The sequence below is a fragment of the Bacillus sp. GMa5/1 genome, from assembly GCF_050172015.1.
Lineage (GTDB): Bacteria > Bacillota > Bacilli > Bacillales > Bacillaceae_G > Bacillus_A > Bacillus_A cereus.
This window is the reverse complement of the sequence record NZ_JBNLYC010000017.1, coordinates 1-55,718: the sequence shown is the minus strand read 5'-3', so window position 1 is coordinate 55,718 and position 55,718 is coordinate 1. Positions and strand designations below refer to the sequence as shown.

Genomic DNA, 55,718 nt, shown 5'->3' with positions numbered 1-55,718 from the left:
AATAAAAAGTCCGAAACTATATAAAGTGATTTCGGACTTTTTATTTTTAAAATATTAAATTACATTTTGAACAAAAAGGAGCTGAATTTCCTCTTCTAATTTTCGTATCACATTTTGGACAATATACATATCGTTCCTCTACCTTTTGTCGTTCTATCATGTGTAAGGATACTATTTTCATACTGCACATAATTCCAATTAAGATAAGGCTAAAAATAAGTAGCACAACGCTCTTCCTTCCTTAACTACTTACCTATATTTTACCATTAAATAAAGATAATTTTATACTTATAATCCTATCTTGTCCTTCATACTGGAAGAAACTTTCTTTACTTCTATTTACTCATCAGTGTGATTCTTTTTTGTCTATATAAATAAAGAATACCTGTAACTATAAAAACAATCACGCCAAAATACACGCCATATTCTATCGCGATCGCTACAATACTTTCAATATGTTGTCCAAATAAAGCACCGAGCACAAAGTAAACGAGTGTCCAAACAAATCCTGTCGTATAAGAATACAAAGCATACGTCTTAAATGACATGTTATTCATTCCAACTAAATACGGTACGATATGTCTTACAACTGGTATGAAGTAACTTGTGACTAACGCATAATGACCATACTTCTCTACCATTTGTTGAGATTTCAAAAGATATTTCGCCTTTTTCTTTTTCATTAGCTTATCAAGTACTTTCGTACCAAATATTTTCCCTAATATATAACCTAAAGAAAGCCCAGATACAACACCTAAATATGTTAATAAAAATGCAGGAATGACACTTAATATCCCTAGTGAAGATACAAAGCCACCACTCATTACGATCATTTCGTCTGGAATTGGCATACCGATAATCCCTAACCATAAACAGAAAAATAAAGCCCAATAACCGTATTGTTCAATATAAGATAATAATTCATGTAATTCCATTATGCATATGCTCTCCTTAGTTCTTTTTTACAACTAAAGACGTAGGCTGGCGGGAAATTGAGCCATACTTTTTCTAGTGTAATTTCAGGGAAGAAATGCTGTATAAATCCTTTTTTCACAAGTGAATATTGAAATGTAATAAATTCACCATTCTCATGTATCCCTTCCATTACATTGTTTAAAATACGCTTTGAAACTTCTTCTGGTAAAGAGGTAAAAGGTAATCCCGATAAAACGTAATCCACGCATTCTATATTGAGATCTTCTATATACTTTTTTATATTTTCGGCTGAACCGTGTACAACAATGACGTTCTGCTCATCTTTAAATTTTCTCTTTAGTTCCTTGCAAAACACTTCATTAATTTCAATAAGAAGAAATATTGTTTCCTTCTTCTTTCTCTTCATAATTTCTTTCGTAAAGACTCCTGTACCAGGACCTAACTCTACAATGCATTTCGCTTTATTAAAATCAATTACATCTACCATTTTCTTTGCTAATATTTTTGAACTTGGCGCAATTGCACCAGTATGTTTCGGATGTTTAATAAATTCATGTAAGAATGTTATGAGTTGCATATAAACCTCTCCTCATTCGTTCAATAGTTTTTAACTTGTTTCTAAGTATAACTATTATTTCTTAACAAAAATTGAGGAGATTTCTTAAGATTTTATGAAGAATAAAAAAACAACTATCGCCTATAGCGATAGCTGTCCCTTATTACTTCGCACTCACGATCTTATAATAAGAACGAACCGTTAAGAAGTAATATCCAATATAAATCGCGCCGTATACTCCGATACTAATTAGAAGCGGAATCATAATTTCAAATGGTAATATATTTGATAAACCTTTTAGTGCAAATAGGCTGTGTAAAATACCAATTACTAACGGAATAGCAAAGATAAAGCTCACTTGTTTTGCGATAGCTCTCTTCATCTCTTGCTTCGTTACACCAATTTTATGAAGAACAACGTAGCGATCACGGTCAGCACTTGCTTCTGTTAATTGTTTAAAGTAAATGATTGAGCCTGTTGCTAATAGGAATACTAATCCTAAGAATAACCCAATAAACATCATTAAGCCTGTTGTTTCAAGCCCCATTTGGAATCCTGTATAGAAATCGTTAAATGGTTTTAAAACTTCTGATTCTCCAGCTGGCATAATGCTTGCTAATTTTGCTGTTAACTCTTTACTATTTCGCTCACCTTTTACATCAATATTTTTTACAGTACGCGTTTCGTTTACTTGTTTCACTTGCTCATATGTTTTATCAGGAACGATTACAAATAGTTCATTTAAATTTGTAAGGCTTCTATTATTTACACCTTTAATTTTTAATTCTTTTGACTCGTTTCCAACAGGGAATACAGCTGTATTTCCTGTATAAAGAGGACCAAAATCAAGTTTCTCAATATATAAGCTATCATATACGAAAGCTTCATTCGCACTTAAATTTACAGGTTCTACATCTAAATGTTTCACAAGTGTATTAAAGCTTGATTGAGAAATAAGCTGGTACTGATTCGTAACATTATAGTGTGTGTTCAGAACTTGATCAGCTCTTTCACCTTTAAATGTTCCCTTCACAGGAATCATTTCAACTTCTGATTCATATGTGACTGGGTGATTATTCTTCTCTCCAGCAAGTATTTCATTTACTTTTTTATCTAATGCTGCATCTTTTTTCTCATAGGAATAACTATACGGCGCAGCAACTTTTGATTGCGTAAATGTGTTGTAATACATCGTAACTGACGTACCAACCGCTGTTAATGTTACCGCACTTAAAATAGCGATTGTCGCCAGTGATTTCGCATTTCCTTTAATACGATATAGTAACTGTGATGTCGTTACCATATTCATACCATTATAAAATGCTGACTTATTATTTCTTGCACGTTTCAATACAAATACTGTGAAGAACATGAACAGTAAATAAGTCCCTGCTACTGTCGCTAATAAAATATATAATGCAACGACCATAAAGTCTGCATACATAACTGCTTTCATGTACATTAATGCTAAAAAATAACCTGAACCGATTAAGAAAACTGAAATTAATGCCATAATGACAGATCCTTTTGGCATTGCTTCTCCTTCACGTTCTGCACGGAAAAGTTCAATTAACTTAAAGCGATAAATTAAACGATATCCTTGAAGTGATGTATATAAAATAATCACAAAGAAAATAATTGCTGTATCAATAATGGCAGCCATCGGTACTTCAAAATGAACGTTTAAATTTAATCCCATCATATTTACTAATAACTCAAGGAATAATTTTGAAAGGACACTACCGATCGCAATCCCAATTACTAATGACATTAATCCCATTAACATATTTTCATAAAAGAGCATTTTACCAATTTGTCTTTTACGAATACCTAATAACGAATATAAGCCAACTTCTTTTTTACGTTTACGTGTAAAGAATCCGTTCGAATATATAATGAACACTGCTACGAAAATGATAAGCATCACACTTGAAACTTGGAACGCTCCACTAATTTTTTTTGAAGCTTCTGCTGCTTTTTCCATTTGTGAATTATATTGCAGTGCTTTAAATGTAAAATAAATAACGATACTAAAAATCATAGATGCAAAATATACAAAGTAGTCTTTAAAGTTCCGCTGTATGTTGCGGAGGGCAATGCTAGATAAGGTCATCAGCCATACCTCCAGAAATAGAAGACATTACGTCAACAATTTTTTGGAAGAACTGTTTACGCGTCGATTCACCGCGGTGTAATTCTTTATATAGTTCACCATCTTTAATGAAAATAACTCGTTTACAATAACTTGCTGCAAATGCATCGTGCGTTACCATTAAAATTGTTGAGTTATCATATTCATTTAACGACTTCATACTTTCAAGTAAATCTGTTGCAGATTTAGAATCAAGTGCTCCAGTTGGCTCGTCTCCGAAAATCATACTTGGATTCGTAACAATTGCACGCGATGCTGCACAGCGCTGCTTCTGTCCACCAGATACTTGATATGGGAACTGACTTAAAATATGATCAATACCGAATTTCTTTGAGATTTCAAGAACGCGGCGATCAATCTCACTCGCTTTCACCTTTGATAACGCAAGTGGTAAAGCGATATTCTCTTTCACCGTTAACGTATCTAATAAGTTATAATCTTGGAAAATGAAACCTAAATGATCACGGCGGAATAACGCTAACTTATCATCATTCATCTTTACAATATCTTTTCCATCAATTAAAATTTCACCGTTCGTCGCATTATCAATTGTAGAAAGAACATTTAGTAAAGTCGTCTTACCAGAACCAGAAGGTCCCATAATTCCAACGAACTCACCTTCTTTTACTTGTAAGTTAATACCTTTTAACGCTGCAAATTTATTCCCACCCGTGTCGTACACTTTTTCAATATTTTTTGCTTCTAACACTGTTTTCATCTCGACATCCCTCATTTCTTCTATTCTCTATTTTCAACTATATACACTCTCTACTCTTGCCACTATCGATGTTTCTTACACAAACATGACAGTTATGTAAGACGCATAAGTAAAGATATAAAAATTTAACCTACTGAACAAAAGTACTTTGTTACTATAACATTGGGATATCATACCATCCATTCATTCTCCTTACAGGAACATTACAATTTTGTAAGGTTAAAAATGTCCCCTACAAAGTTGTGCACGAAATGTCGGATGGAGCTATTTCGTTCCTGCTATTCTATGTACAGAGGAGGTCATAATATGGATTCACTTAAAAATATGAATACTGCAATGCGCTATATTGAAGATAACCTTACGAATGAAATTGATTTTAAAGAAGTTGCGAGGCTAGCTCTCTGTTCTGAGTATCACTTTAAAAGAATGTTTTCGTTTTTAGCAGGTATATCACTATCTGATTATATTCGCTGTAGACGTCTTACTCTCGCTGCCTTTGAACTAAAAAATAGCGATGCAAAAGTCATTGATGTCGCTATAAAATATGGCTACAACTCACCAGATTCATTCGCCCGTGCATTTCAAAACTTGCACGGTATAACACCTTCAGAGGCCCGAAATAGTAGCCATTCTTTGAAGGCTTATTCACCAATGACCTTCCAATTATCCATTCAAGGAGGAAATGAAATGAACTATCGAATTGAAGAAAAAGAGCCATTTCGAATTATAGGTATTACAAAACGAGTACCAATCGTTTTTAACGGTGTAAATGAAGAAATTGCTTCTATGTGGAAAAGTTTAAACCCAGATTCTATTCAAACATTAAAGTCCCTTTCAAACATTGAACCTACTGGAATCATTAGTGCTTCTACTAACTTTTCTGAAGGAAGAATGGAGGAAAAAGGCGAACTCGATCACTACATTGGAGTAGCCACAACAAAGGATTGTCCAGAGCAGTTTAAACAGCTTGAAGTTACTGCTTCAACATGGGCTATATTCGAAGCTGTCGGTCCATTTCCTGATGCATTACAAAATGTATGGGGACGTATTTACTCTGAATGGTTCCCTTCTTCGAACTATGAACTAGCGGAAGGACCGGAGATATTGTGGAATAAACAGAAAGATATATCTTCTCCAAACTTTAAAAGTGAAATTTGGATACCGGTTTTGAAGAAGTGATAACAAAAGGAAAAGAGCTAAGCATTGTGCCTAGCTCTTTTTACATATTTGCTTACTCGTAAAAGTGTATATATTTCATCAGTTCTTCGATTCCTTTAAATTGGAGTAATAGTTGATTGTTCAAGTTTTCTAAAGCCAACTGAAAGGAACGTTCAATTTTTCCATAGTGTAATGTTTCTAAATCATCTAGCAAGCTTTTCATATTTTCTATATAATACACGGTTTTTCTCAAACTGCTTATAACCAGTATTTTACGCAGTTCAGATATTGGAAACATTCTATAACCGTTTTCTTTATTTCTTTCTGAGTGGACTAACCCTTCATGTTCCCAATGACGGATAGCCGAAGTATTTACGCCTGCTATGTTTGCAGCCTCTCCAATGCTCATGCGTTCATTTAACTCTACATTTTTATATTTAGTAAAATCAGCATTTTGAATCATGTTTAGTATTTCTTCTACTCGTTTTTTCTCCACCTGAACATTGAATTGCTGTTCATTAATTAACCAAAGTGCTTCTTCAAACTTTACGTTTTTAATCATCCTCATAACTTTATAAACAATAGGTATATCATATCCTTTTAATAATGCTCTAATGGTAATAAATGCTTGAAAGTGTATCGATGTATAAAACCGGTGATTACTTTCCGTTCTTGGCACAACAGGAATGAGATTTTGTTCTTCATATCTTCTCAAAGTTGTTGTACTAACATTTAAGACATTTGCAATTTGTTTAGGGCTATATGTCTCCATTTATTAACTCCTTTTTAAAGTAAAACCTTAAAGTGCTACATTAACATATTTCAAATAAAATCCTTATATATACGAGAAAAAAGTCATAAATCCGGAAGATTGCATGAATGTTATATGATTTTAGTATAAACAATTTAGGAGTGATAGAAATGGAGAAAATCATAAAACTTACGGACGAATCAGTATTAAAGGTTGGTTTGGTTGGAAATCCAAAATTTAGAACAATCATGCTCCCAGTTGCTAAAGAATCTGTATATGGGCAAGATGCTGAAACTTTGAAGTTGTGGGGAGTAGATCCTGAATTTGGAAAACATTTTATTGATGGACTCATAGATAAGTTTCAGATTTTATATTTTGACTACGAAGGCCATCGTTTGCAACATCCAAATCCAGAGAATCTCACACCTGAAAATATAGTAAAAGACCTATTAACAATTGCTGACGAAATGAATATTAATAAGTTTAGTTATTATGGTTACTCTTGGTTAGCTTTAGCTGGGTTACAATTAGCCATTCGAACGGATAGATTAGACAGTATAATCATGGGCGGGTTTCCACCAATAGATGGTCCATATAAAGAAATGATGGTAGTAACAAATAAAACATATGAGCAAGCTGTGAATAATCACAATTCTCCTGTTATTGATCAAGCACATATTAATCCTGAAAAAATTGATTGGGATAACATACAGATAAAGATCGACATGAGTCAAACTAAACAGTTTGTTACAATGTACGAGAATTTGATGGAGTTTGATGATCAAGACATCCAACATAAACTAATCATTCCGAGATTAGCGTTTTCTGGGGAAAAAGACACTATTGTTTACGGTGAAAATTTTGGCAATGTAGTAGTTGATATTATTGGTATACTTCAAAAAAACAAACAAAAGTTAGAACATCTTGGATGGGATATAGAAATCTTAAGAGGAAATGATATGGATCACACTAAAGCTATGCAACCTATAACAGTTCTGTCATTGATAAAGCCTTGGTTAATTAAAAATTTGAATATAACTTATTAAATATAGTAATTCGAATAACCTAAAAATAAAGCTGCTCTTCCCTAAAAGGAAAAGCAGCTTTATTTACATTTTCAACTCTTCTTTATAAATACTATATGACTTTATTGTTGATACGATAATGCATATTAATATGATTCCAATCCCTATAAAAATATTAAATGGATCTGGAAGCAAAGCCCCGGCATATATACAAAGTGAACCTATTACAAATACCCTCGAAGCAAATCTATGTGTTTTCCTCCAAACTACAGGATTTTCTAATGTCCAGTCCATTCGAATGCCTACTAACCCGTTTGGCTTCGTTTGTTGCATGTAATTACCTAGTACAAGAAACAATGTTCCAAGTCCAAAATTAAATGCAATTGAGCCCGATGCAATATAATTAGACGCTGCTAATAGCGCAAATAAGTTACAGCCGAATCCTATCAAAAGAATAGCATAACGGATTGCGGAAAGGACTTTAGCATGCTGTTTATACTTATCTTTCGTTACGTCAATATACCCAAGAGCTAGCCATATCAAATACAGCAACATCATGCTACCTATTGAAACAGAACTTGCTTCTACTTTAGAAAAATATCCATCTACTACTCCTGCCGCATTATAATGACGTGGAATTTGTTCTGGTAAATGTGGCCATACAATATACCATCCAATTACAATGCCAATAATTAAACTCCATGGTAATACGTGTCTTTTCATCCTCTCTCCCCCATAATTTTTTATTAAGCCCCTATTTCTTTTTTATAAGCAATATATGAATATCCCATTGTTAATCCTACTGCACCGGTAATAATGCCAATGATTAGGAAACCTTTCCACGCTGCCGGAGCAAAAATACTTAAAATCATAATAACTCCTAATACAACAAACACCTTCCCACTAAAACGGTGTGTCTTTCTCCATACTTCCTCGTTACTTAATGTCCACGGTGTTTTTATACCTACAAAGTAATTTGGTTTACATTGTGGTAAATAGTTACCGATGATTATAAATAAAAGACCAACAAGAATATATGGTGTACTATTCATTGGAATGTCATAACCTAATCCAGCTCCAATTCCAATGATACTTACTAAAAATAATAGGAATAATACGCTATAATTTATTACATTATACCCTTTAGAAAATTTCTCATAATTCTCATGCTTAGGATCTATCTTAGGCAATAAAGTCAATAAAGCATATATAAAAACCATAACTGCAACATCCAAAATCATCATGCCCATTTTTGACATACGCCCATCTACCTCACCAGACACATTCCAATGACTCGGAACCTCTCCCGGTAAATGCGGCCACGCGATGCACCATGCAATAATCGTTAAAGCTATTAATAGTAACGGAAATATATGCTTTCTCATTTCCCCTCTTCCCCCTTATTCGTAAATGTAAACACCCAAGTCAACAAATCTTGAAAGACCGTTGTGTTTAAAGAGTACACAACGAATTGCCCTTTCTTTTCATCTTGAATAAGTTCAGCATTTTTAAGTGCGTTTAAGTGGTGTGAAATACTTGGTTTTGTCATATTGAAATGTTCAGCGATCTCACCAGCGGTTAGATCACCTTCTTTTAATAAGTCTAAAATTTTTCGCCTTGTTGGATCTGCTAATGCTTTGAATGCTTGATTCAATGTCTTTCTTCCTTTCGATAATTAGACATTTAGATACTTATCTAAATGTTAAAATGATTTCAGTTGATTGTCAATTATATACGAGGCCCTTTTTACTTTTCTCACTTTTAACCTATACTGTTTACTAGCTTATCTTTCAACATAATGAAAAGACTTGAAACACATGATACACTATAGCTACAATTGTTTTTCTGAGGAGGAATATACATATGTATAAAATTTTAATCGTTGAAGACGATCCAAATATTTCATCATTACTGCAATCTCACATTCAGAAGTACGGTTATGAAGCTGTTGTTGCAGAGAATTTCGATGATATTATGGAATCGTTTAACGCAGTGAAACCCCATCTTGTTTTACTTGATGTAAACTTACCGAAATTCGATGGTTTCTACTGGTGCCGTCAAATTCGTCATGAATCTACTTGTCCAATTATTTTCATTTCAGCGCGTGCTGGTGAGATGGAACAAATTATGGCAATTGAAAGCGGTGCGGATGATTACATTACAAAACCATTCCACTACGACGTTGTAATGGCAAAAATTAAAGGACAATTACGCCGTATTTACGGTGATTATGCACCAAATATTTCTGAACGTATCGTTGAAGTAGAAGGTTTAAAACTATTCCCAGAACGTCCTGAAATTCACTTCGGATCTGAACAAGTTCTTTTAACGAAAAAAGAAGCTATTTTAGCTGAAATGTTATTATCTAAATTCCCTCGTACAGCAAGCCGTGAAGATTTATTAGCTGCGCTTTGGGATGACGAAAGCTTCGTTGAAGAAAATACATTAAACGTAAACATTACGCGTCTTCGTAAAAAGTTTAATGAGCTTGGTATTGAGAACTCTATTGAAACAGTACGTGGACTTGGATATCGCTTTAACGCAACTTGGAGTGAATAAGCATGAAGCTATTTTTACGTGATCATTTTGCATTTTTCCTACTGTACGTTTTAAACTTTGGTATCATTTTCGTTCTTTATGATGCAGTAGATGGATTTCAAAACAATAAATTTTACTTCGTCGTTTTAAGTTTATATTTATTTATTTGTTTCCTCGCTTACCGTTACGTTCGCAATCGTAGAATGTACCATAGATTAAGCGAGCAACCAGAAAAAATGGAAGATGCGTTTATTGAAAGAGCAACCGCTCCGATGCCTCACGGTGTCAATGAACTCGTGCGTACGCAGTACCGCCTCTTCCAAAAAGAACTACAATCGTATGAAGTAAAACAACAAGAACATCAATTATTCATTAACCACTGGGTACATCAAATGAAGACACCTGTTTCTGTTATGCAGCTTATGGTGCTAGAAATGGAAGACGAGCATTTAATTCCAAAGTTTAAAAAAGAATTAGAGCGTCTAAACCAAGGGCTTGATATGGCTTTATACATGGCTAGGTTAAATAACTTCCATGAAGATTTCCATGTCGAGACGATTTCATTAAAAGATACGGTAACAAAAAATATTAACGGATTAAAAGAACTATTCATTCGTAATGGTGTCTTCCCTGTTTTAGAAGTCCATTCTGATTTAAAAGTTGCTTCTGATGCAAAATGGCTAAAATTTATCATCTATCAGTTAATGACAAATGCTGTTCGTTACTCTGGGGAACGCGGAAAGAAAGTATTCTTATCTGCTTACCGAAACGGAAAAGATATTATTTTAGAAGTTCGCGATGAAGGTGTTGGTATTCCGCAAGAAGATATTCGAAGAGTATTTGAACCATTTTACACTGGGAAAAACGGTCGCGCATTCGGAGAATCTACTGGTATGGGACTTTATATTGTAAGTAAAATTTGTGATTATTTAGGTCACTCTGTCAAACTAGATTCTGAAGTTGGTAAAGGAACGACGATTAAAATCATCTTCCACAACGCTGCAAATAATCAAGCAGAACATACGGAGAAGGTGACCGAAGCATGATCGTAACATATGCAAGCAAAATGTATGAGAACACACTCTCATACATTTTTTGCAATACAACTACTTCTATATCTTCTAGCCGGAGGTATAATCTATGACATTTTGGCAATTTGCATTTAAAAACGTCACGCGCAACTCGAGAGCTTATTTTGCTTACTTTGTAAGTAGTTCCTTTTCCATTGCTGTGTTCTTTTCGTTTGCTGTTTACTTATTCCATCCGAAATTACAAAACTTTGACATGACCTCTGAAATTTCAGGATTAATGATATTTTCAGAAGTAGTAATTGTATTTTTCTCTTTCTTCTTTTTACTATATTCCATTGGTACTTTTTTAAAAGTTAGAAAAAAACAATTTGGTGTTTTGACCATTTTAGGAATATCAAGAAAACAATTACATCGTCTTGTTTTTATGGAGAATATGTTAATCGGGATTTTATCTATCTTTTTCGGCATGCAGTTTGGAGTTGTTTTTTCTCAATTTTTTTTATTAGTAACAGCCAAACTTACGCATGTTCCAGGAATATATTTATACGGTCCTACTAACGCGTTTATTTTAACAACCATTGTTTTCCTTAGTCTTTTTATCATTGTATCTGCATTCACACCAATGCTTATTCGTACAAAAAAAGCGGTACACCTTTTAAAAACAAATGGTGGAAAACAAAAAGAAAGAAAACCATCCATACTTGTTTCATTATTTGGTGCGATTTGTTTATTTGGTGGTTATGCGTTAGCTGGAAATCCTAAATATTTCGTATCAGTAAGCCCGCAAATCGGTGTTATATATATGGTTTCGAGTATTTTCGTTATCCCAATGCTTGTTACAATAGGAACATATTTTTTCTTTTCTCAAATTAGTTTCTTACTGATTTATATTTTAAAGAAAAGAAGAAGATTTTATATGAAACGGATTAATATGCTTTGGATTTCAGATTTAGCAAACCGTATTCGGACGAATATTAATATGCTTTTTATTGTAGCGATGCTCTCTACAATTGCTTTCACAATGATCACGTTCCTATATGGATTCGGGAAATTTATTAAGCTAGAGGTGAATAGAACTTCCCCTTTCCCAATTTCTTATTTCTCTTATGATGCGAACCCTTTTGTTACAGAGCATTTAAATTGGCTTGAGCAACAATTACAAAAAGAGCATTTCCCTTATCAAAAAATAAAAGCTGATATATATGAAACACCACTAAAAGAAGATAAAGATATAGCTATTTATAATGACGTATACGCAATTAAGCAAAGTGACTATAACAAACTTGCGAATTCTTTACGAATGAAACAACTATTTATGGATGATAACGAAGCATATGTGTTAACAGGGACATCTTATATCACCATATTCAACGAATTTGAGCAAAGCTACAATAGAGATTACATTACACTCTCTAGTACAAATACGAAATTAAGAGTTAAAGGCTATGAGCATGTAAACGCAATCCCATCTGACTTTTCATATCAAACGATAGTGTTGCCTGATGTTATCGTAAATAACTTACCTAACACCGTAAAACATATATCAGCATACAATTACAAAATTCAAAATTGGGAACAGACATATGAAATTGCTGATAATTTTATAGAAAAGGTACAAAAAGATCGAAATAAATACCAGTATGAAGGGCCTCTTATTCGTTCCTTTGAATCAGCAGGATCGTTATACAAAATAACATCAGGTAGTGCCGCGTACTTCCTAATCGGGACATTTTTAGGAGTTATTTTCTTCATTGGAGCTGGTAGCGTTCTTTACTTTAGAATGTATACGGATTTGACGAACGAACAAGAGAAATATATAACGATTTCTAAAATCGGTGTAACAGATACAGAGATGAAACGATCTGCAACCATTCAACTTAGTATTTTATTTTTCATTCCGTACATTATGGCATCCATTCATACAATGTTCGCAACAAAAATGCTACAAGATGTAATTGGTTTATCTCTGTTCAAAGAAGTTTCAGCCGTTCTTATTATTTTTGGATTCGTTGAAATCGTATTTTTCTTATTCATTCGTTCACTTTATATGCAAAAATTATCACATTACACGAGTGGACAAAATATTTAAAACAAACTTGATGAAAAGAGTATCTCTCATACTCTTTTCATCTTCACCCTATTAGGAGGTTTAGGTGAATGACATTTTGGCAGTTTGCATTTAAAAACGTCACAAGAAACGCCAGAGCTTATTTCGCCTATTTTGTAAGCAGTGCGTTCTCCATCGCAATCTTTTTCTCATTTGCAGTTTATTTATTTCATCCTAAATTGCATATGACAGACGTGAATTTTTCTCTGAACATATTAATGACAATTTCAGAAGTTGTCATTGTGTTCTTTTCATTTTTCTTTTTACTGTATTCAATCGGGACGTTTTTAAAAGTACGAAAAAAACAGTTCGGGATTTTAACAGTGCTTGGCATATCTCAAAAACAATTAAAGCGACTCATATTTATAGAAAATATGTTAATTGGTGCTCTTTCTATATTTTTTGGCATTCAACTTGGACTTGTCTTTTCACAGTTCTTTTTGTTAGTTACCGCCAAAATTACACACATACCTGGTTTATATTTATATCCGCCTACAAGTGCTATCGTTTTAACTATCATCATCTTTCTCGGCCTCTTCATTCTCGTATCATCTTTTACACCGATGCTCATTCGCACGAGAAAAGCCGTACGTCTTTTAAAAGAAGGAAAACAACAAAAAGAAAGAAAAGCATCCGTGCTCATCTCTCTATTTGGTGCGATCTGTTTAATATGTGGATATGCGTTAGCCGCAAATCCGCTGTATTTTATGTCGCTAGGTGACATAATTGGGCTTTTATATGCCGTCTCTAGTATATTTGTCATCCCATCGCTTATTGCAGCTGGAACATACTTTTTCTTTTCACAAATTAGTTTTTTACTTATTCGTATTTTAAAAACACGAAGAAAGTTTTATATGAAACGAATTAATATGCTTTGGATTTCAGATCTAGCATCACGTATTCGGACAAACATTAACATGCTCTTTATTGTAGCGATGCTATCGACGCTCGCTTTTACAATGATTACATTCTTATATGGCTTCGGGAAATTTACAAAGTTTGATGCGATTAGACAAAATCCTTTCCCGTTTACTTATTTATCGCATACTGAAAATACGTTAGCTGATGAACATTTAAACTGGTTAGAGCAGAAATTTAATGAAGAGCACTTTACTTATACAAAATTTAAAACAGATATATATGAAGTATCTTCAGCTGAAGATAACACGCAGCTCTATTATGCCATTAAACAAAGTGACTATAATGTACTTGCTAAGGCTTTAAATTGGGAAACGCTCACGGTCAATAAGAATGAATCTTATATTCTTATGAAAGACTTAGATGATCAAGTTATTGGAACGCTCCATAATAAAGAACAGAAAAATACTCTTACACTTACTCAAAACAATTTACAACTACAAGTGAAAGAATATAAAAGTTATAGCCCATTCCCAAACAGCTTAATATACCAATTACTCATACTATCTGATGAAAATGTAGAAGCCTTATCCACCGTTTCCAAACAAATGAGTGTATATAACTTCAAAGTTACAGATTGGGAAAAAGCACATAATATCGGTTCATCGTTTATAACAAAAATCCATAACGATAATGCAGCAATTCAAGCAGAGCATCCACCTTTCCATGCAAGTGAAGCGAGCGATTCTCTATATAAGACAAAACTAAATGTCGCTTCGTTCTTCTTAATTGGTACTTTCCTAGGAGTTATTTTCTTTATCGGTGCTGGCAGTGTTCTTTACTTCCGGATGTATACAGATTTAACAAATGAACAAGAAAAATATATAACGATTACGAAAATCGGCTTAACTGAGACTGAAATGAAACGTTCAGCGACAATTCAGCTTGCGATTCTTTTCTTCGTACCTTACATTATGGCATCAATCCATACGATGTTTGCGACAAAGATGCTACAAGAAATATTACATCTCTCGTTCTTCGCTGAAATTACAGTCGTACTGTTGATTTTTGGAACAGTTGAAATTTTATTTTTCCTTTTAATTCGTTCCTTTTATATGCAAAAATTATCACAACACATTAAGTTTTAAAAAGTAGAAAGGTGATTACTATGGAAGAAGTATTACACATAAAAAACGTCTCAAAAGTATATGAGGGGAAAGTCCCTCATACTGCTTTAAAAAATATAAATTTACACGTGGATAAAGGGGAATTCGTTGCCATTATGGGACCATCTGGTAGCGGAAAATCTACATTTTTAAACGTTATCTCTACAATCGATTCTCCGACTTCTGGTGATGTCGTAATTAACGGAAAAAAACCGCACACATTTCGTAGAGAGAAGTTAGCTATTTTCCGAAGACAAGAGTTAGGATTTGTTTTCCAAAACTTTAACCTACTAGATACACTAACAATCGGTGAAAATATCGTACTACCTTTAACATTAGATAATGTTCCATTAAAAGAAATGGATGAAAAGCTTGATAACATTTCAAAAAAGCTTGGAATTGATCATATTTTGGACAAGCGTATTTTTGAAGTTTCTGGGGGACAAGCACAGCGTACCGCAGTAGCACGTGCTGTTATTCATCACCCTTCTCTCTTACTAGCCGATGAACCGACAGGAAACTTAGATTCAAAAGCGGCAATTGACGTAATGGAGTTATTTACGAAATTAAATAAAGAAGAAGATGCAACGATTTTAATGGTTACGCACGATCCGTTTGCAGCAAGTTATTGTAACCGTGTTATTTTCATTAAAGATGGAGAGCTTTACAATGAACTACACCGCGGATTATATCGCGAGAAATTTTATCAAGAAATATTAGATGTTCTAGCGTTATTAGGAGGAAGACGTGGATGACATTTTGGCAATTCGCATTTAAAAATGTCTCACGTAATTCGAAAGCATATTTCGCCTACTTTGTAAGTAGTGCTTTTTCTATCATGGTTTTCTTTTCATTTACTGTATACGCGTATCATCCGCGCTTACAGAGTGTACAAAGCTTTCAAGAACGTGATCCTCTAATGAACTTAGCTAGTACAGCACAACTTGTGATCGTTATGTTCTCGTTCTTCTTTCTCTTATATTCAATTGGAACATTTTTAAATGTTCGGAAGCAGCAATTCGGGATACTCACTATTCTTGGTATCTCACAGAGACAATTAAAAAGATTGTTATTTACCGAAAACATGATAATTGGGATATTATCTATCTTTATCGGCATTCAAGGTGGACTTGTATTTTCTAACTTTTTCTTATTAGTCACTTCGAAATTAACAAGTGCGAAAGGTCTCTATTTATATTGGCCAACAGAAGCGATTATCGTTACAACCGTAACGTTTATCATTTTATTTTTAATCGTTTCTACATTTACACCAATGTTTATTCGTACTCGAAAGACAGCCCACCTCATTAAAGGGAACAAGAAAATGCCAGCTGAAAAAAGACCATCTATACTCATCTCTTTATTCGCTTTAATTTGTTTAGGGCTATGCTATTATATCGCTGGTTATCCGCGAGGCTACGTAACGGAAAAAAATGTGCAAAATGGATCTGTCTTTTTTATTATGTTATCTATTTTACCGCTCGTAATAGTCGGGACATATTTATTCTTTTCACAAACATTCCTTCTTTTCATCTATATTTTAAAGAAGCGCAGAAAGTTTTATTTGAAACAAATAAATATGTTATGGATTTCAGATTTAGTTTCTCGTACACGCAGTAATATTAATGTACTCTTTATTGTTTCTATGCTATCTGCACTTGCATTTACGATTATTATTGGATTATTCGCCGCTAATAACAATACGAAGGCATCAGTATTAGAGCGATATCCCGTTCCCTTCACGTATACATCAGAAGGTGACAATTCCCTTGAACAAAAGCATATTTCTACAATTGAAACGGAGCTTACAACTAATAATTTTCTTTACAAAAAATATAAGTTTACAGTATTAAAAGATACAGCTTCCAAAGAAGATATTATGCTTATGAAGATGAGTGATTATAACGCAATTGCTAAACAATTGAAAAGACCGGAAATAACAATTGATTCTACAGAAGTGTATATTATTTCTCGCCACTCACCAGAACTTCTCGATCTCGTATCTAATCCATTTGCAAAGCAAAATACGATTACACTTGGATCTAATAAAAAAGAATTTCATATTAAAGGGTTTATTAATAAGGGAATCGAACCATCATTTGCATTCCCTCATTTAGCTGTCGTACAAGATTATGTATTTGATAATATGATTCCTCATATTGAAACAACTGTAATCTATAACTATTTCGTAGAAAACTGGGAAAATGCAATCGTTCCAACAAAAAATATGTTACGTGTTATTAGTGGTGATGCACGTGAGTTCTACGAAAAGCATACTGAAGAGAACGCTCAAGTTCCTTTCTTCATACATACGGCTACGGATGAACTTATTTACGGTAAAGGAAATGCAGTTGCTCAATTTTTTATTTGGGCATTTCTCGGCTTTATTTTCTTTATCGGTGCGGCTAGTGTTCTATACTTCCGTATGTATAATGACTTAACAACTGAAAGACAAAAGTATATTACGATTACAAAGCTTGGCTTAACTGAATCAGAAATGTTTCGCTCTGCTACCATTCAATTAGGAATTTTATTTTTCGTTCCTTACATCGTTGCTGGTGTTCACACATTATTTGCGGTTAAGTTTTTACAAAGCATGTTTTCTTTCTCATTACTAAAAGAGACATGTATCGTACTCACCTTTTTCGGGATTATCGAGATTATTTTCTTCTTCTTAATCCGTTCTCTGTACATTAATAAATTATCACAGCATATAAAAATATGAATAAAATGGCCTTGTGCATATTGCACAAGGCCATTTTCAATAGTTTTTAATAATTAGCAGCAATATCCGCCGTAGCCACCATATCCGTAGCCGCCGTAACCGCCATAACCACAACCGCCGCCTCCGCCGAAGCAGCTAGCACCGATGATAATTAATAAAATAAACAATACGATTAGAAGCGCAAAACCGCCTCCGCAACCATGTCTGCGGTTACAATCATCATGTCTGTGTTCACACTTTTCGCTCATTACCCTATTCCTCCTTTAGTATCATTCATAACAAGTTCACCTTGCTCTAAATGAGGGGATTCCATTTATATTATGTTTTCAGGGCGAATAGGAAGCTTGGCTTACCTAAAAACGGGCTTGTTTCAGAAAATGAGCCTTATCAAGATGTAGGTATAAAACATTTGACATACTAATAATTTCTTACTAATATTTAATTGAACGATCAATCAATTTTTTGATTATACATTCAAATTATATAAATCAGGAGTTGAATAGCATGACTGATTCTTTTATTGCAGAGGCTAGGCGTGAACAAATTATTCTTGCATGTATTGATACATTAGAAGAGGTTGGATATAACAACTTGAGCTTAACGAAGGTGGCAAAAAAGGCTAAGATTAGTACCGGACTTATTTCTTATCATTTTAATGATAAGCTTTACCTTATGAACCGTACATTACAATTTTTAGTTGCCAAACAACATGAATTTATTAGTAATCGAGTACTATTAGCTCAATCTGAAATAAATAAACTAGAGGCTTTTATTGAAGCACACTTGGCTTATCAAGAAACTCATTACAAAAATAATATTGCCTTAATTGAGATTGTCTTTAATGCAAGAAATGAAGAGAACATTCCTTATTACAGAATCGAAGACGACGAAGAGGATGCTCTTAGAACGATGTTATTAGATATTTTGAAGACTGGACAACAAAATGGCGTGTTTTCTAACTCTTTTCAAACCGACACATTAGCTTCATTTATTTTAGGAGCAATCGAAGAAAGAATGTTGAAGGCAAATTCATCTATATCCATAGAAAATTACTCAGATGAGCTCATAAAAATGGTGAAAAAACTCACTATTTAAAACATGCCCTGGTTAAAAAATATATATAAGAAAGGATGAACTACACATGAAAAAGGCATCTGTCATTGGATTAGGTTTTTTAGAAAAGTTACTTGCTATAGTAAGTCCAATCCTTTTAGGCGTTATTGGATATTTTTCACCTAAATTAATAGAGATTATAAAAAAGATTCCTCTCTTTTCTGATTCAAAAATTATAGAACTTTTAAATTTTATTAATCCCTTCTGGCTTCCTATTATCCTCATGCTAATTGGTGTTATTGCAGGAATTTTATTTTCTTTAATTATTTATAGTGAAGCTTTAAAAATGAACATTACTTCGGAAAGCATTCACGTGAATAAGGACGATCAAAAGAAACAAATCACCAGATCAAATGTAAAAGCCGTTTTTGTAGATAAGCGTCAAGTGGTTATCATTGATCAAGAAGACCGAGAATGGTTACGTGAAACATCTGACATTACCTCAAGCAAAATTAAAGATACTTTCTTAATTCACGACTTCCCCTGGGTGGAACAAGATCCTTATAAACATGAGTATAGCTTATGGAAATTAGAGGATGCGCGATTTAATAAAAGCATAAATACTATTTTGTATGAAAGACGAAATGCCCTTCGAGAAGGAAACTCGAAAAAAAAGAAGCATTTACGCAAAGATTTGAATGAGCTAGGAGTCTTTGTCAAAGACGATGGAGAAAATCAGTATGTCCGTTCTATTAAATAATAGGACAATAGAAAAAAGATATAAAAAGCACCTTGCCCTGTATATTTGTAAGTAACTACGATTAAAAAATAGCAAAACCCACAGAGAAATTGAATTTCTCCTGTGGGTTTTATTAATTAAAATGGGCTTTTCTCCCTAAAGAAACATATTCAACAAAAGAGCAAAACCAAATGCAATAAATGATAACAATGTCTCGAGTACTGTCCACGTTTTAAATGTTTCCTTCACCGTCAAACCTAAATACTCTTTTACAAGCCAGAACCCTGCATCATTTACGTGAGAAAACATTAATGATCCTGCACCGGTTGCAATAACTAGCAACTCTAAATTCACACCAGACATGTGCTGAATAACTGGTGAAACAATCCCTGCTGCTGTCGTTAATGCTACTGTAGCTGAACCTGTTGCAATTCGAATTAAACCAGCTACCATGAAAGCTAATACAATTGGTGATAACGAAATATGTTCTGCCATTTGTGCAATAGCTGTTCCAACGCCGCTTTCAATTAATATTTGTTTAAATCCACCGCCTGCACCAATTATTAAAATAATAGAACCGACAGGCAATAAACTTTCATCTGTTAATTTTTTAATCATCTTTTTATTAATACCTTGTTTGATACCAAGTAAATAAAATGCTGCGAAACATGAAATAAGTAAGGCGATTACTGGACTCCCTATAAACACAAAAAATTCAGTCATTTTTTTCGGTAATGAAATATATGGTGCAACTACTGATAAAATCATCAATACAACTGGTAATAAAATAATAAAGAATGAAACTTTACGACTTGGCAAATCAGTTGATACTGTCGTAACTCGAACAAGCTCCGGTTCATTTTCAGGTATAACCCTCTTATGTACCCACTTTGCAAATATTGGGCCTGCGATAATGGCTGTTGGTAACGCGATAATTAATGAATATAAAAGTACCTTTCCTAAGTTCGCGTTATAAATACCGATTGCTGTCATCGCCCCTGGATGTGGTGGTACGAGCCCGTGAACAATAGATAATCCTGCAATGACAGGTAACGCAATTAATAATATATTTTGCTTCGTCGTTTTTCGAATTGAAATAACGAGTGGTAATAAAATGACAATCCCCACTTCAAAAAATACGGGAATCCCTATAACAAACCCTGCAAATAACATAGCCCAAGGTAATTTTTTTACGCCGAAAAATCGAATAAAGAAATCTGCAACTTGCATGCCTGCCCCTGAATCGGACATCATTTTCCCTAAAATTGTTCCAAGTGCTAAAATACCAACTAAATGCCCTAGTACACTACCAACACCAGTTTCATAGGCAGCCACTATTTTCGTTAAGTTCAGTCCAGACATAATAGCTAAAAATAAACTCGCAACTGTTAAACTAATAAATGCATGCCATTTCCACCATGATACCCCTAAAATAACAATTGTGATCGCAAGTAACGTGACGATTAATAAGTATATATCCATCTCTCATTCCCCTTACTTTTATCCCGATTGGTGTGAGCTAATAATTAGTGGATGATGCCCTCCTCCACTAATTAAAGTTTTACTTTATAAAAAAAGAGGGAACATCCCCTCTTTTTTATACGTCATAATTCACTACATAATGCTGCATCTCTGTATTGTAGTAGCCTTCGCTATATTCAATTACTTCGCCAACTTCATCGTAAGAATAACGCATACGTTTTAATAGCGCTGTCCCCTCTTTTTCACCTAGCGCTTCTGCAACGAAACTAGGCGCGAGTCCAACAGCGAATTCATCTCTGAAGTTTTCTAAGTGAATGCCTCGGTCTTCAACTAAATCATAAAGCGATTGCAAGTCAAAGTCCGATAAATCTGTACTTGCCATTCCTGCTGAGAAATAGTGCGTATAATGAATGTAAGGTGCATCATTTAACGTATATAAACGTTCAATACGAAAACTCTCCTTGCCGAATAATCGAAATGGCACCGTTCCTTCTTCATTATGAACGATTTCTGCTTTTAGCAATTTCTTTTGTACTTTATATCCTTCTTCCACTAACACTTCTGTAAATTTCTTACCTTTTGACAACTTTGTCGCAGAAGTATTACGGATAACTTTCGTTCCTTTACCGCTTTTCTTTTCTAAATATCCTTCTTGAGCGAGTTCTTTAATTGCATTACGCACTGTAATTTTGCTCACTTTGAACTCTTCTTCTAACTGCGGTTCAGAAGGAATATTCGTATGAATCGCATATACACCATGCAATATTCGATCACGAATAATATTTTTTATTTGTAAATATAATGGTCCTTTTTTCCTCGTTACGTTCACCGTTACACCCACTACCTTTCTACATCACCTACTGATGCCGTCATTGTCCGAAGTATATCCTTCTCTGATGACATGGGCGTATCACCGACGATTGTATGTGCAAGCATTCCAGCTGCTGACGCAAATGAAACAGCTTTCTCTGGTGCAAACTCTTCTATCTCGCCATGAATAATCCCGCTCGTATAAGCATCTCCAGCACCTATTCTATCATATACAGAAAACGTAAGTGTTTTTGCAAAAGTGAACGCACCATCTTTACATATAAACCCGCGTAGCGAGTGTGTATTATCACTATTAATAGAGCGATGTGTACCAGCGATTGTAGCGATATGATATGTTTCAGCAACCTTTGGAATAAGATCAACAAGTTGCGCCTCTCGCTCTGTCTCTTCTGTTTTCATTCCAAGAACGAACATTGCATCTTTTTCGTTCATCATAACGATATCAGCAAGTCCCAGCATTTCTTCATAATGCGGTTTTGCCTGTTCATATCCGTCTTCTCCCCAAAGTGATGGACGATAATTACAATCAAAAACGACGGTTCCTCCGTTTTCTTTAACTGCTCTCGCTAAAGACTTCATATGATGGCGCACCGTATCATTCATCGCAAGTGTAATACCGCAAAAATGAACGATATCAATTTCCTTAGCAATTTCTTCAAATTGGTACATCTCTTCAGACGCCGTATTGAAGCTACTTTCTAGTCGATTCGAATACGTAACGCGGCTTGCACGTGCACCGAATCCATTTTCTAAAAAATACATACCTACATATTTACCGCCTCTTGAAACAAGAGAAGTTTGAATCCCTAACTTTTGAATGTAAGATACAGCTGCCTCTCCAACCGAATTTTCCGGTAAAGTTGAAATAAGAAGCCCTTCATGCCCTAAGTGAGAAAGTGCCGCTGCAACGTTCACACCTGTACCTGAAAATGAGTAATTTAACGTGTTAGCTTGCGACAACAATTCATATCCAGGTACTTGCATGCGCATCATTACTTCGCCAAACGCTGCAATTTTCTTACGCATATTGATCAACTAGCTTCTTCACGACTGCTAATAATTCACGAACATCTTCTACTTTCGTGTTACCAGTTTCTTTATCAATAATAGAAGAGTACACGTGCGGGATAACTTGCTCTACGTTTGCTTCAAGCGCAATACGTACAATTGTTTCGAAGTTTTCTTTATCAATTCCGCCTGTTGGCTCTAATGCAAATCCTTCTTCTGCACAAGCCTTCGCAACTGCGCGATATTCTTCCTCATGAGCTAAACCTTTCATTGGAAAGTATTTCAATGAATTTCCGCCCATATCACGTACAAGTGCAATTGCTGTTTTAATTGGAACGATTGCTTTTTCTTCTCCAGCTGCGCTAATTGGACCAGTAGAAATATTTACGTAACCCACTTTTCCTGTTGGGGATACTAAACTATTAATCCAGCTATCTTTTTCACCAAGATTTGCACGTGTCGCTCCAACTGAAGGGAACACTTGGTTAATATGGCTGCCAGGATAATGCTTCGCAATCTCAGCTACAACTGCCGCTTGGCGATTATCTCCTGCTCCTAGTCCGATTGATACAGCGTCATCAATTTCTTTTCCGTATGCTTTCATCGCTGTAACTGCTTCTTCTACTGTTGGGTAGTCTTTTGATAATACCCCCACTACTACATACCCTTCTGCTGCTTCAAAAATATCTTTCGCATTTCGGGTATTGTTCGCTAATACATTTAATGCTACGCGGCCTTTATAAAAACGTTTTTGAATATTTGTCATTTTAGTTTCCCCCTACAATTCCTCTCAATTTTTCTTCAATTACATGTATGTCATCACCTTGAAGTGGACGTGGATCAATATCAAAGAATCCTTGTCTTACTCCGTAATCACGTGTATAGATTGCGATTTCCCCTTCGCGTAATGCTGTCACAACGTCTTTTGCCGATTTATTTAACTCTTTTTCGCTAATATGAATACGTGCTCTAAAGATTGCTCTTCCAGCTTCATCTTGAACGATCGTTACATTTACACCTTTTAATTCTTTTAGCGGCATAAGTACTTGTAGCAATTCTTTTTCTTGCTCACTTTTATCTTCTTTTACGCCGTACTCATCAAGCGCTTGAAGTAAGCCGAAAGTTGTTTCTTTCCCAACTTTCATACTTCTTCCGATGCAATGTAATTGCACTTTCAGCCATTCGATATATTTTCGTTTACCGCCAACAATACCAGAAGTAGGTCCTTCAATTGCCTTTGAACCACTATAAATGGCAAGGTCTGAATACTTCACATATTTTTGAATGTCTTCTTCAGCTGCCGCATCAACGATAAGTGGTACGTTATTTCGCTGCGCTACTTCCCATGCTTCTTCAACAGAAATCATATTTTTTTGCACTGCATGATGTGATTTCACATACAGAATCGCTGCTGTATTTTCACCAATTGCATCTTCAATATGCTCTGCTTTCCCTTCATTTGCGTAACCCACTTCAACAAGCTTACCGCCGCCTAAATAAATCATCGTTTCAACTGGAGCACCGTATTGAACGTTATGACCTTTTAACATAATTACTTCGTTTTTCGCGATTACTTCTTGATGAAGTCTTTCACTTTTACGGCGATTTCCTTCCGTCACGATACCAGCGATAGAAAGCGCAATGCCACTCGATGCTGAGTTCACAACGACCGCTGCCTCTGAATCTAGAATTCTCGCAATATGGTCTCCCGCTTTATCTACTAAATCAGCAATTTCCACATAATTTTGTCCACCATGTTTCATCGCATCCATAACTGTATCTGTAGGAGCGGATACACCTAAAATACTCATTCTACCGCTCGCATTAATTACTCTTTTTAATCCGTACTTAGCATTCAATGAATGACCCATTGATTACAACCCCTTTCGTATCAATCCTTCTTTCAGCAATGCGCTGATCCCCTTCTGAATCAATTAACGTAACCTTCTCATCTTTCACTGTAAATAAAGTTAAGTTTGCAATATCTCCTTCTTGAATACGGCCAAGCTCTGGTTTTTTCAGCCACTCTGCTGCATTTTTCGTAACCGCGTCAATTACTTCTTCTAGCGGATAACCTAAGTAAAGGAATTTCGAAAGAACGTGAGCCATACTATACACGGGACCGTGTATACGATTCTTCCGGTAAATATCTGTACTAATCGTATTAAAGATGATATCGTGACGCTTCGCAGCCTCTGCTACTTTAAAAGAAAAACTAGCATTGCCGTGACCAACATCTAAATGAACACCGCGCTTCACTGCATCTAGTAATACAGGTAGCGGTTTGCCTTCTTCATCAAATAAATTATTTTCTTTCCCGTTTAAGTAATGTGTAATCACATCATCTTTTTCTAAAAGAGGTACAACTTCCTCTATGCGAGGAGGCGCTGAACCGATATGTACCATAATCGGTAATGATGTTTCACGAGATAAAGAGCGTGCAACATGCAGCGGTTCAATTCCACTATCACAAACGACACTTTTACTCATTCTCGCCTTTAACCCAACGATTACATCTTTATACTTTTCTACTGCTTCTATTACTTTCTCTTTATCGATCCATTCCATATTGGATAATTCATCGATTCGTTTCAAACCGATGCGAGAAATATTTAAAAAGGCAAATAAATTCGTTTTTGCCTGCTCTCTACTTTTTACTAAATCTGCAATGCGATCAGCTCCGCAGCTACCCGCATCAACAATTGTCGTTACCCCTTGCTTAACGCCAATTTCATCCACCTCATCGCCATACGGATCAAACTCTGGAAAAGCGTGAACGTGCAAATCAATCCAACCACTCGATACGTAAGTACCAGAGTAATCAAGAACCTTTCCACCCTCGCCAGCACCAGCTTTCGTCACCTGTACGATTTTGTTATTTTCAATTACAATGTCAATCTCTTCCCCGTTCACACGTTTCACATTACGTAGTACGAATCGTTCTGTCATTGTATTTCCACCCTTTTCTATAAGAAGCCATAAGAATACGCTTACATTTAAGTTTCATTTTTTATATCTCTTTCACACGTTTAGCGTAACACAAAAAAAGTTAGAAGTAAATATAACGTTATAATGTTTGAAAGTGAATAAAAAGATGCTCCTCCAAAATGGTAGTAGTATAGGAAATTATATCAACGATTTTTTGAATATATCTATCATAACTTACAATATATCAACGATTTTTCAATTATATCTATCATAACTTACAATATATCAACGATTCGACAAGGAATATCGATTTACCGACAAGAAACGTCAATTCCTTTCTTATATAAAAAAAGGCTGTCCCAAATGGCACAGCCTTTTTCTCTATTCCTGAACCGTCACAATAACCCCATCCATATTATTCCCCGAAATTTCATACTGCTTGCTTGCTGGAACGTTCACTTTCATATTCTCAGAAACTTTATAATAAGAAACAGTATATTTCTTACCTTCTACTTCAGTTGAAATCTCTTTTTCCTCTTTTAAGAAATCTAAATATTCCTCTAGTGTGAAATTCTTTTTTTGCATAATCGCGCTATGAGGTAGGCCGACATAACGGATATGCCATGGCTCATATTGAATTCCAGTAATGTTACTTTTATTTTTCGGATAACGTAGTACAAAGCCATGCTTCCATACGTTCTCTTCAATCCATTTTCCTTCAGGCGCTTTCTCCATTTTCTTTTGCGTTGATCCAACGTCTAGTGATAATCCTAAATTATGTTCACTATATCCTGCTGGAAGCGCGTAATCAGATCCCATTTCTTTATATAATTTACTTTGTTCTTTAAAATCTCGATACCCACTGCTCATTAAGAAATGCTGTACGCCATCTTTTCCAGCCGCATCGACAACGTTCAAAAACTTTTTTACAACATACTTTGATAAACGAAGATTTCTATCAAATATTACGTAGCCTCTTACTAATTCACTATTATGATTTACATTTATAATATCAGACCTAATACTATCTTTTTTTACTGGATAATCCCTATTAACTAATAATAAATCACCCTTATAAATTTGTTCCTTCGTAATCTCTTTCCTCTCGGTATTTGCCGCCTTTACTAGCTCATCTTTTCCGACAATTTTAACATCGATTTCCTTTTGAAATAACGGTGATATATAAAAGCCTACACATACTGTGCATGCTATAAAAAAAGAAATAAATACCCACTTTTTCATTTCTAGTTCCTCCTTAACGTAACTTACGTATAGAATAGAAAAAACTATTAAAATAAAAAGTGGGGTAAAGTTTAAATTTTTATTAAATTGTTAAGTTCTCGTCTTTTGGCAATCGCACTTCAAACATTGTTCTAACTACATTACTTTCAGCAGAAATTGTACCGTTATGCTGCTCAACAATATTTTTCGCAATAAACAGTCCAAGGCCTGTCCCGCCACGGTTCTCAGTTCTCGATTTATCACCTGTATAAAACATATCAAAAAGATACGGTAAATCTTCTTCTGGAATGCTGTCTCCATAATTCATAACTTGTACGACAACTTCTCCATTATCGATATACCCATTCAGATCAACAAATTGCCCATCATATCCGTATCGAACGGCATTTGTTAACAAGTTTTCAAATACTCTAGCTAACAATTTTCCATCACCGTTAATTGGCAAATGAGGATCAATATTCAACCTAGCTTGTAAATGATGTTTCTCTAATAAAGGATACAATTCCTCATCTAACTGTATAAGTAGTTCACTTATATCAATCGGCTTTTTATCCAGCTTTAGCATGCCATAATTCATACGTGTAATTTCAAATAACTCATCAATTAAACTTTCGAGCCTTTGCGATTTCGTATATGCAATTGTGGAGAAATGTTTAATTTGTTCTTTTGTTAAATTCTCATCTTTAAGAATTAAATCTAAATACCCTAACACGGATGTTAATGGAGTTCTTAAATCATGAGCTAAGTTTACAACGAGCTGATCTTTACTACTTTCAGCAAAGTCTCCTCTTTCCACCGCTTCTTTTAACTTTTCACTCGCAACATTTATTTCACGTGCGATATCTCCAAACTCATCGTTTGATGAAACTTGAACTTTATTCGTAAAGTTACCGTTCGCAAGATGATGAATCCCGTTAGAAATCTCACTAAAATACTTTAAATACGGTTTTGTCAAAAAGAAGAAAAAGATAATAGATAACGGAATAAAGAAAATTAAAAAGAAGTTAATGTCTCCAACTTCCCTTACCACTGACCTAAATTGCGCTAAAGGCTCTTCGTAGCGAACCATCGTTTTATAATACAGCTGTAATCCTTTATAAATTATATAAGTTACAGTTGCTGCAAGCACCATACTTAACGCAAATAAGGCAATCATTTTAAATCGAAAACTTTTCATCATATTAGCCATTGAAAGTATAACCTACTCCCCACACTGTTTTTATTAATTTATCCTTTCTTTTATCTTCCCCAAGCTTTTTCCGCAACGTACGAATATGTACCATAACTGTATTTCCGCCTTCATAATAATCATCTGCCCATACTTGCTGAAAAATATTTTCCACATTATACACTTTCTTCGGATGGCTCGCTAATAAATATAAAATATCAAACTCTTTCGGTGTTAACTCAATTTGCTCTCCATAGACGTTCACTGTTCTTCGCTCAGGATCAATAATAACTCCGCCTATCTCTAAAGCAGATTTATTCTCCGCTACTTTCGGCTGATTTAATGTAAGAAACCTACGTAATTGTGCATTTACACGCGCAACTAATTCAATCGGTGTAAAAGGTTTCGTCATATAATCATCTGCGCCTAATACAAGACCTGTCACCTTATCAAAGTCCGAAGTTTTCGCACTTAAGAAAATGATTGGCATATGGTGCTTCGCGCGAATTTGACGCGTCACTTCATACCCATCCATTTTCGGCATCATAATATCTAAAACCACTAAGTCGATTGGCTGCGTTTCAATAATATGAACAGCCTCTTCCCCGTCTGCTGCCTTCACGACGTGGTACCCTTCTTTTTCTAAATGTATCTCAATTAAATCAGCAATTTCTGCCTCATCATCCACTATTAAAATTGAAATGCGCTTCATTTTACTCCCCCTTCTATACGCTCGATTGTAAACTAGTCTATCCAATTTGTACAATACGAAAAGGTTACCCGTTAGAGTAACCTTTGTAAATAAAATTATATCAGCGATTTTCCAAATATATCGACCATAACTTGAATTATATCGGCGATTTCTCAATTATATCGACCGTAACTCGCATTATATCAGCGATTATTGAAATATATCGACTTACCGACAATTAACAACGAAATTCGCCCGCTACTTTAAAGACTCAAGTTACCGCTCCAAAACAATTCGCTGTTTCGTGATCTCCGCCAACCTTCCGCGGTCTACTTCATACTCAGCTTCAACACTTTGCGGCACCATAACTTTTCCGCCCTTAAGCATCACTTCCGGCGAAATAATATCCTGCTCCCAATGTCTGCTAGAAGCAGATATATCGCCTGGAATCGTAAAGTTCGGCAATGAGGCAAGCGCAACATTTTGTGCTCTTGAAATCCCCATCTCCACCATACCGCCACACCAAACGGGGATATTATGCTTCATACAATAATCATGGATTTGAATCGACTCCGTTAATCCGCCCACTCGCCCTGGTTTAATATTTACGATGCGGCAACTTCCAAGCGTAGTCGCAACGCGCGCGTCTTCTAAACTATGGATACTTTCGTCTAAGCAAATTGGCGTTTCGATTTTCTTTTGCAGCTGTGCATGATCAAGAAAATCGTAATCCGCTAACGGTTGTTCAATCATCATCAATTGAAATTCATCTAATCGTTTCAATTTCTCCGTATCCGCTAACGTGTACGCTGAGTTCGCATCAGCCATTAACGGGATGTGCGGGAATTCTTTACGAATCTCTTTCAATAATTCGTAGTCATGCTCTGGCTTTATTTTCACTTTAAAACGCTCGTACCCTTCTTCTGCGTACTTTTCGATTTGTTTTAACATAACCGGAATTGTATTGATACCAATTACAACACCGACCTCAATTTCAGGTCTAGTCCCGCCTAGTAATGTCGCTAATGACTTCTTTTGTCGCTTCGCATATAAATCCCAAACAGCTCCTTCTATTCCTGCCTTTGCCATTCGGTTTCTTTTTATATGTTGAAATAGACCCGGTACCTCATTCGGATGAGAAATTTCAGCCTTTAATAAATCAGGTAATAAAAAATCTTGCAGTACATGCAATGCTGTCTTCACTGTTTCTTCCGTATACCACGGTTCAGAGAAGGCGACGACTTCGCCAAATCCAATGTATCCGTCCGTATCCTCTAATTTAATAACGATGCTCTCACGCTTCTCATACGTTCCGTAGCTTGCAGCAAACGGGATTACGAGTGGCATTTCTGTTATATGAAGTGTCGCTTTTTTTATTTCCACCTACATCTGCTACTAAAAATATAGACAAATGTATATTCTTAGAGTATTCCTGCTTCTACGTGCCCTGCCTCGCTAATCACTTGCTACTACAGTTTGCTGTGACACTCCACAGGCGTAAATTCCGATGTAGCCCACCGTACATATATACAATCTATTTACGTTAGTATTGTATATTTTTTTGCTTGTAAAAGGTTGATAGATGCATTTAAATCTCTATCCATTACATTTCCACAATCACATGTATATACTCGGTCAGACAGCTTTAAATCCGACTTTTTTTGACCGCAACATGAACATATTTTAGAAGATGGATAGAATCTGTCCACTTGCCGTAGTTCAATTCCATATTCCCTACATTTCGTTGATAACCATGTTTTAAAAGCATAAAAACATTGTTGCGCTACAGCTTTAGATAGATGTTTGTTCTTCATCATACCTTTCACATTCAAATCTTCTACTGTAATAAACATTGGCTTGGTTTTCACCACATCATTTACAATAGACTTTACATACGCTAATCGAATATTTGCTAGCCTAGCATGTAGCTGTTGCACCCTAAGAATATTTTTGTTTATATTCGCTCTTTTATTAGTAACAGGTTGTTCACCTCTCTTTCTTATATTTTCAAATTTGCGTGATAAAGAGCGTTGTTCACGTTTTAACCGTTTTTCTATCTTTTTTACTTGTACTGTTTTATTTATATTTTTGTGAGTTTTTCCATCGCTACGTACAGCGAAGTCTTTAATTCCCAAATCAATTCCTATACCTACTGCATTGAGAATTGAATTTGGTTTTACCTCTTTCACTTCACAGAGTATAGACACATAGTATCTTCCTGCTCTTTGATATACTGTACCACTTTTTACAGTTGTATTTTTTGAAATATATCCATACTCTTTTAACCTTATCCAACCAATTGTAGGGACTTTTACTCTATGTCTTTCTACTGTCCAATCTGTTTTGTTGTTTTTCGGAAAGTAGCACTTCACATCTTGCTTCTTCTTTTTTTATATCGTGGAAACTTAGATAAACCTTTAAAAAATCGCTTAAAAGCTTTATCTCCATTCATAATCGCTTGTTTTACCGCTTTGCTCGACACTTCTTTAATCCACTGGTCACACTCTTTTGTATGAATGTTGTTTAACCATTTAGAAAAGTCATAGCCACTAAGAAATTTCCCATCCGACTCATATGCCTCTTTATTTTTAGAGATATACAGGTTATATACATATCGACACACCCCAATAGTTTGACGGATTTTACTAACTTGTTCAGTTGTCGGTTTGATTTCTATTAAATATGCTCTTTTCATAAATCTTCATCCTCCGACATTTTCTTTTTGTATTTTCTCAACCCATATATTCTACCGCTAAATACATGAATGATAGATATTAAATCCTGCACAAGTTCTTCTTGAGGAGATAGTTTTTCATTGTTAACAATCATAATTTCCACTCCCATTTTACGAAGAAACTTTTCAAACCACTCATATCCAAAACGTACAAATCTATCTTTGTGTGCAATGATGATAGTCGAAATATTTCTTTCCATACAACTGTCAATCAGGTTATTCCACTGTTTTCTTTTGTAGTTTAATCCGCTACCAATATCTTTGATAACTTCATCTACAATCATCCCTCGTGCATTTGCGAATGTTTTTAAAAACTCAACCTGATTTTCTAAATCATCTTTCTGACCTGGATTTGATACTCTTGTGTAAATAACTACTTTGCCTACTTTATTTTCTTCTTGAATACCCATATATTCCTTATACTGTTCTTCTGTATAGTATCATCTTCCTTTTTGGTTTCGGTAAGCAGTTAAAACACCTTGATTGTCCCACCTTTGCAATGTCTTAACAGAGACATTAAGCATTTCTGAAAATTCTTTTGGTTTATATTGTTTCATAATTACTTTTTATTATATATGCCTACTTTTGTCTATGTTTTTGTTTACTGTTTCTTTCTCCTCCACTAATTCTCTTAACTCTCGTCTTAACAATTTTTTCGAAGCGTTACGTGGTAATTCCTCTAAGAAACATGCTTTCTTCGGCACTTTATATTTCGCTAATTTCTCCTCGCAAAAGTGAAGAATTTCTTCTTCTGTTACCGCCCCGCTTTTCACAACAAAAGCAGCGGGTACTTGTCCCCATTTATCATCAGTCATACCTACAACACCAGCTTCCGCTATCGCTGGATGGGACAGCAACACTTCTTCAATTTGAGCCGGATATATATTCTCTCCGCCAGAAATAATTAAATCACTGCGGCGATCTAATACGTATAAAAATCCTTCTTCATCTAAATAACCTAGGTCACCAGTATGAAGCCATCCGTTTTGAATAGTCTCACGCGTCGCATCTTCACGGTTAAAGTAACCACCTGTTACGTTCGGTCCTTTTACTACGATTTCACCTTCCGCATGTGGCGGCACTACTACGCCGTCTTTTTCAATACGAAGTTGGCACTGAAATAGTGGCTTTCCAGCTGATCCTACTTTCGTTAACATGTAATCTGCGGACAACGTACAAATTTGCGAAGACGTTTCTGTCATACCGTACGTTTGATACACAGGAATTCCTTTATCTACACATGTTTCGAGTAACGGTTTTGGCGCTGGTCCTCCACCAAGTAACATACATCGTAAAGAAGAAGGATATGTTTCTTCTCCAAGTCTCTCTAATAAATCAGTTAACATTTTTGATACGACTGAAATAATCGTTACGCCTCTCGTTTGAAGTGCTGTATGAATAAAATCAGCATCATATTTCGGAACGAGTAAAATGCGCATGCCGTACATAATATTTTTCATTAGAAGAGATAACCCGCCAACATGGAACATCGGCATACACGCTAACCAGCAATCATCATCACGAAGTCCTAAATTAAGCGAAGAGCCAACCGCGCTGGCCCAGTGATTTCCATATGTTAAAATAACGCCTTTCGGTTTCCCTGTCGTCCCTGACGTATAAATAATCGTCATCGCTTCTTCTAAAGAGAATTCTTCTTGTATAGAGGCTTCCTCTTTTGGTCCATTCATCACTTCGGCGAATGAATAGACAGGAACATCTTTAGCATCAAATTCTTGATCGGTCACTAAACAAATAACTTCAGCATCATCCATTTGCCAAAGTAGCTCTTCTCTTGAAAGACGCGTATTTAAAAGCACAGCTACTGCCCCTACGTACGATAGGGCGTGAATAACTGTAATCATCTCCATACCATTTTTCATCAGAACAGCCACCTTTTGTCCTCGCTTCACTCCTACATGCGTGAGGTGTTCACAAACAGATACTACCTTTTCATGCAGCTGCATAAAAGTAACTTTCTCTTCCTCTATTTCAATTGCAGTACGATCTGGTGTTAAAAATGCACGTTGCTTTAACCAATTTGGCATCGTCTCCATCATACATTCTCCTTTCATGAAAGAAAGAGACTTGATGTGACATCAAGTCTCTTAGTTGTTTTGTTTCCGGTTTGATCTCATCTAGCTACAGCGGCTAGAACAGTCGGTCGTTTCACGCCTTCCTACGAGGCAAAAAGCGCCTCTACGTCAGGAGTTCCAACGCCCTCTTGTTCTAAGCGAGCCGCTTCCGCTTTTGGTTTCATCTAGCTGCGCCTCCTAGCCCCTTCCGTCTAAGAACCTTCCGCACGAGAAAGTAAAAAAACACTTTCTGTGCGAAAGAACCTTAGCCTACGAGGCTAAACAGTCGGCTCCGCTTTTGATTTGATCAAGGGAAACGAGGGAATTGACCGAAGTCCGGACTGCGTTTTTCTTTGAATGCGTCGCGACCTTCTTTTGCTTCGTCAGTTGTGTAGTACAATAACGTTGCATCTCCAGCTAGTTGTTGAATACCAGCTAGACCGTCTGTGTCTGCGTTGAATGCAGCTTTTAGGAAACGAAGTGCCATTGGGCTGTTTGCTAAGATTTCTTGTGCCCATTGTACTGTTTCTGCTTCAAGTTGTTCTAATGGTACTACTGTATTTACTAAGCCCATATCAAGCGCTTCCCCAGCACTGTATTGACGGCATAGGTACCAAATTTCGCGAGCTTTCTTGTGGCCTACCATACGAGCTAAGTAACCAGCTCCGTATCCACCGTCAAAGCTTCCTACTTTAGGACCTGTTTGTCCGAATACAGCATTTTCTGCAGCGATTGTTAAGTCACATACGATATGAAGTACGTGTCCTCCACCGATTGCATAACCTGCTACCATTGCGATAACTGGTTTAGGAATTGCGCGAATTAGACGTTGTAAGTCTAATACGTTTAGACGTGGGATTTGGTCGTCACCTACATATCCACCATGACCACGAACTTTTTGGTCGCCGCCAGAACAGAATGCACGTCCACCTTCACCTGTTAAAATGATAACGCCAACATTTGCATCATCACGAGCTTGTGCAAAAGCGTCGATTAACTCCATTACCGTTTTTGGACGGAATGCGTTATGTACTTCAGGACGGTTAATCGAAATTTTTGCGATACCATTGTATGTTGAATAAATAATATCTTCGTAATTGCCTTCTTTTACCCATTCAATAGCCATTACAACTACCTCCTTGTATATTTCTGATCTCCTCTATAAGTGTAACTTCATTCTTAACTGAAAAAAGCATCACTGCATAGTTTTTAGAAATCCCTTTACTATTGTATCAAACTTTTCCGGTTGTTCCACATGAATTGCATGGCCAGCACCATCAATTTTGACAATTTTCGCATCAGAGACGCATTTTTTGATGTTTTTTAATATGCGAAAGAACTTTTCATCATGCTCTCCGTTCATTAAAAGAACAGGTATTTTTAAGTTTTTTAGCTCATCCCACCATGAAGGCTGAGCCCCAGTTCCCATGCCGCGCAAGCTATTTGCGAGCCCTTTTGGGTTGTTAGCAAGTCGTTCTTTTCGCACCGCTTCTTGTACGTTTTTTGCTAAACGTTTTTGCGTTTCAAACAGCGGAATATTTTCCCACATCGATACAAAACTTTCTATGCCTTCTCGCTCAATTTTATCGGCAAGTCGCTCATCTTTTTCACAGCGTTCTTTTCGCTCATCTTCACTTTTGAGTCCAGCTGTACAATTTTCTAATAAAAGAGAACGTACATATTCTGGATATAGACACGCCATCGTAATCGCCAGTCTACCGCCCATTGAATAGCCAAGTATATGTGCTTTTTCAATATGAAGGTAATCTAATAGTTCTTTCATTTGCAATGCCACATTTCGAATGTCATAATGTGCAACATCTTCAGGACTCTCGGTCTTTCCGTGTCCAACAAGATCCACTACAATAACTTGAAACTGCCCACTCCATGAAGAGATAAAAGAACGCCACGTTTCCATGCTTCCCGTAAAACCATGAAGAAGTAGAAGTGGTTCCCCGCTTCCGACTACTTCATATTCATACGATACACCTTGCAGCGTTACTTTCATTTTGATTCACCTTGCAATGATGTAGTAATTACGTCCTGTGTTTTTGCCCATAACGTACGGTGCAACGTTAAGTTTTCATCACGGTTCGTACAAATTTCTACAACGTGTAAACCTTCTGTCGTTGCTCCCTTTTGTACTTCCTCCCGGAATTGCTCCCAACCATTTACACGGCTAAATGAACCACCGTACATTTTAACAACATGCTCATAGTCAAGCCCAATCGGCGTTCCAAATAACGATTCGAAGTGTTCCTTTTTCTCATATTGTGGTAAGAATGAGAAAATACCCCCACCATCATTATTTACAACGACAATCGTTATATTTAATTCATGTAATTTTGCAGCTAATAGTCCATTTAAATCGTGATAGAATGATAAGTCACCGATGACTAATACGAGCGGATCGCAAATCATGCTCGCTCCTAAAGCTGTCGAAATGATGCCATCAATCCCATTTACACCGCGGTTTGCCATCACTTGAATATTTTTATCTGATGTGAAGAAGAATGAATCTGTATCACGAATTGGCATACTATTACTCGCAAATAACGTTGCTCCTTCTGGTAATACGCGTACAATATCTGTAATGACTTTTCCTTCAAATGCAGTTTCATATGTTTCCATTTCACGAAGCGTTTCCTTCGTTTTTTCGTTTATATGTTGCCACATTTGGGACCAATCATTCTTTTTCATAACTGGCATTTTTTCTATTAATGTACTGCAAAATGCAATATCACTTGCCTGTACAACTTCTGTCGCAACAAGAGCTGGATCTCTCCATTGTCCAGATTCGTCAACAACGATATGAACAGCTTTCGTTTGTTTTTTAATGAACTGCGTTAATGCTTTCGAAACAGGCATACCACCAAAACGAATTAAAACGTCCGGCTTCCACGTCTCTTTTAACAATTCATTTCGTAAAAATGTATCATAACAGTCGATTACCATCGTTTTATCGTGGTGTCCGCTACGAATATTAGAAAGTGGGTCTGCTAATATTGGGTATCCCGTTTTTTCAGCTAGTTGCGTTGCAAACGTTGCGATTTCTGAATGACTATCATCTCCACAAATAATAAGCCCCTTTTCCATATGTGAAAGGCGCCCTACAAGAGAATCTACATATTCACTCGGCATCACCACGTTCCCTTGCTGAACTACTCCTGTATATTCCCCGCGTCCTTTATCCCATAAACTTTCTAATGAAAAGTCCGGGATAAGCGGTTCACGAACTGGAAAATTAAGATGAACAGGTCCTTGCGGCGCTAAACAAGCACTTGCTATCATGCGCTGCGTTGTCATGCGAGCGTAGTGGTACATCGCTTCACTCGCTTCTGAAAGTGCCATCTCTGTAAATTGCTTCACAAACGTACCGTATAAATTAAATTGATTCATCGCTTGTGGTGCACCGACATCTCTTAATTCATGCGGTCTATCTGCTGTTAAGACGATAAGCGGCACTCGTGAATGGAAAGCTTCACATACAGCTGGATAGTAGTTCGCTGCTGCCGTTCCTGACGTACATAATAATGCAACCGGACGTTTTTTCGCTTTTGCGATACCGAGTGCAAAAAATCCTGCAGATCTTTCATCTACATGTAAATATGTGTTCATTCCTTCGTGTTGTTCCATTAGTAGAGCAATCGGCGTTGACCGTGAGCCTGGACTAATGACAACATCACATACATTTAGACGCGTCAGTTCATCCACGAACGCGCCTAAATAATATGATAATGCTTCTATATGATTGTTCATTTCATTAATTCCTCCAAAGCACCAAGCATCGGTCTAAACTTCAAACTTGTCTCTTCATATTCAAGTTGCGGTACTGAATCAATTACAATCCCGCAACCGGCAAATAAGGATGCTTTCTCGCCATTTAATAATCCGCAGCGAAGTGCAACCGCAAATTCACCATTTCCTTCATCATCTATCCAGCCAATCGGTGCACCATATAATCCTCTGTCTAACAATTCAACATCACGAATCAGTTTCATCGCTTCCAAACGAGGTGTCCCGCCAAGAGCTGGTGTTGGATGTAATTCTTCTACCATCGTTAAAAGACTCGCAGTGCCTTTTGCCTCTACAGGCGTATATAAATGAATTAAGTTTTTCGTTGTTAATAGACCTGGACTCTCCGGAATATTAACGTATTCGCAGTGCTCATTTAATACCGACCTGATCATGTTCACAACATAACCGTGTTCAGCTAAATTCTTTTCATCATGAAGAAGCGCATTACTATTTCGCTTACTTTCTTCTATAGATTGACCATGACCAGTTGAACCAGCAAGACACATCGAAGTAAACTTCTCATCTTCTTTGCGAATTAACCTCTCTGGCGTCGCTCCTAAGAAGCATGCTCCTTTATAATCAAAAGAAAATACGTAACAATCCGGTTGCCCAATGCGAAGTGCTTCTAAAACAAGAGCAGAATCAATATGATGATCCATTTCTACTTTTAGCTCCCTCGCTAATACAACCTTCTGCACGTTACCCTGCTTCATCTCATCTTGCACTTTCTCAATGGCTTTCATCCAGCCTTTCGGATCCACTTCCACTTTAGAAGTAACTGTTAATTTCGATCCTTCTAATGCACATTTACTCTCCCCAAAAATTTTCTCTTCTAAAGAAACAATTTCGTTATAAAGAGTTTCTGCACAATCTGTTGCTGAAACGAATGTATTCATCGTTAACCATGCTTTTTCATTTTTTACAGTTAATAAAAATGCTGGTAGTGAAAATGTCGTATCATCGAATTCTTTCCATAAGTCCGTTTTCTCTTTTTCTTGGTCAAATGAAAATCCACCAAATAAAAGAGGACCTGTTCCAAATTCATATTTTTCTCTTTGTACAAATGCTTTCTCTTTTACTTTATCCCACTCGTCACGAGCCGCTTGAAAGCGTTTGTGAGAAGAATTTGCTATAGTGAAAACAGAGCCAATTCCAGCAAATATTACATGCTGAGCTGGATCTGCAAAATAACATCTATTTTCCAATGCAATCCTTTTTCCTGCTGCATAAAACAGAAGCGGATCCATCCAGTCTATTTGTTTTACAAAACTAACCAATATTTTTTCATCAGTTGCATGCTTAATGGCTGCACTAAGAACTTCTTGCAAGCCTTTTTGTTTCGTTTGAATCACAATTGTCTCCCCCCTATGGGCGAAAAATAGTCATAATTACGCTTGATTTTAAGATACACCTCAAACGAAAGGCCTGTCAACGTTTAGCATTTCTGAGAAATTCACCTTCTCTTCCTAGAAAATAAACGTTGACACTAAATGATGCTTTTTCTACACTTAGTTGTGTACAATATGTGACCAAAGGAGGATTCAACATGGAAATGAACGTCGAAACGAATTCCTCTCCTATGGCGCCAAAACCAAGCAAGCAAACAGGCTGGCGCATTTGGTGGAGTTTACTACGTCCCCATACATTAACAGCAGCTTTCGTTCCTGTTTTCATCGGAACAGCCTATGCAATGCAGGTCGGAGGTATAAATCAAATCCATCTCCCTCTTTTCCTTATAATGCTTCTTGCTTGTCTTCTCATTCAGGCAGCAACAAACATGTTTAATGAATACTTTGATTATAAAAGAGGACTCGATCACGAAGGTTCAGTTGGTATCGGCGGCGCTATCGTTCGCGATGGCATTCAGCCAAAAACAGTGCTTAACTTAGCATTTGGATTTTTCGGCATCGCAATACTATTAGGTGTTTATATTTGTATGAATTCTAGCTGGTGGCTTGCTGCAATCGGTCTTGTTTGTATGGCCGTTGCTTACCTTTACACGGGTGGCCCACTTCCCATTGCCTATACACCATTTGGAGAGTTAACAGCCGGATTATTTATGGGTGTTATCATTATTGGAATTTCATTCTTTATTCAAACTGGAACTGTAACATCAGAAATCATTTTACTATCTATTCCAAGCTCCATTTTAATTGGTGCCATTTTACTAGCTAATAATATTCGTGACTTAGATGGCGATAAAGAAAACGGTCGTAAAACGTTAGCAATTCTCGTTGGACGTGAAAGAGCGGTTGGTGTACTTGCTTCTATGTTCATCGTTTCCTACATTTGGACAATTGCTTTAATTATCGTGGGCATCGTATCACCATGGATGCTTATCGTATTTTTAAGTACACCGAAAGCATTTAAAGCGACGAAAGGCTTTATCGGCAAAAGCATTCCAATGGAAATGGTACCTGCGATGATTGCAACAGCAAAAACAAATACAATCTTCGGTTTCCTAATGGGAATTGGATTATTACTTGGATACTTTCTATAAAAGGAGCTGCTTATGCGGCTCCTTTTTCATATCTGAAATTCATCTCATAATTCCTACTCTCAACGCTCATACTATGTAAAGAAACTGAATTGTAGGAAGGTGGACGACTATGTTAACTCCACAACAAGTAGGTCAATTTAAATCCATTTTAGAAAAACAAAAACAAGAACTAGAGCAAACGATACAAACTCATGAAAATACAGATCGTGCTTCTGAACGTGATTCCGTTGGAGAATTATCTAGCTATGATAACCATCCAGCTGATATGGCTACAGAGCTATATGAACGGGAAAAAGACTTCGGGCTTATTGAGCTTTGGCATAAACAGCTTGAGGACACGAAACATGCCTTGCAAAAAATAGAAGCGGGTACGTACGGCATTTGCGAAGTGTCTGGTGAAGAAATTCCATTTGAAAGATTGGAAGCAATGCCGACTGCTACAACATGCGTTCAGCACGCAATAAATAAATTAAACATGGATGCGCGTCCAGTTGAAGAGGAAGTGTTATCTCCTTCTTTTCACAAGCATGATGAGGACCATTCTGTTGAGTACGATGCGGAAGATGCGTGGCAAGATGTCGCAAATTACGGAACATCTGAAACGCCGTCTGATTTAGAAAGACAAGATTCGAAAAACTATAATGGCATGTACGTAAACAGTGAGGAAAATGTAGGATACGTAGAAGATTTCGAAAACTTTATTGGTACAGATATGTATGGAAAAAATCCGCAAGTTTTCGCTACGGAAGAACATGAAGAATATGAACAAATGCTTGATGACTTTGAAGAGCGTACCTTCAAAGGTGAATTATCTTCAAATGAATCTAGTTCCAAAGAATAAAAAAAAGCATTCCGAAAATCGGAATGCTTTTTATCGCTAGCTAATTAGTTTTTTGTAACGTTAGCAGCTTGTGGTCCACGGTTACCTTCAACGATTTCGAAAGAAACTTCTTGACCTTCTTCTAAAGTTTTGAATCCGTCACCTTGGATAGCTGAGAAGTGAACGAATACATCGTCTCCACCTTCAACTTCGATGAAACCGAAACCTTTTTCGCTGTTGAACCATTTAACTTTACCTGTTTGCATGTCATGTACCTCCTAAATAAAAATGAAACTATGAATCCACATGAAAAGGTGGATATAAAGGACATGAATGTATAACAAGCTTACAGCCTTTAATTCAACGTGCTTTATTTCCGTACCACATTATGTAGCTCAATAGTGACTTCACTATATCACGCTATATCAAAAACGTCAAATGAGAACACTTTCATTCCACCATTTTTTTATAATTTTAATATAATGTTGAATTTCCATATTCATATTTTATTGGAAAATTAACAAAACTATAGTGTGCTAATTCTAATAATTTCTGTACAATATAATTACTACATATTTATGAGGTGAGAAAAATGCAAGCACATGAAATCGAGTATAAATTATACGGCGATGATATGCAGTTTGTTGAAATTGAGTTAGATCCAGAAGAAAGCGTGATCGCAGAAGCTGGCGCAATGATGATGATGGAAGATTACATAGAAATGGAAACAATCTTCGGTGATGGTTCTGGCCCATCTGGAGGTTTATTCGGAAAATTAATGGGCGCTGGTAAGCGTCTCGTTACAGGCGAAAGTATGTTTATGACTGTATTTACAAATACAGGTCACGGCAAACGCCACGTCTCATTTGCTGCTCCTTATCCTGGTAAAATTATTCCTGTAGATTTAACAGAATATCAAGGAAAAGTAGTTTGTCAAAAAGATGCCTTTCTTTGTGCCGCAAAAGGTGTTTCTATCGGAATTGAATTTACGAAAAAAATAGGAACTGGTTTCTTCGGTGGTGAAGGTTTTATCATGCAGAAACTTGAAGGTGACGGTCTTGCTTTCATGCACGCAGGTGGAACTGTATATAAACGTGAATTAAAACCTGGTGAGAAACTTCGCATTGATACAGGTTGTCTCGTTGCTATGACAAAAGACATTAACTATGATGTCGAGTTCGTTGGAAAAGTAAAAACAGCTCTATTTGGCGGCGAAGGTTTATTCTTCGCAACGTTAGAAGGACCTGGAACAGTTTGGATTCAGTCCTTAACACTTAGCCGATTAGCAGCACGCCTTACAAGCCCAGCAGCGCAAAGTACTGGCGAAGGTAGTGTATTAGGTGGCCTTGGTCGTTTATTAGATGGGAAAGAGTAAACTGTGCCCTTATGTGGGCATGGCCATCAACTAATAAAATAATAAAATTAAAACACCCTTGCTTGCAGTAATAAAGTGAAAGGGTGTTTTAATTTACGTCTACAAACGAGAAAAAGCAGTTAAAATAAAGTAATAAGGTTTACTTCAGGAAAATAAGGTATATTATATTTGTTGAGTAGATTCTCTTTAGAGACAAGAAAAGTAGGTGAACAAAGTGGGAAAATATCAATTGGATTCCAAAAGTCAGGTAGCTGTGGCAAAGTTCCATGAAAAACAGAAGCCTGCCAAATTTGATAAAAAGCAGCAACTTGAAAAATTGCGTACGGAGTATTTGAAAAAGAAGCAAAAACAAACAGATAAATAATATGTTTTATTTTCCGAATTTTTTCTGTATGTAACGCAAACAAACACAAGAAAATAGGTAAGTTATTCATCATTCAAATATATACAGGCTATTTTTTCAAACCTCTTACTTATGCAACTAACGCATGCGTCAGTTCATTAAGAATAACTAAAAAAGTCGATTCCTTGAGATGAAAAAGAGTAAACAGTGCCCTTATCAGGCACTGTTTTATTTTGCCATTATAATTTCCTCCACTGATTTAGGTAAGCGATACAAGCTATTCCCCACCTCCAAAAGAATGAATCAAGTTCCTCACCGCATATATTAAACTATACCTTTTCTTAAGGAGGGCTACCTTAATGCGTACTCCTTTATCCTTTGATAAAGAAACTGCCATACTGTTAGCTTCTTGTTGTGAGTTAACGTATGAACAATATAAACAAAATGGTATTTTCGAAATACCAGATGGTTTTCAATATGTACAAGGTTTTCAAGGAAAGGCCATTCAAACAACAGAATGGTTCGGATTTATATTAGAATCTGAGGATACAATTATCGTTGCCTTCAGAGGCACTCAAACAGATCCAGATTGGATTATTGATTCTCTCGTCAATCAAAAACCTTATCCTTATGCTTTAAATGGCGGAAATGTCCATAACGGTTTTCTCTCTATTTATGAGTCTTGTCGTGATTCTATTATGGATATGCTCGTATCATTGCCAGCACATAAAAAACTGCTAGCTACTGGGCATAGTCTAGGTGGCGCGCTTGCCACATTACACATATTAGATGCACGTATAAATACTGCCTTCGCACAGTATGGACTTTATACATTCGCTTCTCCAAAAGTAGGAGATATCGCTTTTCGAAATTATTATAAACTACAAGTAGCTAGTAGCTTTCGTTTCGTCAACTTATTCGATGTCGTCCCACTTCTCCCTCCCCGAAACATAAATTTTAATGATCATGATTGGGAGTATGCACACGTCCATCACAACATGACATTTACAAAAAACACAAAATCCATTACAAATAATCATTCCATTACAACATACAAAACATGTCTGACTTCTCATTTTTAACCAGTAAACAATTGGAAATAAAATATTCGTATACTATAATAATCTATGAAGTTATTTTTGGATGAGGGGACCTTACATGTTAAAATTTATCTTCGCATTTTTCCTTATTGTAATTTTTACGGTTACAGGTTTCTTTACATTTTCATACTTTGCGACAGGAGAGTATGATGGGGCAGGTATCATATATACCACTGTTCCATTTCTTTCTTAAGCAAAATAAATAAAACGAGCTTAATTTTATTAAGCACGTTTTATTTATTAATATCCATTTCTGTTGGTAAATCGATAATATATCTCCCAATATAGCAACCTCTTTAAAACTGTTTAACTGTATTACCAATACCCCAAATTTCATTACTGTACTGCAAAATCGTTCGATCGCTCGCAAAATGACCAGACTGTGCAATATTTAAAATCGACATTTCTAGCCACTTCGTTCGGTTCTCATAAGCTCTACCGACAGCTTCTTGTCTTTCAGCATATGGACCAAAATCTCGCAGAACAAAATATTCATCATTTTGAATAACGAGAGAATCGTAAATTGCTTCAAATTCGGCTCCCGACTGTGCAAAGAAACCATTCGTTAACTGATCTACTACCTTTTTAATGTGCCCATTGTGGTGATAATAATCACTTGCACGATATCCACCATTTTGATAGTAATGAAGAACCTCTTCTGCTGTTAAACCGAAAATAAAACAGTTATCATCACCGACCCGGTCTTTTATTTCAACGTTAGCACCGTCTAGCGTTCCGAGTGTAATCGCACCATTCATCATAAATTTCATATTACCTGTTCCCGATGCTTCTTTACTCGCCGTTGAAATTTGTTCACTTACATCCGCTGCCGGGAATATATCTTCTGCTAAAGAAACTCGATAGTTTTCTAGAAAGATAACTTTCATATATTGACTGACATACGGGTCATTATTTACTTTTCTTGCGAGTTCATTTATTAATTTAATAATTTTTTTCGCGTAATAATAGCCAGGTGATGCTTTCGCTCCAAAAATAAAAGTACGCGGATAAAATGTAAAACTAGCATCCTCTTTCAAACGGTTATACAAATATAAAATATGAAGAACATTTAATAATTGTCGTTTGTAAGCATGTAATCTTTTCACTTGCACATCAAAAATAGAATTTGGATCAATGGTAATCCCCATTGTATTATGAATACGCTCCGCTAAAATCTCTTTACGCTCTTGTTTTACCTCTGCAAATTTCTCTTGGAAACTCGCATCATATTGAACTAATTGTAGCTCTTGAAGCTTAATCGGTTCTTTCTTCCACTCTGTTCCAATCGCCTCTGAAATGAGATTTGTTAACTGTGGATTTGCTTTCATAAGCCAGCGCCTATGAGCAATTCCATTCGTCTTATTATTAAACTTATCTGGATAAAATTCATAAAACAATCGCATTTCCCGCTGCTTTAATATTTCCGTATGAATTTTCGCTACACCGTTTACGCTATGGCTACCGACAATCGCTAAATGAGCCATTTTCACAAGGTCATGTGCAATAATCGCCATTGCTTCAATACGATCCCACTCATACGGATACTGTTCCCACAGTTCATGACAGAAACGTTCATTAATCTCTTCAATAATCATATAAATTCTCGGTAATAACGGTTTAAAAATGTGAATTGGCCACTTTTCGAGCGCTTCTGATAACGTCGTATGATTCGTATAAGAAATCGTCTGCGTCGTTATGTGCCAAGCTTCTTCCCATGCTAACTTTTCTTCGTCTAGTAAAATACGCATCAGTTCCGGAATTGCTAAAACCGGATGTGTATCGTTAATGTGGATCGCAATTTTTTCATGTAGTTGACGAAGGTCACCGTATCTTTCTCTATGCATTCGAACGATATTTTGCAAACTTGCTGATACGAGGAAATACTGTTGTTTTAAACGAAGTATTTTTCCCTCATCATGCGTATCATCTGGATATAAAAACTCCGATACAGCCTCTGTTTCACGCTTATATTTCAAAATATCTTTGCAGTTTTGCGGGAAAGGAACTGGTTCAGCATTCCAAAGTCTAAGTGTATTTACAGTACTCGTCTCATAGCCAACTACCGGCACATCATATGGCACGGCCATAATGACTTCTGCATTTGTATGCCTAAACTCTAAACGCCCGTCAATTTCTAGCGGTTCAACACTGCCGAAATAACTTACTTCTACAGCTTGATCATGCCTTCTTACTTCCCATACGTTTTCATGAAGAAGCCACTGTTCTGGAAATTCGACTTGATAACCATCAACAATTTTCTGATCAAACAAACCATGTTTATAACGAATTCCACAGCCGTGTCCTGGCAAGTTTAAAGATGCAAGTGAATCGAGAAAACAGGCTGCTAAGCGTCCAAGCCCACCATTACCAAGGCCTGCATCTGCTTCCACTTCTTCTAACTCTTGTAACGAAATCCCTAGTTCAGATAACCCTTGCTCGCATACATCTCTAATACCTAAATTCAAGATGTTACTTCCAAGCAAACGTCCAAGCAAAAACTCAATAGACAAGTAATACATTTGCTTTTGCTCTCCGGATCGATAACTCTCATTCGTTGCAATCCATTGACTATTCATATACTCACGTACCATATGGCCGAGCGTATTATATTGATCACGAGTTGTAGAATCTTTGAAACTTTTCCCATACATCGTCTCTAACTTTTCTAGAAAAGTTGATTTAAAACTTTCAACATGAGTAAACATTTTTTCACCACCTACATGTTATTCCATGAGACTTTTATACAATTCCTTATAAGCAAGAGCCGATTGCTCCCAGCTATAATCTTCAGTCATCGCTTGTTTTACAAGCTGCTCCCATACCGGTTTATCGTGATAGAATTCAATTGCACGATGAATCGTATGCAGCATGTCATGTGCATTAAAATTCGTGAAACTAAAACCATTTCCTTCTCCAGTTTCTTCATCATAAGAATGTACCGTATCGTTTAATCCACCTGTTTCTCTTACAATTGGAATCGTACCGTATGCTAATGCGATAAGTTGTCCAAGTCCACACGGTTCAAACAGCGATGGCATTAAGAATAAATCACTTCCTGCATACACTTGATGAGCTAATTCTTCATTAAATCCGATATAAACTTTTACCTTCTCCGGATACTCATATGCCATCCATTCAAAGAATTGCTCATATTCCGAATCACCTGATCCTAAAATAATACATTGTACATCTTCTTCCATTATTTCGCGGAATACAGTACGTACTAAATCAAGACCTTTTTGCTTCGTTAATCTCGTTACCATTGAAATAATTGGTGTATCCTCTTTTTCTGGCAAACCAAAATAACGCTGCAAGGCGCGTTTATTTTCACTCTTTTCATATAATGACTCTGCATCATACTGAGCCTTAATATACGAATCCGTTTCTGGATTATATACGCTCGTATCAATACCATTTACAATGCCGCTAAGCTTATCATTATATTTTCGCAGTAATCCATCTAACTTCTCACCGAAAAATTCATATTGAATTTCTTCTTTATATGTCGGGCTCACCGCTGTAATTTGATCCGAAGCGATAATACCGCCCTTCATAAAGTTCACATTCCCATAAAACTCTAACTGCTCACTGTGGAAATATTCATCACCAAGTTCTAACAAGTCGTACATTACTTCAGGAGGAAATACACCTTGGAACTGTAAGTTATGAATTGTATATACCGTTTTAATACGCTCATATAACGGGTTATCTTGATACTTTTCACGAAGTAAGAAATTAACCATAGCCGTATGCCAATCGTGGCTATGAAGAACATCCACTTCAAAATCAAGGTGCGGAATACACTCTAACACCGCTTTTGAGAAATAAGAAAAACGCTCTCCGTCATCATAATGACCATACAGAGAATCTCTCTTAAAATAATATTCATTATCTATTAAGTAATACGTAATTCCGTCTTGCTCACCTTTTAAAATTCCACAATATTGATTTCTCCACCCAAGCGGGACGTTAATTACTTTATGTAACGTACATCCATCTCTTAACTTTTGCGGAATGAGGCTATAATTCGGAAGTATAATACGAACGTCCACTCCTAATTTTTTCAGCTCTTTTGGGAGCGCACCCGCTACATCAGCTAATCCTCCCGATTTCACAAACGGTACACATTCTGATACTGCAAATAAAATATTCACTTGTTGTTCCACTGCGCGAAAAGTTTTTATTACTCCTCTTGCAGCTTCCTCCCTTCGAGTTTTCATTTGAATTAAAACTTTAATCAGTGGAGGAAGACCCCCACTGATTCTTTTAAGAATAACTATTAATCGTACTGTTTTGTACGCTTCCTTTTTCTACAACATACGGCCCATCGGCGTTTCCTTTTAATACGACACCGTCACCAATTTTCACGTCTTTATCAATAATAACACCATCTATTATACAGTTATCTCCAATTTGGCTCTTTTGCATAATAATACTGTTACGAATAATTGAACCTTTTCCAATTTTAACTGAACGGGAAACAACACTGTTTTCGACTTCCCCTTCAATAATACTACCGTTTGCAATCATTGTATTTTTCACGACTGCACCCTTTAAATAACGAGTTGGTGGCTCATCTTTTACTTTCGTAAAGATCGGTGCTTCTTTCTTAAATAATTGCTTCCAAATAGCAGGTTGCAAAATTTCTAAGCTATGTTTATAGTAACTTTTAATCGAGTCAATAATTGCTACATATCCAGTATGTTCATATGTAGCAATGTGTAATGATTTCCCGCGCTTTTCTCTCACTACATCAAATAAACTGTATTGTTCCACATCTTTATATGACTCAAATAAGTCTAACAATAATTGTTTCTTTAACACATATGTTTGAAGTGAAACCCCTTCATGGCAAACTTCCGTAATATCAGCTGCCGTATGTATATGTCGCTCTAACACCGCTTGAAAATTTAATGCTGTTACGAGATGGCTATTCGTAATAACAACGTACTCTTCTCTGCTTCTTAGAAAATAATCAATATGTCTTCTAAAGTGTGCAAAAGACCCAAATTCATCTTGGTCACATTGGCAGTTTGGCGGGAATAAAAATAGTCCGTCTCGTTTTCTATCTAAATCCCACTGTTTTCCTGAACCAACATGGTCCATTAACGAACGATTTTTATGGCTTGTAAAAACTGCCACACTATGAATACTAGAATTCACCATATTTGAAAGCATGAAATCAATGAGTCGATAACGGCCCCCAAACGGTAACGCCGCTAGTGAACGATGCCCTGTTACTTTCTTTAAGGAAGGAAAACTTCCCGTTGCATTAATAATTCCTAACATTTTTTCTCCCATTCATTTCATCCCCCTTTTCTATTTCCCTTCAGCAATTAATACTACATCGTCAACATTCTTTTCTGGACGAATGATTGTTCCATCCTCGATAACCATTTCTGATCCAACAATCGCTCTTTCAATCACAACATTTTTACCAATCTTAGCCCCTGGCATAACGACAGAATCAATCACCATACTTCCTTCTTCCACCGTCACTCCTTGGAATAACACAGAATGCTTCACGTCCCCTTCAATGACGCACCCTTCGTTAATAAGCGATTCTTCTACTTTTGCCTTTTCAGCAATATATTGAGGCGGTTCGTTTGGATTGACAGAGTAAATACGCCAATTACGATCGTTTAAATTCAGTGATGTTTCATCGCGAAGCAAATCCATATTCGCTTCCCATAAGCTCTTCACCGTTCCAACATCTTTCCAATATCCTTCAAACGGATACGCCATTAGCTTCTTCCCTTCATCCAATAAAAGCGGAAGCACGTCTTTTCCAAAATCGTTACTAGATTCAGGGTTTCTTGCATCCATCTCTAAATACTCTTTCAAAATTGACCAATTAAAAATATAGATTCCCATTGATGCAAGATTACTTCTTGGAAATTGTGGTTTCTCTTCAAACTCAACAATCTCCATTTCTTCATTTGTATTCATAATGCCAAAGCGACTCGCTTCATCCCAAGGTACTTCAATAACAGAAATGGATACGTCCGATTCTTTCTGAATATGGTAATCTAGCATCTTACTGTAATCCATTTTATAAATATGGTCGCCTGATAAAATGAGAACATACTCCGGTTCATACTGACTTAAATAGTTTAAGTTTTGATAAATGGCACTTGCCGTACCTGTATACCACTTAACCCCTGAAGACTCCGCATAAGGAGGTAAGACTGTGACCCCACCGTTTACTCGGTCTAAATCCCACGCATTTCCGATTCCGATATAATTATGAAGTTCGAGTGGTTGATATTGCGTTAAAATCCCAACCGTTTCAATACCAGAATTCGCACAGTTACTTAGCGTAAAATCAATAATGCGATATTTACCACCAAATGGAACAGCTGGCTTGGCTAAATTCTTTGTTAATGCACTTAAACGACTACCTTTTCCCCCTGCTAGTAACATTGCTACGCACTTTTGTTTTTGAGCCATCTTGTTTTTTGCTCCCCTTTCTCGTCTTCACTGGTCGTAATATGGATACGCCAAATGGTGGGATTGTAATCTCTACATGTGCTGCTTGATTATGGTACGGTTCTAGAATCGTCTTAAGACGTTTCTTATTCACTTGTCCCGAACCGCCATATTGCTGTGCATCACTGTTTAAAATCTCGTTATAATACTCGAAATCTGGTACACCTACTTTATAGTTTTCATATGTAGCTTTCGTAAAATTACATACGATAACTAACGCATCTTCTTGTTTATCCCCTTGGCGGATAAACGAGAAAATACTTTGCTCGTTATTATTAGCATCAATCCACTGAAAACCTTCAGGCGAATGATCAAGCTGCCAAAGTGGTTTTGAGCGCTTATACAATGCTATGAGCTCTTTAAAGTAATCATGCATATAACGATGCATTTCAAAATCATGTAAATTCCAATCTAAATCTTCAAGGTCTTTCCACTCATCAAACTGCCCGAATTCTCCTCCCATGAAAAGTAATTTCTTTCCTGGGTGAGTAAAGAAATATCCATATAACAAACGAAGCTGAGCAAACTTATCCCAGTAATCACCTGGCATTTTATTTAATAACGACTTTTTCCCATGAACGACTTCATCATGAGAAAGGGGTAATATGAAGTTTTCAGAGTAAGCATATAGTAAAGAGAACGTCATTTTCTCATGAATATATTTTCTGTACTCTGGCGCACACTCCATATATTTCAGCACGTCATTCATCCAGCCCATATTCCATTTGTAATTGAATCCAAGCCCACCTTCATACGTTGGTGCTGTTACAAGTGGCCAAGCTGTTGAATCCTCTGCCGTCATAAGAAAATCTTCATCCTCTGCAAACACTGCTTCATTTAACTCCCGTAAAAATGACACAGCGTACTCATTACTTTGCTCTTGTCCTTCTTTATTCCAGTACAACATGTTCGCAACTGCATCTACTCTGAAACCATCAATATGGAAATATCTCATCCAAAATAACGCATTTGAAATTAAGAAATTACGTACCTCTCTCTTTCCTAAATCAAAATTGACAGTTCCCCATACTAGATTTTCTTGTACATCTTTATCTTTATATTCATAGGTCGGTGTGCCATCAAACAAATATAAACCGTGAGCATCTTTACAAAAATGCCCCGGTACCCAATCTAAAATGACACCGATTCCATATTTATGACATTCGTCGACAAAATACATTAAATCATGCGGTGTACCAAATCTACTCGTCGCGGCATAATATCCCGTTCCTTGATATCCCCAAGAACGATCATATGGATGCTCAACAAGCGGCATAATTTCAATATGTGTAAATTGATGTTCCACCACATACGGAATGAGTTCTTCTGCCATTTCCCTGTAAGAATATAGTGTTCCATCTTCTTTCTTTTTCCAAGAACCAAAATGTAATTCATAAACTGTCATCGCTTCTTTATAAATCGGTTTTTTCTTTTTCTTACGATTCCAGTTTTTATCATTCCATTCATATCCTTTTATATCAAAAACTACAGATGCCGTATTCGGTCTTACTTCTGCATATATAGCATACGGATCTGCCTTTAAAATGACGTCACCAGCCAACGTTTCAATCGCATATTTATATATTTCTCCTTCTTCAATATGCGGTATAAATAAGGACCAAATCCCTTCTTCTGTCACTTGTAGCATCTTATGTTGCTCATAATCCCACTCATTAAAATCTCCAACAACACTCATTGCTTTCGCATGAGGAGCCCAGACTGTAAATCGTACCCCTTGAATCTCATCTTCCGTCACAACATGTGCGCCAAAGATGTTATAACTTTCATAGTACTTTTCTGTATGAAACTCATCTCGTTTCACTTCTTCACAATTTATTACACTCAATATGCTCACCTCACTTAGATGACAGAATTTTTTATACTTTAACTATTTCTGCGAAAAACTGCAATATCCTTGTTAATTTATAAAAAACATTCGTTTTTTTCTTAAAAATGTTAGTTTTTCTTCACATTTCCGTGTAAAATATCGAATTTTGACGAATATTAATTGAAAACGCTTTATTATTCTTCTATATTTTTACCAATTATTTTTTCTCAACCTTTATTTTATTATGTTTATCCTATTTTTCATGCTATTTTCCACTCAAAATCAAAACAAAATAATCTGTCATAAAAAAATGTTTCTCAATATTTTTTGTCACAATGTTATTGAAATGCGAAATTTAATCCTGCTTTTGAAAAGCTACTTTCCGAAAAAGGAGTAACCGCAAAAGTAAATGAACCGAAATTAGAGGCAGGTTCTGTTACAGTTGGCGGCGCTATCGATGACAAAAACTTTGCTGGATTAGATGGTGATTTCCCGTTCATTGATGTAACTTTCAAAGTAGAAAATGATGAATTTTATGAAGCAAACGCTCAATTAGAGTCACCAATTTTTGTTTACTGGAAACAAGGTGAATCAGAACCAAATAGAATGCGTGTACTTCAAGATCAAACATTCTCAGTTATGTCCTTAAACTCACTAGTAGAAGGAAATATTAAACCTGGTGCGTTCTTAAATGAACGCGAATATTTAGATGAAAAGTTCGATTATACAAAGCTTGGCGTAAAAGTATATGCGACTGATTCTTACCGTCATAAGTTTGAAGGCTCACTAGATAAATACGGATACTTCAAACTAAATGGACTTCCAGTTAATAAACGCGACTATAACTTATATGTAGAGGTGCCAGGACATTTAACAAGCCGCCTAACAACGAAACTTGGTACTGAAAAAGACGGTAAGCTGCTTGGCCAATATTATTATGCAAGACCTGACGAAAACCTTACCGGCGATGTAAATGCTGATAAAGTAATCGATATTAAAGATGCTGAAATTATCGCTAGCAACTATGGTAAAAAAGGAGTAACTGTAAAAGACGGAGACCTTAATAAAGATGGTATTGTCGACGAAAAAGATATTCGCTTCGTTGAAAGGAACTTCTTGAAAAAAGGTCCAGATGCATCTAAATCACAAACACCTGTAGAAAAATCCAAAAGCGGTACACTGGCAGATATTTTAAAGAAATTAGGATTAACACCTAAAAAATAATAAAATGAAACTTTAATCAGTGGGTTTTTACTGCCCGGCAAATAGCGGAATAATAAAGAGCACTCTACGTAAAATAGAGTGCTCTTTTCTATAAACAACCCTTATCCAGCAAAAGGGGTATATTGGGGATATACAAGGGAAACCGGAAAAGGAATTTATATTAAATTATATAAGTTCAGAGGTAAGAAGCAGTTTCCCACCTCTGAATTATTTAGCAATTATTATAGTACTGGTGCCATTGTTTCTTTTAATACTTTTACAGAATGAGCGAACTTCACTTTTTCCTCTTCATTTAGCTCAAGTTCTACGATTTCACGTACACCTTCGCGGTTAATTACAGCTGGAACACCTACGTAAGCATCTTTCTCGCCGTATTGACCTTCAAGGTATGCAGATACAGTTAATACGCTGTTCTCGTTGTTTAAGATTGCTTTAGTTACACGAAGTAGTGACATACCGATTCCGTAGTAAGTTGCACCTTTACGCTCGATGATATGGTAAGCTGCATCACGTACGTTTTCGAAGATTTTGTCTAAGTCTTCTTGTTTGTACTGTTCGTTGTTAGCTAAGATTGTTTCTAATTTTTGTACACCGATAGTAGCGTGGCTCCATACTGGAAGTTCAGTGTCACCGTGTTCACCAACGATGTAAGCATGAACGTTACGTGGATCTACATCTAAGTAGTCACCTAACATGTAACGGAAACGAGCAGAGTCTAAAGTAGTACCAGAACCGATTACGCGCTCTTTCGGTAAACCAGATTCTTTCCAAGTTACGTAAGTTAAAATATCAACTGGATTAGTTGCGATTAAGAAGATTCCATCGAATCCGCTATCCATAATGCCGCGAACGATTTGTTTAAAGATTTTTGTATTTTTCTCAACTAAGTCTAAACGAGTTTCACCTGGCTTTTGTGGTAACCCAGCAGTGATAACAACTAAATCTGCATCTTTACAATCTGCATAGCTACCGCTCCAAACTTTTGTTGGTGATGGAGAGAATGGTACCGCATGGCTTAAGTCCATTGCTTCCCCTTCTGCTTTTGCTTCATTAACATCTACTAATACGAATTCTTCAGCTACACCTTGGTTAATCATTGAGTAAGCGTAACTACAACCTACAGCTCCTGTTCCTACTAATACTACACGATTGATACCTTTTTTCATGGTAATTTCCCCTCTCTATTGTTCACATATATTTTTTTATGATTGTTTAAGTAATTAATTAAAATACTAATTTAATGTTGTTTAACTTCTTTACATTCATATTGTAGCACGTATTATTGTGAATTACTTCACAAATTATGACCTATTTGTGAACTTTTTCACATAGAGTGTAAAGTTATTGGAATAGGTGTGGAATCCATTTCAATGGAGGCGTTTTCTTTAGATTGTGAAAGGGTTTTTCTTGTGGTTTTCATCGGTAAGTGAAATTATATCGGCGATTTTTAGAATATATCGACCGTAACTCCAAATATATCAGCGATTTTTGCAATATATCGAATTACCGACAAAACTCGACAATAATGACAACATAAAAAAGCTGTCTCCAGTAGGTCACCCTATTGAGAGGCAGCTTTTTCTATATATTATTTATTTTCCACAGTAGCTCCCGGATGTATTTTCATCCGTTTCTCCAAGTGTAGGAGGCTACAGCCATACAGCTGGGGTAAAAGTTCAACTTGAGGTATCATTTTAGATAGATAGTTCCTTCATATTCATACAGGCCCAAATAAACAACATGATTGTATTTACCGCTCTATATACCCAACTGCAACAGCCCATACTTCATATTTCTTCTATTGCATAAAAAAGCAGACTATCCAAAGTTCACTTTTATACAACAAAAAAAGAGATAGCAGATTATGCTATCTCTTTTAGTATGACCCGTACGGGATTCGAACCCGTGTTACCGCCGTGAAAGGGCGGTGTCTTAACCACTTGACCAACGGGCCAGTTCTGGCAGAGAAGAAGGGATTCGAACCCTCGCACCGCGTTCGCGATCTACTCCCTTAGCAGGGGAGCCCCTTGAGCCACTTGGGTACTTCTCTATAAATATGGCTCCGCAGGTAGGACTCGAACCTACGACCGATCGGTTAACAGCCGATAGCTCTACCACTGAGCTACTGCGGAACAATTATGGTGGGCCTAAATGGACTCGAACCATCGACCTCACGCTTATCAGGCGTGCGCTCTAACCAGCTGAGCTATAGGCCCATAATTGAAAAGCGGGTGAAGAGAATCGAACTCTCGACCAGAGCTTGGAAGGCTCTTGTTTTACCACTAAACTACACCCGCATTAAATTGTAAATGGTGAGCCATGAAGGACTCGAACCTTCGACCCTCTGATTAAAAGTCAGATGCTCTACCAACTGAGCTAATGGCTCATTTTGAAAGTGGTGCCGACTAGAGGACTTGAACCCCCAACCTACTGATTACAAGTCAGTTGCTCTACCAATTGAGCTAAGTCGGCTCGTGATTTCAAAATGGTGGCTCGGGACGGAATCGAACCGCCGACACGAGGATTTTCAGTCCTCTGCTCTACCGACTGAGCTACCGAGCCTTTATGTAAA

48 protein-coding genes, 8 tRNA genes and 4 pseudogenes are annotated in these 55,718 nt (G+C 36.4%); 18 read left to right on the top strand and 42 right to left on the bottom strand.

The window, feature by feature from the left end; all coding sequences use genetic code 11:
• Window positions 1-46: 46 nt before the first annotated feature.
• The 5 genes from ACQGSG_RS07050 to ACQGSG_RS07030 form a co-directional block, all read right to left on the bottom strand.
• Entirely contained in the window at window positions 47-226 is a 180-nt protein-coding gene (locus ACQGSG_RS07050; RefSeq protein ID WP_001986677.1) for a hypothetical protein, read from the bottom strand.
• 109 nt (window positions 227-335) lie between these two features.
• Window positions 336-935: a DedA family protein gene (locus tag ACQGSG_RS07045; RefSeq protein WP_098015179.1), complete on the bottom strand. Its 600-nt coding sequence runs from the start codon at window positions 933-935 to the stop codon at window positions 336-338.
• A complete protein-coding gene (locus tag ACQGSG_RS07040) occupies window positions 935-1,513 on the bottom strand; it encodes a class I SAM-dependent methyltransferase (protein ID WP_001176053.1) in 579 nt (192 codons plus the stop codon). The genes ACQGSG_RS07045 and ACQGSG_RS07040 overlap by 1 nt, the downstream gene beginning before the upstream one ends.
• A 142-nt stretch (window positions 1,514-1,655) precedes the next feature.
• Window positions 1,656-3,605 carry an ABC transporter permease gene (locus ACQGSG_RS07035; RefSeq protein ID WP_000176154.1) on the bottom strand — a complete coding sequence of 650 codons (1,950 nt, stop codon included), beginning with the start codon at window positions 3,603-3,605 and terminating at the stop codon, window positions 1,656-1,658.
• Window positions 3,592-4,362 (bottom strand): ABC transporter ATP-binding protein, encoded by a 771-nt coding sequence (locus ACQGSG_RS07030; RefSeq protein ID WP_000859655.1) that lies wholly within the window; start codon window positions 4,360-4,362, stop codon window positions 3,592-3,594. Before ACQGSG_RS07030 ends, ACQGSG_RS07035 begins: the two co-directional genes overlap by 14 nt.
• Window positions 4,363-4,668: 306 nt before the next feature.
• Between ACQGSG_RS07030 and ACQGSG_RS07025 the strand changes: the two genes are divergently transcribed.
• Entirely contained in the window at window positions 4,669-5,541 is an 873-nt protein-coding gene (locus ACQGSG_RS07025) for an AraC family transcriptional regulator (protein WP_000377728.1), read from the top strand.
• Window positions 5,542-5,593: 52 nt separating this feature from the next.
• Here ACQGSG_RS07025 and ACQGSG_RS07020 read toward each other — a convergent pair whose 3' ends face one another.
• Window positions 5,594-6,292, bottom strand: coding sequence for a MerR family DNA-binding transcriptional regulator (locus ACQGSG_RS07020; RefSeq protein ID WP_061654856.1), 699 nt, complete (start codon window positions 6,290-6,292; stop codon window positions 5,594-5,596).
• A 149-nt stretch (window positions 6,293-6,441) separates the two neighbouring features.
• Between ACQGSG_RS07020 and ACQGSG_RS07015 the strand changes: the two genes are divergently transcribed.
• Window positions 6,442-7,317, top strand: a complete 876-nt coding sequence (locus tag ACQGSG_RS07015) for an alpha/beta fold hydrolase (RefSeq protein ID WP_000411236.1) — start codon at window positions 6,442-6,444, stop codon at window positions 7,315-7,317.
• Window positions 7,318-7,380: 63 nt separating this feature from the next.
• Here the strand turns inward: ACQGSG_RS07015 and ACQGSG_RS07010 are convergent, their stop codons facing one another.
• The 3 genes from ACQGSG_RS07010 to ACQGSG_RS07000 are packed head-to-tail and all read right to left on the bottom strand — an operon-like array spanning window position 7,381 to window position 8,950.
• Window positions 7,381-8,019 (bottom strand): SdpI family protein, encoded by a 639-nt coding sequence (locus ACQGSG_RS07010; RefSeq protein WP_000820678.1) that lies wholly within the window; start codon window positions 8,017-8,019, stop codon window positions 7,381-7,383.
• 23 nt (window positions 8,020-8,042) lie between these two features.
• Complete coding sequence (locus tag ACQGSG_RS07005) at window positions 8,043-8,681, bottom strand: SdpI family protein (RefSeq protein WP_053514582.1); 639 nt, start codon at window positions 8,679-8,681, stop codon at window positions 8,043-8,045.
• On the bottom strand, window positions 8,678-8,950 hold the full coding sequence (locus ACQGSG_RS07000) for an autorepressor SdpR family transcription factor (RefSeq protein ID WP_001070526.1): 273 nt from the start codon (window positions 8,948-8,950) through the stop codon (window positions 8,678-8,680). Before ACQGSG_RS07000 ends, ACQGSG_RS07005 begins: the two co-directional genes overlap by 4 nt.
• 209 nt (window positions 8,951-9,159) lie before the next feature.
• On the opposite strand from ACQGSG_RS07000, the gene ACQGSG_RS06995 reads away from it, so the two are divergent.
• The 6 genes from ACQGSG_RS06995 (at window position 9,160) to ACQGSG_RS06970 (ending at window position 17,721) form a co-directional block, all read left to right on the top strand.
• On the top strand, window positions 9,160-9,855 hold the full coding sequence (locus ACQGSG_RS06995) for a response regulator transcription factor (RefSeq protein ID WP_000276738.1): 696 nt from the start codon (window positions 9,160-9,162) through the stop codon (window positions 9,853-9,855).
• A 2-nt stretch (window positions 9,856-9,857) separates the two neighbouring features.
• Complete coding sequence (locus ACQGSG_RS06990; protein ID WP_000765341.1) at window positions 9,858-10,880, top strand: sensor histidine kinase; 1,023 nt, start codon at window positions 9,858-9,860, stop codon at window positions 10,878-10,880.
• Between the two features lie 94 nt (window positions 10,881-10,974).
• The gene (locus tag ACQGSG_RS06985; RefSeq protein ID WP_000145054.1) at window positions 10,975-12,954 is read left to right on the top strand and encodes an FtsX-like permease family protein; all 1,980 of its coding nucleotides are present in this window, start codon (window positions 10,975-10,977) and stop codon (window positions 12,952-12,954) included.
• Window positions 12,955-13,022: 68 nt separating this feature from the next.
• Window positions 13,023-14,978 (top strand): FtsX-like permease family protein, encoded by a 1,956-nt coding sequence (locus ACQGSG_RS06980; RefSeq protein ID WP_426947132.1) that lies wholly within the window; start codon window positions 13,023-13,025, stop codon window positions 14,976-14,978.
• A gap of 20 nt (window positions 14,979-14,998) precedes the next feature.
• The gene (locus tag ACQGSG_RS06975) at window positions 14,999-15,751 is read left to right on the top strand and encodes an ABC transporter ATP-binding protein (protein ID WP_000393250.1); all 753 of its coding nucleotides are present in this window, start codon (window positions 14,999-15,001) and stop codon (window positions 15,749-15,751) included.
• Window positions 15,748-17,721 carry an FtsX-like permease family protein gene (locus ACQGSG_RS06970; protein WP_000144954.1) on the top strand — a complete coding sequence of 658 codons (1,974 nt, stop codon included), beginning with the start codon at window positions 15,748-15,750 and terminating at the stop codon, window positions 17,719-17,721. The genes ACQGSG_RS06975 and ACQGSG_RS06970 overlap by 4 nt, the downstream gene beginning before the upstream one ends.
• 53 nt (window positions 17,722-17,774) lie before the next feature.
• On the opposite strand, the gene ACQGSG_RS06965 is transcribed toward ACQGSG_RS06970, so the two are convergent.
• Window positions 17,775-17,969 carry a YjcZ family sporulation protein gene (locus ACQGSG_RS06965; RefSeq protein WP_001290395.1) on the bottom strand — a complete coding sequence of 65 codons (195 nt, stop codon included), beginning with the start codon at window positions 17,967-17,969 and terminating at the stop codon, window positions 17,775-17,777.
• 256 nt (window positions 17,970-18,225) lie between these two features.
• On the opposite strand from ACQGSG_RS06965, the gene ACQGSG_RS06960 reads away from it, so the two are divergent.
• Both ACQGSG_RS06960 and ACQGSG_RS06955 read left to right on the top strand, forming a co-directional pair.
• The gene (locus ACQGSG_RS06960) at window positions 18,226-18,816 is read left to right on the top strand and encodes a TetR/AcrR family transcriptional regulator (protein WP_000132246.1); all 591 of its coding nucleotides are present in this window, start codon (window positions 18,226-18,228) and stop codon (window positions 18,814-18,816) included.
• 46 nt (window positions 18,817-18,862) lie between these two features.
• Window positions 18,863-19,534 carry a YqeB family protein gene (locus ACQGSG_RS06955; RefSeq protein ID WP_325842439.1) on the top strand — a complete coding sequence of 224 codons (672 nt, stop codon included), beginning with the start codon at window positions 18,863-18,865 and terminating at the stop codon, window positions 19,532-19,534.
• Window positions 19,535-19,669: 135 nt separating this feature from the next.
• On the opposite strand, the gene gntP is transcribed toward ACQGSG_RS06955, so the two are convergent.
• The 17 genes and pseudogenes from gntP to ACQGSG_RS06870 form a co-directional block, all read right to left on the bottom strand.
• Window positions 19,670-20,995 carry a gluconate permease GntP gene (gene gntP, locus ACQGSG_RS06950; RefSeq protein ID WP_065229482.1) on the bottom strand — a complete coding sequence of 442 codons (1,326 nt, stop codon included), beginning with the start codon at window positions 20,993-20,995 and terminating at the stop codon, window positions 19,670-19,672.
• 115 nt (window positions 20,996-21,110) lie between these two features.
• Window positions 21,111-21,836, bottom strand: a complete 726-nt coding sequence (locus tag ACQGSG_RS06945) for a GntR family transcriptional regulator (protein WP_000539261.1) — start codon at window positions 21,834-21,836, stop codon at window positions 21,111-21,113.
• The gene (locus tag ACQGSG_RS06940) at window positions 21,836-22,852 is read right to left on the bottom strand and encodes a sugar kinase (protein WP_098877345.1); all 1,017 of its coding nucleotides are present in this window, start codon (window positions 22,850-22,852) and stop codon (window positions 21,836-21,838) included. Before ACQGSG_RS06940 ends, ACQGSG_RS06945 begins: the two co-directional genes overlap by 1 nt.
• Window positions 22,845-23,600, bottom strand: coding sequence for a 2-dehydro-3-deoxy-phosphogluconate aldolase (gene dagF / locus ACQGSG_RS06935; protein ID WP_000181937.1), 756 nt, complete (start codon window positions 23,598-23,600; stop codon window positions 22,845-22,847). The genes ACQGSG_RS06940 and dagF overlap by 8 nt, the downstream gene beginning before the upstream one ends.
• A gap of 1 nt (window position 23,601) precedes the next feature.
• A complete protein-coding gene (locus tag ACQGSG_RS06930) occupies window positions 23,602-24,705 on the bottom strand; it encodes a DgaE family pyridoxal phosphate-dependent ammonia lyase (protein ID WP_098877346.1) in 1,104 nt (367 codons plus the stop codon).
• Window positions 24,683-25,783, bottom strand: coding sequence for an amidohydrolase/deacetylase family metallohydrolase (locus ACQGSG_RS06925; protein WP_050964616.1), 1,101 nt, complete (start codon window positions 25,781-25,783; stop codon window positions 24,683-24,685). Before ACQGSG_RS06925 ends, ACQGSG_RS06930 begins: the two co-directional genes overlap by 23 nt.
• 360 nt (window positions 25,784-26,143) lie before the next feature.
• The gene (locus tag ACQGSG_RS06920) at window positions 26,144-27,004 is read right to left on the bottom strand and encodes a M15 family metallopeptidase (protein WP_098604793.1); all 861 of its coding nucleotides are present in this window, start codon (window positions 27,002-27,004) and stop codon (window positions 26,144-26,146) included.
• A gap of 82 nt (window positions 27,005-27,086) precedes the next feature.
• Complete coding sequence (locus ACQGSG_RS06915; RefSeq protein WP_000002610.1) at window positions 27,087-28,193, bottom strand: HAMP domain-containing sensor histidine kinase; 1,107 nt, start codon at window positions 28,191-28,193, stop codon at window positions 27,087-27,089.
• Window positions 28,186-28,884: a response regulator transcription factor gene (locus tag ACQGSG_RS06910; RefSeq protein WP_000822516.1), complete on the bottom strand. Its 699-nt coding sequence runs from the start codon at window positions 28,882-28,884 to the stop codon at window positions 28,186-28,188. Before ACQGSG_RS06910 ends, ACQGSG_RS06915 begins: the two co-directional genes overlap by 8 nt.
• 255 nt (window positions 28,885-29,139) lie before the next feature.
• Window positions 29,140-30,246: an o-succinylbenzoate synthase gene (gene menC / locus ACQGSG_RS06905; RefSeq protein WP_098604794.1), complete on the bottom strand. Its 1,107-nt coding sequence runs from the start codon at window positions 30,244-30,246 to the stop codon at window positions 29,140-29,142.
• Window positions 30,247-30,401: 155 nt separating this feature from the next.
• Window positions 30,402-31,558: pseudogene (locus tag ACQGSG_RS06900) on the bottom strand (RNA-guided endonuclease InsQ/TnpB family protein).
• Window positions 31,555-32,154: pseudogene (locus ACQGSG_RS06895) on the bottom strand (IS607 family transposase). Before ACQGSG_RS06895 ends, ACQGSG_RS06900 begins: the two co-directional pseudogenes overlap by 4 nt.
• 12 nt (window positions 32,155-32,166) lie before the next feature.
• A complete protein-coding gene (locus tag ACQGSG_RS06890; RefSeq protein WP_176520658.1) occupies window positions 32,167-33,651 on the bottom strand; it encodes an o-succinylbenzoate--CoA ligase in 1,485 nt (494 codons plus the stop codon).
• A 325-nt stretch (window positions 33,652-33,976) separates the two neighbouring features.
• Window positions 33,977-34,795: a 1,4-dihydroxy-2-naphthoyl-CoA synthase gene (gene menB / locus ACQGSG_RS06885; RefSeq protein ID WP_000963886.1), complete on the bottom strand. Its 819-nt coding sequence runs from the start codon at window positions 34,793-34,795 to the stop codon at window positions 33,977-33,979.
• 69 nt (window positions 34,796-34,864) lie between these two features.
• Complete coding sequence (menH, locus tag ACQGSG_RS06880; protein ID WP_151153427.1) at window positions 34,865-35,677, bottom strand: 2-succinyl-6-hydroxy-2,4-cyclohexadiene-1-carboxylate synthase; 813 nt, start codon at window positions 35,675-35,677, stop codon at window positions 34,865-34,867.
• A complete protein-coding gene (menD, locus tag ACQGSG_RS06875; RefSeq protein ID WP_426947125.1) occupies window positions 35,674-37,428 on the bottom strand; it encodes a 2-succinyl-5-enolpyruvyl-6-hydroxy-3-cyclohexene-1-carboxylic-acid synthase in 1,755 nt (584 codons plus the stop codon). The genes menH and menD overlap by 4 nt, the downstream gene beginning before the upstream one ends.
• The gene (locus ACQGSG_RS06870; RefSeq protein WP_000616750.1) at window positions 37,425-38,819 is read right to left on the bottom strand and encodes an isochorismate synthase; all 1,395 of its coding nucleotides are present in this window, start codon (window positions 38,817-38,819) and stop codon (window positions 37,425-37,427) included. Before ACQGSG_RS06870 ends, menD begins: the two co-directional genes overlap by 4 nt.
• A 194-nt stretch (window positions 38,820-39,013) precedes the next feature.
• Between ACQGSG_RS06870 and ACQGSG_RS06865 the strand changes: the two genes are divergently transcribed.
• Both ACQGSG_RS06865 and ACQGSG_RS06860 read left to right on the top strand, forming a co-directional pair.
• Window positions 39,014-39,967 carry a 1,4-dihydroxy-2-naphthoate polyprenyltransferase gene (locus ACQGSG_RS06865; protein ID WP_098877351.1) on the top strand — a complete coding sequence of 318 codons (954 nt, stop codon included), beginning with the start codon at window positions 39,014-39,016 and terminating at the stop codon, window positions 39,965-39,967.
• 109 nt (window positions 39,968-40,076) lie between these two features.
• Window positions 40,077-40,808 (top strand): yteA family sporulation protein, encoded by a 732-nt coding sequence (locus tag ACQGSG_RS06860; RefSeq protein WP_098876624.1) that lies wholly within the window; start codon window positions 40,077-40,079, stop codon window positions 40,806-40,808.
• Between the two features lie 44 nt (window positions 40,809-40,852).
• Here ACQGSG_RS06860 and cspD read toward each other — a convergent pair whose 3' ends face one another.
• Complete coding sequence (cspD, locus tag ACQGSG_RS06855) at window positions 40,853-41,053, bottom strand: cold-shock protein CspD (protein ID WP_001193054.1); 201 nt, start codon at window positions 41,051-41,053, stop codon at window positions 40,853-40,855.
• Window positions 41,054-41,379: 326 nt separating this feature from the next.
• Between cspD and ACQGSG_RS06850 the strand changes: the two genes are divergently transcribed.
• The 4 genes from ACQGSG_RS06850 (at window position 41,380) to ACQGSG_RS06835 (ending at window position 43,798) form a co-directional block, all read left to right on the top strand.
• On the top strand, window positions 41,380-42,162 hold the full coding sequence (locus tag ACQGSG_RS06850; protein WP_001147834.1) for a TIGR00266 family protein: 783 nt from the start codon (window positions 41,380-41,382) through the stop codon (window positions 42,160-42,162).
• Between the two features lie 214 nt (window positions 42,163-42,376).
• Window positions 42,377-42,526, top strand: coding sequence for a hypothetical protein (locus ACQGSG_RS06845; protein WP_000521639.1), 150 nt, complete (start codon window positions 42,377-42,379; stop codon window positions 42,524-42,526).
• 338 nt (window positions 42,527-42,864) lie between these two features.
• Entirely contained in the window at window positions 42,865-43,587 is a 723-nt protein-coding gene (locus ACQGSG_RS06840; RefSeq protein WP_001260134.1) for a lipase family protein, read from the top strand.
• Window positions 43,588-43,663: 76 nt separating this feature from the next.
• Window positions 43,664-43,798 carry a hypothetical protein gene (locus ACQGSG_RS06835; protein ID WP_000911065.1) on the top strand — a complete coding sequence of 45 codons (135 nt, stop codon included), beginning with the start codon at window positions 43,664-43,666 and terminating at the stop codon, window positions 43,796-43,798.
• Between the two features lie 103 nt (window positions 43,799-43,901).
• Here ACQGSG_RS06835 and glgP read toward each other — a convergent pair whose 3' ends face one another.
• From glgP to glgB, 5 genes are all read right to left on the bottom strand, one after another.
• Window positions 43,902-46,310: a glycogen phosphorylase gene (glgP, locus tag ACQGSG_RS06830; RefSeq protein WP_061884703.1), complete on the bottom strand. Its 2,409-nt coding sequence runs from the start codon at window positions 46,308-46,310 to the stop codon at window positions 43,902-43,904.
• 18 nt (window positions 46,311-46,328) lie between these two features.
• The gene (gene glgA, locus ACQGSG_RS06825; RefSeq protein ID WP_023901191.1) at window positions 46,329-47,759 is read right to left on the bottom strand and encodes a glycogen synthase GlgA; all 1,431 of its coding nucleotides are present in this window, start codon (window positions 47,757-47,759) and stop codon (window positions 46,329-46,331) included.
• Between the two features lie 112 nt (window positions 47,760-47,871).
• Window positions 47,872-48,906, bottom strand: a complete 1,035-nt coding sequence (gene glgD, locus ACQGSG_RS06820; RefSeq protein WP_098877352.1) for a glucose-1-phosphate adenylyltransferase subunit GlgD — start codon at window positions 48,904-48,906, stop codon at window positions 47,872-47,874.
• Window positions 48,907-48,924: 18 nt separating this feature from the next.
• Entirely contained in the window at window positions 48,925-50,055 is a 1,131-nt protein-coding gene (glgC, locus tag ACQGSG_RS06815; protein ID WP_000057606.1) for a glucose-1-phosphate adenylyltransferase, read from the bottom strand.
• Window positions 50,003-51,940 (bottom strand): 1,4-alpha-glucan branching protein GlgB, encoded by a 1,938-nt coding sequence (glgB, locus tag ACQGSG_RS06810; RefSeq protein WP_000111398.1) that lies wholly within the window; start codon window positions 51,938-51,940, stop codon window positions 50,003-50,005. Before glgB ends, glgC begins: the two co-directional genes overlap by 53 nt.
• A 327-nt stretch (window positions 51,941-52,267) precedes the next feature.
• On the opposite strand from glgB, the pseudogene ACQGSG_RS06805 reads away from it, so the two are divergent.
• Window positions 52,268-53,146, top strand: a pseudogene (locus ACQGSG_RS06805) (dockerin type I domain-containing protein); the annotation flags it as partial.
• Window positions 53,147-53,367: 221 nt separating this feature from the next.
• Here the strand turns inward: ACQGSG_RS06805 and ACQGSG_RS06800 are convergent.
• Window positions 53,368-54,312 carry an L-lactate dehydrogenase gene (locus tag ACQGSG_RS06800; protein ID WP_000715340.1) on the bottom strand — a complete coding sequence of 315 codons (945 nt, stop codon included), beginning with the start codon at window positions 54,310-54,312 and terminating at the stop codon, window positions 53,368-53,370.
• 442 nt (window positions 54,313-54,754) lie between these two features.
• Between ACQGSG_RS06800 and ACQGSG_RS06795 the strand changes: the two are divergent.
• Window positions 54,755-54,930 (top strand): annotated as a pseudogene (locus ACQGSG_RS06795) (IS4 family transposase); the annotation flags it as partial.
• 98 nt (window positions 54,931-55,028) lie between these two features.
• On the opposite strand, the gene ACQGSG_RS06790 reads toward ACQGSG_RS06795, so the two are convergent.
• The 8 genes from ACQGSG_RS06790 to ACQGSG_RS06755 all read right to left on the bottom strand — a co-directional run bounded on the left by ACQGSG_RS06790 (window position 55,029) and on the right by ACQGSG_RS06755 (window position 55,708).
• Window positions 55,029-55,100: transfer RNA gene (locus ACQGSG_RS06790), tRNA-Glu, on the bottom strand.
• A 5-nt stretch (window positions 55,101-55,105) separates the two neighbouring features.
• Window positions 55,106-55,196 (bottom strand) — tRNA-Ser (locus tag ACQGSG_RS06785).
• 7 nt (window positions 55,197-55,203) lie between these two features.
• A tRNA-Asn gene (locus ACQGSG_RS06780) sits at window positions 55,204-55,278 on the bottom strand.
• A 7-nt stretch (window positions 55,279-55,285) separates the two neighbouring features.
• A tRNA-Ile gene (locus tag ACQGSG_RS06775) sits at window positions 55,286-55,362 on the bottom strand.
• A 10-nt stretch (window positions 55,363-55,372) separates the two neighbouring features.
• Window positions 55,373-55,443: transfer RNA gene (locus ACQGSG_RS06770), tRNA-Gly, on the bottom strand.
• A gap of 13 nt (window positions 55,444-55,456) precedes the next feature.
• Window positions 55,457-55,532: transfer RNA gene (locus tag ACQGSG_RS06765), tRNA-Lys, on the bottom strand.
• Between the two features lie 10 nt (window positions 55,533-55,542).
• Window positions 55,543-55,618, bottom strand: a tRNA-Thr gene (locus tag ACQGSG_RS06760).
• Window positions 55,619-55,632: 14 nt separating this feature from the next.
• Window positions 55,633-55,708: transfer RNA gene (locus ACQGSG_RS06755), tRNA-Phe, on the bottom strand.
• Between the last annotated feature and the right edge of the window lie 10 nt (window positions 55,709-55,718).

What these genes read in the sequence shown, in the direction of transcription:
- ACQGSG_RS07045 (WP_098015179.1), bottom strand. Translation starts at nt 935, where the DNA reads ATGGAATTACATGAATTATTATCTTATATTGAACAATACGGTTATTGG.
- ACQGSG_RS07040 (WP_001176053.1), bottom strand. Translation starts at nt 1,513, where the DNA reads ATGCAACTCATAACATTCTTACATGAATTTATTAAACATCCGAAACAT.
- ACQGSG_RS07035 (WP_000176154.1), bottom strand. Translation starts at nt 3,605, where the DNA reads ATGACCTTATCTAGCATTGCCCTCCGCAACATACAGCGGAACTTTAAA.
- ACQGSG_RS07030 (WP_000859655.1), bottom strand. Translation starts at nt 4,362, where the DNA reads ATGAAAACAGTGTTAGAAGCAAAAAATATTGAAAAAGTGTACGACACG.
- ACQGSG_RS07025 (WP_000377728.1), top strand. Translation starts at nt 4,669, where the DNA reads ATGGATTCACTTAAAAATATGAATACTGCAATGCGCTATATTGAAGAT.
- ACQGSG_RS07020 (WP_061654856.1), bottom strand. Translation starts at nt 6,292, where the DNA reads ATGGAGACATATAGCCCTAAACAAATTGCAAATGTCTTAAATGTTAGT.
- ACQGSG_RS07015 (WP_000411236.1), top strand. Translation starts at nt 6,442, where the DNA reads ATGGAGAAAATCATAAAACTTACGGACGAATCAGTATTAAAGGTTGGT.
- ACQGSG_RS07010 (WP_000820678.1), bottom strand. Translation starts at nt 8,019, where the DNA reads ATGAAAAGACACGTATTACCATGGAGTTTAATTATTGGCATTGTAATT.
- ACQGSG_RS07005 (WP_053514582.1), bottom strand. Translation starts at nt 8,681, where the DNA reads ATGAGAAAGCATATATTTCCGTTACTATTAATAGCTTTAACGATTATT.
- ACQGSG_RS06995 (WP_000276738.1), top strand. Translation starts at nt 9,160, where the DNA reads ATGTATAAAATTTTAATCGTTGAAGACGATCCAAATATTTCATCATTA.
- ACQGSG_RS06990 (WP_000765341.1), top strand. Translation starts at nt 9,858, where the DNA reads ATGAAGCTATTTTTACGTGATCATTTTGCATTTTTCCTACTGTACGTT.
- ACQGSG_RS06985 (WP_000145054.1), top strand. Translation starts at nt 10,975, where the DNA reads ATGACATTTTGGCAATTTGCATTTAAAAACGTCACGCGCAACTCGAGA.
- ACQGSG_RS06980 (WP_426947132.1), top strand. Translation starts at nt 13,023, where the DNA reads ATGACATTTTGGCAGTTTGCATTTAAAAACGTCACAAGAAACGCCAGA.
- ACQGSG_RS06975 (WP_000393250.1), top strand. Translation starts at nt 14,999, where the DNA reads ATGGAAGAAGTATTACACATAAAAAACGTCTCAAAAGTATATGAGGGG.
- ACQGSG_RS06970 (WP_000144954.1), top strand. Translation starts at nt 15,748, where the DNA reads ATGACATTTTGGCAATTCGCATTTAAAAATGTCTCACGTAATTCGAAA.
- ACQGSG_RS06965 (WP_001290395.1), bottom strand. Translation starts at nt 17,969, where the DNA reads ATGAGCGAAAAGTGTGAACACAGACATGATGATTGTAACCGCAGACAT.
- ACQGSG_RS06960 (WP_000132246.1), top strand. Translation starts at nt 18,226, where the DNA reads ATGACTGATTCTTTTATTGCAGAGGCTAGGCGTGAACAAATTATTCTT.
- ACQGSG_RS06955 (WP_325842439.1), top strand. Translation starts at nt 18,863, where the DNA reads ATGAAAAAGGCATCTGTCATTGGATTAGGTTTTTTAGAAAAGTTACTT.
- gntP (WP_065229482.1), bottom strand. Translation starts at nt 20,995, where the DNA reads ATGGATATATACTTATTAATCGTCACGTTACTTGCGATCACAATTGTT.
- ACQGSG_RS06940 (WP_098877345.1), bottom strand. Translation starts at nt 22,852, where the DNA reads ATGCGTAAGAAAATTGCAGCGTTTGGCGAAGTAATGATGCGCATGCAA.
- dagF (WP_000181937.1), bottom strand. Translation starts at nt 23,600, where the DNA reads ATGACAAATATTCAAAAACGTTTTTATAAAGGCCGCGTAGCATTAAAT.
- ACQGSG_RS06930 (WP_098877346.1), bottom strand. Translation starts at nt 24,705, where the DNA reads ATGGGTCATTCATTGAATGCTAAGTACGGATTAAAAAGAGTAATTAAT.
- ACQGSG_RS06925 (WP_050964616.1), bottom strand. Translation starts at nt 25,783, where the DNA reads ATGACAGAACGATTCGTACTACGTAATGTGAAACGTGTGAACGGGGAA.
- ACQGSG_RS06920 (WP_098604793.1), bottom strand. Translation starts at nt 27,004, where the DNA reads ATGAAAAAGTGGGTATTTATTTCTTTTTTTATAGCATGCACAGTATGT.
- ACQGSG_RS06915 (WP_000002610.1), bottom strand. Translation starts at nt 28,193, where the DNA reads ATGGCTAATATGATGAAAAGTTTTCGATTTAAAATGATTGCCTTATTT.
- ACQGSG_RS06910 (WP_000822516.1), bottom strand. Translation starts at nt 28,884, where the DNA reads ATGAAGCGCATTTCAATTTTAATAGTGGATGATGAGGCAGAAATTGCT.
- ACQGSG_RS06890 (WP_176520658.1), bottom strand. Translation starts at nt 33,651, where the DNA reads ATGGAGACGATGCCAAATTGGTTAAAGCAACGTGCATTTTTAACACCA.
- menB (WP_000963886.1), bottom strand. Translation starts at nt 34,795, where the DNA reads ATGGCTATTGAATGGGTAAAAGAAGGCAATTACGAAGATATTATTTAT.
- menH (WP_151153427.1), bottom strand. Translation starts at nt 35,677, where the DNA reads ATGAAAGTAACGCTGCAAGGTGTATCGTATGAATATGAAGTAGTCGGA.
- menD (WP_426947125.1), bottom strand. Translation starts at nt 37,428, where the DNA reads ATGAACAATCATATAGAAGCATTATCATATTATTTAGGCGCGTTCGTG.
- ACQGSG_RS06865 (WP_098877351.1), top strand. Translation starts at nt 39,014, where the DNA reads ATGGAAATGAACGTCGAAACGAATTCCTCTCCTATGGCGCCAAAACCA.
- ACQGSG_RS06860 (WP_098876624.1), top strand. Translation starts at nt 40,077, where the DNA reads ATGTTAACTCCACAACAAGTAGGTCAATTTAAATCCATTTTAGAAAAA.
- cspD (WP_001193054.1), bottom strand. Translation starts at nt 41,053, where the DNA reads ATGCAAACAGGTAAAGTTAAATGGTTCAACAGCGAAAAAGGTTTCGGT.
- ACQGSG_RS06850 (WP_001147834.1), top strand. Translation starts at nt 41,380, where the DNA reads ATGCAAGCACATGAAATCGAGTATAAATTATACGGCGATGATATGCAG.
- ACQGSG_RS06840 (WP_001260134.1), top strand. Translation starts at nt 42,865, where the DNA reads ATGCGTACTCCTTTATCCTTTGATAAAGAAACTGCCATACTGTTAGCT.
- ACQGSG_RS06835 (WP_000911065.1), top strand. Translation starts at nt 43,664, where the DNA reads ATGTTAAAATTTATCTTCGCATTTTTCCTTATTGTAATTTTTACGGTT.
- glgP (WP_061884703.1), bottom strand. Translation starts at nt 46,310, where the DNA reads ATGTTTACTCATGTTGAAAGTTTTAAATCAACTTTTCTAGAAAAGTTA.
- glgD (WP_098877352.1), bottom strand. Translation starts at nt 48,906, where the DNA reads ATGGGAGAAAAAATGTTAGGAATTATTAATGCAACGGGAAGTTTTCCT.
- glgC (WP_000057606.1), bottom strand. Translation starts at nt 50,055, where the DNA reads ATGGCTCAAAAACAAAAGTGCGTAGCAATGTTACTAGCAGGGGGAAAA.
- ACQGSG_RS06800 (WP_000715340.1), bottom strand. Translation starts at nt 54,312, where the DNA reads ATGAAAAAAGGTATCAATCGTGTAGTATTAGTAGGAACAGGAGCTGTA.